Raw genomic sequence first — 56158 nt, forward strand, 5'->3', positions numbered from 1 at the left:
AGGATGGTCTCGGCGATCTCGGTCTGGCACCCCATCGCATCGATGGATACCAGGCAGCCTTTGATGTCGAGCAGCGCCAGCAACTCGGGAATAGCGGTAATTTCATTGGACTTGGCGTCGGTTTTTATCTGTCCGAGCACCAGCTTATTGGCGGCGGCATAGGCACTGACCATGTGAATGGTCGACGTTCGATCCTCACGGTCATAGGAACTGCGCAGGGTTTTGCCATCGATAGCGACCAGGGCGCCATCGGTGTGCTGGTTAATGGCTTGAGTCCACCGCACAAAGGCGGCCTGAAACGGCTCTGGTTTGATGCCGGAGATGATCCTGGCAATGGTGTCATGGACAGGAATGCCGTTTTTAAACAGTCCCTTGGATTGAAACCAGGGAAGATGAACCTCGCCGAAATCCTCAATATCTTCCCAGCCCTCAGCCCCGCCGATCACGGCACAGACGGTGAGAAACAGGACATCGTAGAAGGGATAATAAATCTTGGCATGCTGGCGAGGGTCGTGAATATTGTCGAAGAACTGAGCGAAAACGGCATCAATAGACATGAGAGCACTCCTGAAAAGGAGCATGAGATCACAGCCGGATCACCAGGTCAAATTTCAGGGTGAGGATGTGAGCAAATTGTTAACTATGGAAATCATGGAAATTATCATTTTTTGGATTTCATGCGCATTTTTTGAGCTGAAATGACGTGCAGTGACGATTAAAAAGTGTGAAGGCGATCCTGACTATAAAGTTAACTGCATATCACAGGCCTATAAGTATTTGTTTTGTAGGCAAAAAACTATTTTTAATTTTTAACAAAATGTTCACGATCTCGCCCTGTTTGTATATTGTACTTGATTAGAGGAAAAAAAGCATGTTGGGCAACATTAAGGGGAGATTTGACAATTTGACATGCTTTCCGTAATTTTACTGGAGAATCAAAATGTAAGTAGCCACGACTCCGAAACCATTGATTTTCTGAGTTCATCATATTGAGCCTTAAATTGCAAAACCCGGAAAGGTAAAGGACTGTGGCCATCCGATTCCCAATCCGGGCTTAACAAACGTACTTAAATACGCATTCACAACATCTATATGATGTCGGCCACGAATGTCAGATATGATATATGATACCATCATCGCAGGAGTGTTCGACGTGAGTCTACTAGCCATCTGCGGCCATGCAAGTCGTCTGCTAGCCAGTGTACTGGTGAGCGTTCTACTTGACAGCTTGTGATACACCTTACTTCCTAAATAAGTAAGCGAAGACATAATAAATTATGGTGAGAAAAAACTCAATAATTTCTTGGTTGAGTCTTCGCCTGCTAGGCCTAATGTTTACCATGAAATATTATTTTCCTTCCCCTCATCCCTAGCCCTTCTCCCGCAAGGGGAGAAGGGAGGTTTGGCCCCGTGGTTATAACGTGATTGCTAACACCATATCTCTGATGCTGCTTTATCCCCTCTCCCTCTGGGAGAGGGCTAGGGTGAGGGGCGCAGGTTGGCACAATGCCAATTTTGCCCGCTTCGTGAAATCCGGTAGGGTGCAATGAACGAAGTGAATTGCACCGCTGCTATTTATCTGCCAAAAGGTGTAATGCGCTGCGCTTATTACACCCTACATCCAACCCACACACGACAGGATGTCATTGATTGCGACTTGAATTTAACACTATCGATCTGGATCGAGATTACGAGCTCTGTGTGCAGGCACGCAGGGATGCCTATTTTTGCAGCTTTCATACCCATGATGGCTTTGCCGACTTTATCGACGGCTATAGGGAGCGGATACGCGCAAGGCTGGGGCAAGCGCAATGGCACTACATTCATGTCTGGGCGGGTGAACAACGGGTGGGCCAGCTGGAGTTTCGCAGCTTTTCCGATGAACCCGAGACCGGCTATGTGCAGCTGATTTATCTGTTCCCCGAATATCGCGGCTGCGGGCTGGCCGCGCAGTTGCAGGCCTATATCCGCCAGCAGTTGCTGGGAGCGGGTTGTAAATGGGCGATGCTCTCCGTGAGTCGCACCAATGTGCGGGCCTTGAATCATTACCGGCGCTTTGGCTGGGTATTTCTGCGCCCCAATCCGAAACATCGGGAGACTGATTTTTATCGGCTGACTCTGGCCGAGTGACCTCTGTGGGGGCCTCTGGGTATCCCCTCATTTATTCCCATCACCCAAATGACTGAATCGTGAGTTAAATCCGGTAAATGGGGCGCGCTTGAGCCACACTTATGACCACCCTGATTCAGCCTGCGCCGTGAGTGGCCGATAACCGGGAAAACGGTGGTACGGTGGGGTTCTGGCTGACAGATCTGTTGCAATATGCCAAGGTAGCGCCTCACGACAACAGCGCGATTCCCCGTGGTGGCGCGGGGCGGAAGAACAAGGATAACTGCTATGGTGCAGGACAGTGACACGATCAGGATCTCGGATGTCAGCGAGGCCGTGGTGCATGGCATTCTGGAGGTGACCAGCGATGGCATCTGGGATTGGCATGCCAATACCGGTTTTGTCTATCGCAACCCGGGCTGGTACCGGATGCTGGGTTACGAGCCTCACTCCCTCGGCAATACCGTCTTCACCTGGGAGAACGTGATCCACCCCGACGATCTGGCGGCTGTGATGGCGAAGTTCGATCTCTGCCTGAGCGGCAGCGCCCATGAGTATCGCGCCGAGTACCGTTGCCGCTGCCGGGATGGCAGTTACCTCTGGATTGAGGATTGCGGCCGCATCATTGAGCGCAATCCCGACGGGTCTGTGGCGCGGATGATCGGCGCCCATCGCGATATCCACGCCAGCAAGTTGTTGCTGGAGCAGCTGGAGCGGCGCAATCAGTCGCTGGAGCAGCAGGTCGCCGAGCGTACCGCCGAGCTGGTGCGGCTCAACGAGGCGCTGCAACAGAAAGCCGAGGAGAACCGTCTGCTGGCAGAGACCGATGCCCTGACCGGTGCCGCCAGCCGCTATCGGTTGGAGCGGGCATTGCAGCTGGAGTGCGAGCGGGCGCGACGCTTCCATCAGCCGTTTACGGTGATCGCCATGGATGTGGACAACTTCAAGCAGATCAACGACAGCTATGGCCACAACGCCGGGGATCAGACCCTGATCAACATAGTGGCGCTGGTGCGCCGTCATATCCGCGAGATCGATCTGCTGGCCCGCTGGGGTGGTGACGAGTTTATGGTGTTGTTGCCCAACACCGGCCGCGAGGATGCGCTGGTGGTGGCGAGCAAGTTTCAGGCATTGATGGCGAGCGAGCCCATCTGTCCCCATGCGCCCGCTACCATGAGCTTCGGGCTGGCGGAGTATCAGCAGGATGAGCAGAAAGAGAGCCTGATGGTGCGCGCCGATCGGGCGCTCTATCAGGCCAAGCAGCTGGGTAAAGACCAGATCTGCTAACGCGGGGTACGGAAAAAGAGCAGTAAAAAGGGCCGCAGGTTTGAAACCTGCGGCCCTTTTGCATTGTTACTGACGCGGCGCGACTTAGAAGTGGTAGCGCAGACCCAGCTTGAAGGTATCCAGAGAGTAGTGCTCGTCACCCAGGCTCAGGGCGTCGAACTGGCGCTCGTAACCGATACCGGCAGAGAAGTGGTCGTTGAAGGCGTAGTCCAGACCTACTTCCAGATTGGGGTGTACCTTGCTCTTGGTTGCGCTCTCGTTTACCTGACCGCTGAAGCCGAGGAGGGTGGCGTTGCCGACAACTTCCACTTCGGTGCGGGTGTAGGCGATGCCCGGTTTGGCATAGGCGCTGAAGCCCCAGGCCAGCGGCTGACTCAGCTTGACTGCCAGGCTGATGCTGCGGGTTTCGATGGTGGTGTCGGCAAAGCCGGTTGCAATCGGGGAGGTTACCCAGGTCAGCTGATCCATCTGTTGGGCGTGCAGGCCACCTTCAACGGCCAACCAGGGTTTGAAGCTGTAACCTACGATCAGGCTGCCGCCGTCGAGTTGGTCGTCGATCACTTTGGCGTCATAGGCGTCTTTGGCAGCACCATCGAGATCCATCTTGGAGGTAGTCAGATCCAGACCTGCATACCAGCCTTCGGCATGGGCGCCGCCATTCATGGCCAGAGCAAGCAGGGAGAAAGCGGCAATTTTATTAAACTTGTTCATGGATAAATAACCTTGTGTTGCGTGAACTGCGTGTGATTTATATTGCTCAATCCATGAAGCTTTTTATATTTCCGTCATTGCTCTGCTTTCACAGAGGGGCCGCAGTATAGTCAGCGAATTTCTGAATAACAAGAGAGTGATTTCCCCATTCTTCTAAATATGACTGGCTGCAAGCAGGGGCATTTTGTTTAATAAATGGTGTTATTAGAGTTTTAGCTTTATTGAGGTTTAAATAATTAACTGGTGAGGCAAATGACAGGCTGAGGGTTCGATTTTGATTCTATGTGATTGATTTATATCAGCATTAAATTTTCATTCGAGCGTGACCATGATGAGCTGTCTAAAAATTGGCATCTCAGATGTCACTCACAGGCGCCAGGCTCTTTTCGATGATTTTTTGAACGCCTCACAAGGTGAAACCGTGAGAAAAAAATCTATCTTTTTGCCTGTTTTTTGCTCTTTTTGAGGTTTGGGATTGTTCCCATTGAGGGTTTTGGTGGTCTTTTGAGGCTGTTTTCACGTGGGCCATGTTGCCCATCAGATACGCAGATGGGCTCTTGTGGGTGGTTTTTCATTTCTCTCGGCAGCACTCGTTGGGGTGGGCATGAGGAGAGATAAGCAGATATGGGTCGTGCGGCCTGATTAATTTTGTCTGCTTATATACACAAGCCATTTAAAAGATAGATTTTTGGAGTTTTAAATAACTTTATTATATTCGTTTTTATATTTAACGAAGCTTTCCAATCAAGCCATTTAAATATATTGAATGGCAATGAAACGCTATTGATGATCGTTTAGGATACCTTGCCAGAGGGGGCGTGGTGGCTGGCGCATCAGTGGGCGGCGGGTGGCTGGTGACACTTCCCCTTGCCGGGGCCCTTGACCTGACCTGCGAATTCAGGGAAAAGAAAAGGGCGGTGCTATCAGCGCCGCCCAATGCCAGGAAAGAGAAAAAACCTTACGGTTTAAAAGATAAAAATTTGGAAGCAAACAATCGATTTCTCAACCAGGAAGGGTCTTGAATTCGATACGTTTCGATTATGCGCGATGTTCTATGCAGCACTAGCAAAATGTTTGCGGGTTGAAAGATATGCACTGTCTGGTGTCAGATTTTGCGCCCTCATCGTTCAACTGGTCTGTCCTGATGGGCTTTGTAGGCGATTTTTTCTCTAGGCTGTTTTTTCGGTGTCAATATCTGAGCCTTGAAGGTAAAAACAGGTCAGAAGCTGACTCGGCATAACCATGCAATGAAAGTGCGATAACAAGGAAGAGTGGCATGACCTACAGCCAGACCCTGGCCAACAATATTCTCGACACCCTGAAGAAGACCCTGACCGACAAGGGGATCCGCTATCAGACCCTGGCAGAAGCCATGGGTGTCTCCATCGCGACCGTGAAACGGATGATGAACAAGCCCTCGCTGCCGTTCGATACTCTGCTGGAGATCTGCCATCTGGTGGGGCTCTCGTTCGAGGAGCTGCTGGATCGCACTCAGGACGCCCAGAGTCGCCGCGCCGTCTTTACCCAGGAGCAGGACGAGGCGTTTCACAACGAGCCGGGGCTCTACGCCTTTCTCGCCAATATCTTCTGGCGCGACAAGACGCTGATCGATCTCAAGCGGGAGTACGGCCTGACCGATGCCTCCTGCTACCTCTATCTGCGCAAGCTGGAGAAGCTCGGCATTTTGCAGCTCGGTATCGACAACAGTTACCACTTCCTCATCAGCGAGCGGATCAGCTTCGAGCAGCACAGCCGCTTCGCCCGTCAGCAGGCGCGGCAGGCAATGTCAGTGCTGGGGGAGTATCTGGTGGAGAACATGCACAAGTCGAACAACTATATGGCGCTCTGTCAGCTGCACCTCAACGAGGGGGAGGCGATGGCGCTGATCGACCGGATGAAGGAGTACTGGCATCAGGAGATCAAGCTCAACCGCCCCGCTATCGGTCAGCAGGAGCATGCCAAGACCTACACCATGTCGCTGCAACTGGCAGACTGCGGCTACCAGAGCTTTGACGACATGATCCCCAATATCGACAACTGATCCCGGCGGATCCTGCGGGATCCGTGTCTGCTCGTGAGTCTGAGAGTGGTTACTCTGCCAGTTGCATGGGCTGCGCTTTGGCAATGATGGGTTGCAGCGCCCGGGTATTGAGGCCGATGCGGATCGCCACTGTGCTCGGCAGTGCTCTGGATATTTTCCCTAATCGGCGACCCGTGTTTGTTGCAGCTTGCCTGCGATCGGCTGCAATGCTCGCGTATCCAAACAAATGCGGATCGCATCCGGCCGCCAGTGCTCGATATCGCAATCCACCAGACCGCCTCGCTCGTCGTAGTTGACCCGCACCAGCCGTAGCACGGCGCTCCCCTCCGCCAGATTGAGGGCGCGGGCGATGGCGCCGCGCGCCGCCGAGGGGGTGATCTCGAGACTCGCCCCACCCTGGCCTATGCCATAGCGCTGCTGATAGAGCTCGGTGAGGGAGCTGGCCAGCGGTGCGCTGGCGATATCGGGAAAGCGACTCGCCAGCAGGTGGTGGCTGACATGAAGCACCGGGCGACCGTCGATCAGCCGCTGGCGGCGGATTTCATAAAGTGGGGTGAAGGGTTCCAGCCCCATCCAGCGGCACAGCTCGCTGCTGGCAAGCTCGCTGCCGTGGGCCAGCACCCGGGTTTCGGCGGTGCGCTGCTGTTCGCCGATCCACTGGTGAAAGTGGGTGTGGATGGCGGGATCGTAGGTGAGGCGGGGTGGCGCCACAAACCAGCCGCGCCGCTCGGCACGGTAGATAAGGCCGTCTGCTTCGAGGCTGGAGAGCGCCTCCTTGATGGTGATGCGGGTGGTGGCGAAACGCTCGCTCAGGGCCCGTTCGGCGGGTAGCTGCTGCCCGGCCCCCAATTGGCCGCTGCCGATATAGCGGCGCAGGGTCTGGCAAATCTGTTCGCACTTGGAGAAGGAGCGGCCATCGGCCATGCTCTGTTCGTTCACTCTCTGCTCGCTCAATCTCGGCTCGGTCACACTCTTGTCCCTGTTGCTTATTCAGAAGGCGGGTGGCTGGCCAATCCCTTACTGGAATAGTCCAGCCTCACTCGGGTTCAGAGTTGTAACCGCTGTGGATGACAGCGCCATGACAGGGTGATTGTCATCAAACTGCCATTAAAGCGCCCCGCCACCGTCACAATTCCCCTCTAGCATCCCTCTCGAACCTTAACTGACCTAGTCCAGAGGGATGGGATGATGAAAAGCGTGATCGCAAGTGCACTGGCCATGGTGGCCATCAGCCAACCACTTTTTGCAGCCGAAAATATCGCGGATCTCGAAAAGGCCGCCCGTGGCGAAGGCCAGCTCCACAGCATCGGCATGCCCGACAGCTGGGCCAACTGGAAGGATACCTGGCAGCAGCTCGGCAGCATCTACGGCATCAAGCATCAGGATACCGACATGAGCTCGGCCCAGGAGATCGCCAAGTTCGCCGCCGAGAAGGCCAATGCCACCGCCGACATCGGCGACGTGGGCGGTGCCTTCGGCCCGGTCGCGGTCAAGCAGGGGGTCACCCAGCCCTACAAGCCCTCCACCTGGGCCGACATTCCGAACTGGGCCAAGGATGCGGACGGCCACTGGATGCTGGCCTATACCGGCACCATCGCCTTCCTGATCAACAAGGATCTGGTCAAGGCCGCCCCCACCAGCTGGCAATCCCTGCTGGGTGGCGACTACAAGGTGACCCTGGGTGACGTGGGCGTCGCCTCCCAGGCCAACAACGGCGTGCTGGCGGCGGCCTATGCCACCGGCGGCAGCGAGAAGAATCTGAAACCCGCCCTGGATCTGTTCGGCAAGCTGGCCAAGCAGGGCCGTCTGTCGCTGAACGACCCGACCATCGCCAACATCGAGAAGGGCGAAGTGGAAGTGGGGGTGCTGTGGGACTTCAACGCCCTCAACTACCGCGACCAGATCGACCCCAAGAAGTTTGATGTGGTGATCCCGAGCGACGGCTCCGTCATCGCCGGCTACACCACCATCATCAACAAGTGGGCCAAGAACCCCAACGCCGCCAAGTTGGCGCGGGAATACATCCTCTCCGATGCAGGTCAAATCAACCTGGCCCGTGGCTACGCCCGCCCCATTCGCAGCAACGTGACCCTGCCGGATGACGTCAAGGCCAAGCTGCTGCCGGCCGAGCAGTATGCCAATGCCAAGCCGGTGCAGGATCACGCCGCCTGGGAGCAGAGCTCCAAGGCCCTGCCGCGCCAGTGGCAGGAAACCGTCATGATCAACATGCAGTAAGGAGTGGCCAGTGCAACACAAGGTGATAGTGGTACTTGTGGATGGCCTGGCAGCAGAGGTAGCCCATTGCATGGGCTACCTCTGTGGCATGGTGGAGGCAGAACGCGGCCTGCATACGACCCTGAGTGCCGCCCTGCCCTCCCTCTCCCGCCCTCTCTACGAGTGCATCCTGACCGGCGTGCCGCCGGTGGCAAGCGGGATCACCCACAACGGGGTGACGCGCCTGAGCCAACACGACGCCATCTTCCATCTGGCCCGGGCCGCGGGCAAACGCACCGCAGCGGCGGCCTACCACTGGGTGAGCGAGCTCTACAACCAGAGCCCCTGGCTGGCGGCCCGCGATCGCTTTACTCACGATGAGCAACTGCCCATCCAGCACGGCTGCTTCTACTGGGATGACGCCTACCCCGACAGCCATCTGCTGATGGACGGCGAGTGGCTGCGCAGCCAGTACGACCCCGATTTTCTGCTGATCCACCCCATGGGGGTGGACGATGCGGGCCACCAGTTCGGCCTCGATTCCCGCCAGTACCGCAATCAGGCGCGCCGCATGGACAGCCTGCTGGCCGACCTGCTGCCCCAGTGGCTGGCAGAGGGGTATCAGGTGGTGATCACCTCGGATCACGGCATGAACAACGATCTCAGCCATGGCGGCACCCTGGCCGAGGAGCGCACTGTGCCACTCTGGCTCTTTGGCGACGCCTTCGTCGAGCGCTGGCCGGATGGGGTGGCGATCGCCCAGACCCAGCTCTGCGCCCTGATGGCGGATCTGCTGGGAGTTCCCCACGACAAGCCGGCAGCCCCCCCGCTGCTCAAGGCGGCCTTTATGCGCGAGGTGCACTGATGATGCCTGCCACCACCGAGATCCTCGCGGATCAACAGGTGAAGCCACGCCGGGTGCGCCGCCACTGGCTGCCGGCCCTGGTGCTGCTGCCCTTTGTCCTCTTGATGATCCTGTTCCAGCTCGCCCCCATGGTGTGGGTGCTGGTGGGCAGCGTCCAGACCCCTGATGGCTGGGGTCTCGACCACTACCGGGAGATTTTGAGCTCCCCCTTCTACCTGCAATCCTTCGGCAACTCGTTGCGCATTGCCGGCATCGCCAGCCTGGCGGGGCTCGCCATCGGCACCCTCGGGGCGGCGGCGCTGCGCCACAGCGGCGAGCGGGTCAAGCGGGTGCTGCTGGCCTTTGTCACCATGACCGGCAACTTCAGCGGGGTGCCGCTGGCGTTCGCCTTCATCATCATTCTCGGCATCAATGGCGCGGTGACCCTGCTGCTCAAATCCTGGGGCCTCATCGACGGCTTCAACCTCTACTCTGGCAGCGGCCTTATCCTCATTTACACCTACTTCCAGATCCCGCTCGCGTTGCTGCTGCTCTACCCGGCGTTCGACGCCCTGCAGGAGGAGTGGCCCCAGGCCGCCGCGCTGCTGGGGGCGAGCAAGGGGCAGTATGTGTGGCACGTGGCGCTGCCGGTGCTGACGCCTGCGCTGCTCGGCACCCTGATCATCCTGTTTGCCAACGCGGTGGGGGCCTATGCCTCTGCCTATGCCCTCACTACCGGCAACTTCAATCTGGTGACCATCCGGGTGGCCAGTCTGGTCTCCGGCGACATCTTCCTCGAGCCCAATATGGCGGCGGCGCTGGCGGTGATCCTGATGGTGCTGCTGGGAGTGGTGACGGCCGCCAACCAGTGGCTGCTGAAAAAGAGCTATGTGAACAAGGGGCAATCCCATGCATGATTTGACGCCGCGCTGGCCCAAGTGGGTGTTGGGTGGGCTGATCGCCACCCTGCTGCTGCCGCTGCTGGCCACGTTTCTCTACTCCATCTCCACCCGCTGGGGGGCGACCCTGCTGCCGGATGGCTTCACCCTCGACTGGTATCTCAAACTGTGGGGCGACCCGCGCTTTCTGGCGGCGTTTGGCCGCAGCCTCCTGGTCTGCTTCGCCACCCTGCTGCTGGGCACCCTGGTGTTGATACCCACCGTGCTGGTGGTGGCCTACTACTTCCCCAAGCTGGATCCCTGGATGAACCTGTTGATCTTGCTCCCCTTTGCGGTGCCGCCGGTGGTCTCCTCAGTCGGGCTGCTGCAGATCTACGCTGACGGCGTTCTGCCCATTATCGGCACGCCGTGGATCCTGATCGGCACCTGGTTCACCGTGGTGCTCCCCTTCATGTACCGGGCGCTGGCCAACAGCCTGCAAGGAGTGCCGCTGAAAGATTTGATGGATGCCGCCCACCTGCTGGGGGCAAGCAGTCGGCACGCCTTCCTGCTGGTGGTGATCCCCTGCCTGCGCAAGGGATTGCTGGCGGCGCTGTTTCTCTCGCTCTCCTTCCTGCTCGGCGAGTTCGTGTTCGCCAACATGCTGGTAGGAACCCGTTACGAGACCCTGCAGGTCTACCTCTACAACATGCGCGCCACCTCGGGCCACTTCACCAGTGCGCTGGTGATGAGCTACTTCCTGCTGACCCTGCTGCTCACCTGGGCGGCCAACAGATTTCATCGGTGATCCAAGATGTTTCATTTAGAAGTCAATCAGTTGCACAAATCCTACGGCGATACGCCGGTGTTCGAGGGGATCGAATTCGGCATTCGCAAGGGGGAGCTGGTGACCCTGCTCGGCCCCTCCGGCTGCGGCAAGTCCACCCTGCTGAGGGCGCTGGCCGGGCTCACTCCGGTAGATGGCGGTCAGGTGCGGGTGGCCGGTGAAGAGATCACCTGGCAGGCGCCCCAGAAGCGCGGCATCGGCATGGTGTTCCAGAGCTATGCGCTCTTCCCCAACATGACGGTATGGGACAACGTTGCCTTCGGCCTCAAGATGAAACCCCAGCCGGGACGGGAGCTGGCGGCCAGCGTGCAGGAGGCATTGGCGCTGGTGGAGCTGACCGGCTTCGAGCGCCGCTATCCGGCCGAGCTCTCCGGCGGTCAGCGCCAGCGGGTGGCATTGGCCCGGGCTTTGGTGGTGCAGCCGCGGATCCTGCTGCTGGACGAGCCGCTCTCGGCACTGGATGCCCGTATCCGCCGCAGCCTGCGCCAGCAGATCCGCGAGATCCAGCAGCGCCTTGAGCTCACCACCATCTTCGTGACCCACGATCAGGAGGAGGCGCTCACCATGTCGGATCGGATCTTCCTGATGAACAAGGGATCCATCGTCCAGAGCGGTACACCGGAAGAGATCTATACCCGTCCCGCCAGCGAGTTTGTGGCGGGCTTTATCGGCAACTACAACCTGCTTGGCGCCGAGCAGGGCAAGTCGCTGTTCGGCCCCCGTTTTCAGGGCAAGCTGGCGCTGCGGCCGGAGTCCATCACCCTGCTGCCCGCAGGGGCGACCAGCAGCGAACCCAGCCTGCCCGGCATCGTTCGTCAGCAACAGCTGCTCGGCAACGTGATCCGCTATCAGGTGGAGTGCGAGGCGGGGCTGTTGACGGTGGACTGCCTCAACCGCTCGGCTGGCGATCTGCTGGCCACCGGCAGTGCCGTGACCCTGGCGGTGGCCCGGGATCAACTCTGTGAGGTAGCATGACGCCTCGTTTCATTTTCGTTGTTACCGCAAGGAGCCCTCATGGCACTGGCACTGTTTGATCTGGACGAGACCCTGATTGCCGGGGATTCCGCCAGCCTCTGGCTGGAGTACATGGTGGCCGAGGAGCTGGCCCCCGCCAGCATGATCGCCGAGGAGCAGGCCATGATGTCCCTCTACCATCAGGGCAAGATGGACATGCACCAGTACATGGCCTTCACCCTGCAACCGCTGGCGGGCAAGACGCGCCAGTGGCTCGACTCGCTCTGTGCCCGCTTTGCCGAGCAGGTGCTGCGCGAGCGCCTCTACCCCGAGGGGTTGGCGCGTATCGAATGGCATCGGGAGCGGGGCGACGATCTGGTGCTCATCTCCGCCTCCGGCGAGCATCTGGTGGCGCCCATGGCGAAGATGCTGGGGATGGATCACTGCGTCGCCATTTTGCTCGATGAGGAGGAGGGGATGTTGACCGGCCAGACCTGCGGCACCCTCAGCTTTCGCGAGGGCAAGGTGGCCCGCATCAACCAGCTGTTTGCCGGCAGGGACCACCTCTGGCAGGGGAGCTTTGGTTACAGCGACTCTCACAACGATCTGCCCATGCTGCGGGCGGTGAGCCATCCCCATGCGGTCAATCCGGCCCCCGCCCTACGCCAGCAGGCCGGGGAGCTGGGCTGGCCGGTGTGGGAGTGGCAGCGCTGAGTCGCGCGCCACACAGGCTTAACGTGCGGCAAGAAGCACGGAAAACAAAGAGAGAGGCTGGAGCCTCTCTCTTTGTTTTTGCTGACGGCGTTGTGGTTGATGCTGGCGGCGGTGGCTACCCCTCGTTGGTTTGTTGCCGGGGCTCGCCAAAGGCGGGAATATCCTCCTCGGCACTCTGGTGAGGGGCGTGGCGCAGCGGGAAGCAGATACGGTTTTTCCCCTCCCGCTTGGCCTGATAGACCCCCTTGTCGGCCAGCTCCACCAGCTCTTTGGCCGAGAGCCCGAAGCGGCTGAAAGCCACCCCGCCACTGATGGTGATGGTGAGATCGGGTTCGCGCCACTCCAGCTGCTCCACCCCGAGCCGGAACGCTTCCAGCAGGGAGGGGAGCATCGGCTGCTCTTCGCCGTAACGGAAGATCAGCACCAGCTCCTCGCCGCCATAGCGGCAGAACCAGCCCCACTCGTGGAACAGATTCATGCCCAGCTTGCTCACCCGCTTGAGCACCACATCCCCTGCCTGATGGCCATGGGTATCGTTGACCCGCTTGAAATCATCCAGATCGAACATCACCACCCCGAAGGGAGCGCCACTGTTGAGCTGCTTTTGCAGGCACTCGTCGAAGAAGCGACGATTGTAGAGCCCGGTGAGTTTGTCCTGATGGGCTTGCAGGCGGATCTGGGCAAAGTCCTGGCTGGCGGCATCCATCTCTTCATAGACCTTGGCCAGCTCCAGCATGCGGCGGCCGTTGTAGGCGATACCGCCGGAGCGGCTGGCGCGGATCAGCAGGATGATCTCCCCCAGCATGCGGCGGAAGTAGCGGGTCCAGAGCAGGGCCAGCAGCAGATAGAAAATGCAGGCAACGGCAATCATCAGCAGCACGTTGATGGAGACGTTGTCGATCACCTGATGCATGTTGGCGGTAGGCTCGACACTGAGCAGGAACCAACGTTGCTCGGGGACACGGTAGTAAGAGACCATCAGGCCGCTGGCATTATCGAGGAAAAAGCCCTGCGGCAGTTGCATCCGGGCCAGCCAGTCGGGGTGAGCGAGGGGTTTGAATACCCGTTCGCGATCCGGATGGGCCAGCACCAGCCCGTCATGGTTGAGCAGGAGCTGATAGCCATTGCCCAGATGGTGACTCTGAGCATGCCGACTGTTTAGCCAGCTGGCGAGGGGGGTGAGCTGGGTATCCAGCGAGAGTACGCCAACCCGCTTGCCGTCAGGATCTTCAATTACCCGGGCCAGCGCCATGGTGAGGGTGCCCAGGGTGTAGTCGTAATAAGGATCAGTCCAGACAATCTGTCCGGGATGGCTGGCGGCCAGCAGATACCAGGGGCGGGTTCTGGGATCGAACTTCTCGTCGGCCTGCCAGGATGGGTGGATCAGCATCTTGCGATGCTCGGTGCCCACGTAGACGTAATCGAGCTCCATCACCTTGTGATAGGCCTGCCATTGTTGCAGGTAGCGTTCGCCGTTAAGGATCTCCGGGCCGCTGAAATCCCGATAATTTACCTGCTGATAAATGAGCGTAAACTGGCGTTTGAGGGTCGCCAGATAGGGTTCGATCAGGGTATGGAAATACTGGGTGTTGCGAGCAATCAGATATTGTTGCTGCTCGTGGCGCAGGGTGCGCTCCATATGCAGGTAGTAGATGCTGCCGAGCAGCAACACAGGGATAAAGAGCAAGAGGAGGCCCAGCCGCATGCGGGTGATCAAAGACCAAGTGTTCTTGGGCTTGGCGGGGGACATGAACAGATCCTTTTCGTCTCGGGTGACACCAGCATATATGATGCTGTGCGGCTCGTCTAAAGGCAGAAAATGAGATGTTTCCGATGCTGAACCACACTCTGCTCTCAATGATTCATTATGGCAGCATAGCGGTGCTGATCCTTGCCCTCTGTGTCGAGTATCTGATCTTTCGGCGCGGCCTGAACATGCTGCGAGTGCGCCGCCTGCTGCTGGCCGATGGGGTGGCTGCACTGGCGCTCTTCTCCATCTTTGCCACCGGGTGTCTGCTGGCCCTTGAGCATGCCAGCTCGGTGGCAGAGATCTTTGCCCATCCTGCCCACGGCCTCAAGATGGGGCTGTTTCTGCTGATTGTCGGCTCCCTCGTTTATCCCAGCCGCCTCTTCTATCGCTGGCGTCGTGCCCTGCGTCTGGGCAAGGCGCCGATGATCTCCATCCAGCAGCACTTCCGGGTGGTGTGGATCCTGCGGGGCAATCTGCTACTGATTGCCCTGTTGGCCGTGTTCACCAAGCCCTCGCTGCTGTAACACTCGTTGTGCTCAAAGCAGTGCGATGCAGAGCGTGGAGAGCGAAGACAAAGAGTGGAGACAAGAGGATAGGGAGGCGGGTATCTTGGATCGGATAACCCGTCACGCGCCGATTTAAGGAAGAATCGCCATGCGCTCCAATCTGATGTTGCTGATGGCTGCCACCATCTGGGGTATGGGCTTTGTCGCCCAGCGCCTCGGGATGGATCACATGGGGCCCTATACCTTCAATGGCCTGCGCTTTCTGCTCGGCGCCCTCTCCCTGCTGCCGCTGCTCTGGTGGCTCAAATCCCGACAACCTGTTGCCGTCGCGGGCGACCATCGCCAGCTGCTGATCGGTGGTGTGCTGGCCGGGTTGGTGCTGTTCTGTGCCGCCTCCCTGCAGCAGGTGGGGCTGCTTTATACCACTGCCGCCAAGGCCGGTTTCATCACCGGGCTCTACATCATTCTGGTGCCGGTACTGGGGCTGCTGCTGCGCCACAAGAGCGGGCTCAATACCTGGATCGGCGCCTTCATTGCGCTGGCCGGTCTCTATGTGCTGAGCGTCACCGACGAGTTTACCATCGGCTTTGGCGATCTGTTGCAGGTAGTCGGCGCCCTGTTCTGGGCTGTGCATCTGCTGCTGGTGGATCACTACTCCAACCGGGTTGCCCCCATCAAGCTCGCTGGAGTGCAGTTCGTAGTCTGCGGCCTGCTCAGCCTCGCCACTGCTTTTGTTATCGAAACCCCGACTGTGGCTGGCGCTGTGGCCGGTTGGCAGGCGCTGCTCTACGCCGGGCTGGTATCGGTCGGGGTCGGTTATACCCTGCAGGTGGTGGGGCAGCGGGGCGCTCATCCGGCCCACGCCGCCATCATCCTCAGTCTGGAGACCGTCTTTGCCGCCGTGGGTGGCGTATTGCTGCTGGGTGAGACGCTGGACGAGCGCGCCATTGCCGGTTGTGCCCTGATGCTGGCGGGGATGCTTATCTCTCAAATCCGGCTACGCTGGTGGTGGAAGTCGCGCCGGGACAAGGTGCCCGCGACCAAGTAAACCGCAGCCCGCCGCATAACAAAAACGCCCCGACAGTCGGGGCGTTTTGCATGATGGCGATTCGGATCAGGGGCGCTGATCCAGCTCGCGCTCCAGCTCCATGGCCTTCTGACGGGCCGGATGGGTATTGAGGCGCTGCCAGTAGGCTTGCAGGTGCGGGAAGTGGGCCAGCTGACCACTTTGCGCCAGCAGATCCACCAGGAAGGAGTTCATGATGTCGGCGCCGGAGAGGCGATCCCCCACCAGATAGTGGCGATTCGCCAGTACCTCATTGAGGTAGCCCAGCACCTTGGCACACTCCGCCTTGGCGTAGTCCGGCAGGAAGCGCATCGGGCTGCCATCCTTGCGCACGAACATGTCGAGCAGCAGCGGCAGAATGCCGGAGCTCTCGGCAAAGTGAAGCCACTGCAGGTATTCGGGATAGTCGGGACTATCTGATGCCGGTGCCAGCCGTTCCGGAGCGTGGCGGGCAATCAGGTACTCGGTGATGGCGCCCGATTCCGCCAGCACCCGGCCGTCGAACTCGATGACTGGCGACTTGCCGAGGGGGTGGATGGCCTTGAGCTCGGGCGGCGCCAGAAAGGTGGCGGCATCGCGCTGGTAAGCCTTGATCTCATAGGGCAGGCCCAGCTCTTCGAGCAGCCAGATGATGCGCTGGGAGCGGGATTTGTTCAGGTGGTGCAGGACTATCATAACGACCTCGATTCGGTGGCAGGAAAGTGTGTACGAACGGGCGAGGGGGGCGGTTCACCGGCAGTAAAAAAGAGCGGGCTTGATGCCCGCTCCCTCGTTGACTGACTCAGGCCTCCAGCGCCTGATCCAGATCCGCCAGAATGTCCTCGATCGCCTCGATCCCCACCGACAGCCGGATCATCTCGGGTTTGACGCCAGCCTTGGCCTGCTCCTCCTCGCTCAGCTGGCGATGGGTGGTGGAGGCGGGGTGGCAGGCCAGCGATTTGGCGTCGCCGATATTGACCAGCCGCTTGAAGATCTTCAGCGCATCGTAGAAGCGCACGCCCGCCTCGTAGCCATCCTTCAGACCGAACGAGAGGATGGCCGAGGGGCGACCGGCCATGTACTTCTCCGCCAGCAGATAGTGGGGGTGACCCGGCAGACCGGCATAGCTGACCCAGGCAACCTTGGGGTGATGCTTGAGGTGGTTGGCGACCCGCAGGGCGTTGTCGACGTGGCGCTCCATGCGCAGGCTCAGGGTCTCCAGCCCCTGCAGCAGCAGAAAGGCGTTCATCGGCGCCAGCGCTGCGCCGGTATTGCGCAGGGGCACTGTGCGTACCCGCCCAATAAAGGCGGCCGGGCCAAAGGCCTCGGTATAGACCACCCCGTGGTAGGAGGGTTCGGGTTTGGTCAGTTGCGGGAAGCGCTCGGCGTGATCCGCCCAGGGGAACTTGCCCGAGTCGACGATGACGCCGCCCAGCGAGTTGCCGTGGCCGCCGACATATTTGGTCAGGCTGTGCACCACGATATCGGCGCCATGTTCGATGGGCTTGCAGAGCACCGGGGTGGCGACCGTGTTGTCGACGATAAGCGGCACTCCACGGGCGTGGGCTGCCTTGGCCAGCGCGGCCAGATCGACGATGTTGCCCGCCGGGTTGCCGATGCTCTCGCAGTAGACCGCCTTGGTCTTGTCGTCGATCAGGGCGGCGATGGCCTCGGCGCTGTCATCCTTGGCGAAGCGCACCTCGACCCCGAAGCTTGGCAGCATGTGGGCGAACAAGGTGTAGGTGCCACCATAGAGCTGAGGGGTTGAGACAATGTTGTCACCGGCGGCGGTCAGCGCCTGAATGGCGTAGGTGATGGCGGCGGAACCTGCCGAGACCACCAGTGCGGCGATCCCCCCTTCCAGTGCGGCCATCCGCTGCTCCAGCACATCGTTGGTGGGGTTCATGATGCGGGTGTAGATGTTGCCCGGCACCGCCAGATTGAACAGATCCGCCCCGTGCTGGGCGCTCTCGAATTCGTAGGCCACCGTCTGGTAGATGGGCACGGCGACCGCCTTGGTGGTGGGGTCGCTGGAAAAGCCGTGGTGCAGGGCCAGGGTCGCATCTTTCATCACACACTCCTTGTTGGATGTTGCTTGTCGCAGTTATAGATGGATAGACGTCCAATCTATCAGGCCCGTGGCCGATGTAAACAGCAAGATCCGGCAAAGCAATGTCGCCCGCAGGGGATGCGCGTCCCGAGTGGCTGGCACGGCTCACACTCAGAGGCGACGGCGATACTCCTTGTCGTCGATCTGGTTCATATCCCACTGCATCAGGCGGTTGAGCTGCTGCATGGGATCCTCGATGAGCGGTAAGGGGCGTGGCAGGATCCGCTTGAAGTAACGGCGCAAGGTCTGCTGGATCCGGTTCGGTTTGATGGGGTTGGCGTGGCTCATGATGGTGCTCCTCTGCTGTGGTTCTCACGTTCGCCAGCAGTATTGAGCTAAAATGCGGAAGTAAAAACTGATGACTTATAGCAACAGGATTTCCTCTTTTATGCCGACCGGTCGCCTCTACCAGCAATTTCAACGACTCGCCCAGCTGCTTGGCAGCGACGAGCGGGAGATCAGCCTCGCCGAGGTGGCGGATCTGCTCTGCTGCACCCCGCGCAACGCTCGCTTGCTGCTGCGGCGGATGCAGGATCAGGGCTGGCTCAGCTGGTCGGCGGAAGCGGGGCGGGGGCGGCGCTCCCGGCTCACCCTGCTCGACAGTCAGGAGAGCCTGACCCGGCGCCGCTTGTGGGATCTGCTCAGTCAGGGCCAGCTGGCGCAGGCGGTACGGCTGGCCGAAGATCGCCTCGATCTGCTCACCCCGCTGCTGATCGAACAGCTCGGTCAGGCCACCCGCGAGGGGCGCCAGATCCTGCGGGTGCCCTACTACCGGCCGTTGCCACAGTTGCTGCCCACCGGCCCGATGCGCCGCTCCGAAATCCACCTGAGCCGTCAGATCTTCAACGGCCTCACCCGGCGAAATGAGGAAAATGGGGAAATCGAAGGGGATCTCGCCCACCACTGGGAGTGTCTGGGCCCTTGCCACTGGCGTTTCTACTTGCGCCCGGCGGTGCGCTTTCACCACGGCCGCGAGCTGGTGGTGGAAGATGTGATGGAGAGCCTGTTGGCCCTGCGGGATCGCCCGCTGTTCGCCCATCTGGATCGGCTGGAGAGCCCCTGGCCACGCACCCTGGATCTCTATCTCGACAGTCCGGATCCCTGGCTGCCCCACCTGCTGGCGGAGCCGGTGGCGACCATTTTGCCGCGAGAGCTCAAGGGGGAGGCGGGCTTTGCCCTGCAACCTGTGGGCACCGGCCCTTACCGGGTGGCTGTGAACGATCCCCTGCATCTTTGCCTTGCGGCGTTTGACGACTACTTCGGCCTGCGCGCCCTGCTCGACGAGATCGACATCTGGATGCTGCCGGAGCTGGCGGAGCGGCTGGAGACCCACCTGCAGCTGGGGTGCGACAGCCCTGAGCTCGGTACCATGCGCGGCGAATCGGAGCTGGAGTCGGGCTGCTACTTCCTGCTGCAGGACGATCGTTCCGGATCCTTGCAGGATCCCTCCCTGCGCCAGTGGCTCGGCCAGCTGCTAAATCCGGTAGCTCTGATGGGGCGGGTCGCCCCCGAGTTGCAACGGGGCTGGACCAGCGCCCTCGGCCTGTTGCCCCACTGGCGCGAAGCGCTGCCCGCGCCCTTGCCCACACCGGCGCAGTTGCCGGGAAGACTGGTGCTTGCCTGCTTCAACCAGCATCTGGAGTTCAACGAGTGCGCCAACGCCATGAGCAGCCTGCTGGCCGAACAGGGGATCAGGCTGGAGGTGCGCACCCTCGATTACGGTCGCTGGGTGAGTGGCGAGGATGAGGATGTGGATCTCTGGCTCGGCACCCTCAACCTCGAACATGCCGGCCCCTTTGCCCCCTACGCCTGGTTGCAGGGCACCCCGTTGCTGCGCAAGGTGTGGAGCAGTCAGCATGAGTTGTGGCAAGGGTTGATGCAGTGGCGCGCCAGCGGTGAGGAGCCCGGCCCCCGCGCCCTGCTGGCAACTGTGCAGCAGCAGAGCTGGTTTGTGCCGTTGTTTCACCACTGGCTGGAGCTGGAGAGCCGGGTCGGCGTGCACGGGGTGCGGATGACGGCGCTCGGCTGGTTCGATTTTCGCAGCGCCTGGTTGCGGCCGGAACCGCCCCATCAGCCCGCAGAGGCGCCATAGTTCGTCCAATTTCTGTCGCGGCCGACGAGTGCTCCGTGGCCGCTTGCGTGAAAGATCCGTAAATCGGCCGCTGCTGCACAGTTTGTGTCACGCCTCTGTGCCATGCTGTTTCAGGTTATGGACAGCAGAGCAAATGAGGAAAACGATGAGCAATAATTCAGACAGTTCCGCAGGAAAATGCCCGGTCATGCACGGGGGAACCACCTCCGTCGAGACGTCCAGAATGGAGTGGTGGCCGAAGAGCCTCAACCTCGACATTCTTCACCAACACGATACCAAGACCAATCCGCTGGGGGCCGGTTTCAACTATCGGGAAGCCTTGAAGGGGCTCGATATGGCGGCCCTCAAGCAGGATGTGACCGCACTGATGACCGACAGTCAGGAGTGGTGGCCCGCCGACTGGGGCCACTACGGCGGCCTGATGATCCGCATGGCCTGGCACTCGGCCGGTACTTACCGCATCGCCGATGGCCGCGGCGGCGGTGGCAGCGGCAACCAGCGCTTTGCCCCCCTCAACTCCTGGCCGGATAACGCTAACCTCGACAAGGCCCGTCGCCTGCTGTGGCCCATCAAGAAGAAGTACGGCAACAAGATCAGCTGGGCCGATTTGATTATTCTGGCGGGCACCGTGGCCTATGAGTCCATGGGGCTCAAGACCTTCGGCTTCGCCTTTGGCCGCGAGGATATCTGGCACCCGGAGAAGGATATCTACTGGGGATCGGAGAAAGAGTGGCTGGCGCCCAGCGGCAAGCCGGGCGGTCGTTACTCCGGCGAGCGGGATCTGGAAAACCCGCTGGCGGCGGTGATGATGGGGCTTATCTACGTCAACCCGGAAGGGGTGGATGGCCAGCCCGATCCCCTGAAAACCGCGCAGGATATGCGAGTCACCTTCGCCCGCATGGCGATGGATGATGAAGAGACGGTGGCGCTGACCGCCGGTGGCCACACCGTCGGCAAGGCTCACGGCAACGGCGATGCCAAACAGCTTGGCCCCGAGCCGGAAGGGGCCAGCCTCGAGGAGCAGGGGCTCGGCTGGATCAATCACCACAGCCGCGGCATCGGCCGCAACACTGTGACCAGCGGCATCGAAGGGGCCTGGACCACCCACCCGACTAGGTGGGACAACGGCTACTTCGAGCTGCTGTTCAAGTACGACTGGTGGTTGCAAAAATCACCGGCGGGGGCCCATCAGTGGGAACCGATCAATATTGCCGAAGAGGATATGCCGGTGGATGTGGAGGACCCGTCGATCCGCTGCAAACCCATGATGACGGATGCCGACATGGCGCTCAAATTCGATCCCGAGTATCGCAAGATTGCCGAGCGCTTCCGCGATGATCCGGCGGCCTTCTCCGACGCCTTCGCCCGCGCCTGGTTCAAGCTGACCCATAGGGATATGGGGCCGAAGAGCCGCTATGTCGGCCCCTATGTGCCGACAGAAGATCTGATCTGGCAGGATCCGGTGCCAGCCGGACGTGCCGATTATGACGTGGCGGCGGTGAAGGCCAGGATTGCCGCCAGCGGCCTCTCCATCAGCGAGCGGGTGAGTACCGCCTGGGATAGTGCCCGTACCTTCCGAGGCTCCGACAAGCGGGGCGGTGCCAACGGCGCCCGCATCCGGCTGGCTCCCCAGAAGGATTGGCCGGGCAACGAACCGGCGAAGTTGGCGAAGGTGCTGGCGGTCTATGACAAGCTGGCGGCCGAGTGTGGCGTCAGCGTCGCGGATCTCATCGTGCTGGGGGGCAACCTCGCCATCGAGCAGGCAGCCCAGGCCGCCGGGGTGACGGTGAGCGTGCCGTTTGCGCCGGGCCGGGGGGACGCCACTCAGGCTCAGACCGATGTGGCCTCGTTCGAGGTGCTGGAGCCGCTGGCCGACGGCTTCCGCAACTGGCTGAAGCAGGACTATGTGGTAACGGCGGAGGAGCTGCTGCTGGATCGCGCCCAGCTGATGGGGCTCACCGCCTGCGAGATGACAGCGCTGGTCGGCGGGATGCGGGTGCTCGGCACCAACCACGGCGGTACCGGGCACGGGGTCTTTACCGATCGGGTCGGGGTACTCAGCAACGACTTCTTCGTCAACCTGACCGACATGGACTACCAATGGCTGCCGAAAGCGAGCAATCTCTACGAGATCCGCGATCGCCGCAGCGGCGCCCTGAAATGGACGGCCACCCGGGTGGATCTGGTGTTCGGCTCCAACTCGGTGTTGCGCGCCTATGCCGAGGTCTATGCCCAGGATGACAACAAGGAGAAGTTTGTCTGTGACTTCATCACCGCCTGGAACAAGGTGATGAATGCGGATCGCTTCGATCTGCTCGGCTAGTCCCCGAGCCGTTTGGTTATCTGCACCAGCCCCGCACACCCAAGGTGTGCGGGGCTTTTTACTGCCTGCTTTTTTTGCAGAGCACCAAAACCCGCCGCACTGCGACACCTGCTGGCCGTTCGTGCAGGGTCGTGGGCATCCCTGTCCTTGGCCCAGCAGTATCATGTAACATGCTGATCCGCTGGTGATGCCCTGTGGCCACCCATTGGCCACTGATGTCCCATGAACGGACAAGGACAGAAAGAAAGAGACAAGGAGTCAACCCATGCTGGAAATGCAGATCCAACCCCGCTTTCAGGAGACGGATGCCCTCGGCCATATCAACAATACGGTGCCGGCGGTCTGGTTCGAATCGGCGCGGGATCCCCTGTTCCGGATCTTCTCCCCCGATCTGGATGTGCATAACTGGCATCTGATCATCGCGGGCTATACGGTGCAGTTCAAACGGGAGCTGTTCTACGGCCAGCCGGTCACCATCAAGACCGGCGTGCGCCGCATTGGCACCAGTTCATTTACGGTCTGGCAGGAGGCCTGGCAGGGCGGCGAACTGGCCGTCACCGCCGAAACGACCCTGATCCATTTTGACTACCGGGCCCGCCAATCCCTGCCCCTGAGCGATGCTCACCGGGAAGGGCTGCGGGCCTGGCTGACAGAGAGTTAACCACGGGCCGGATGGCCCATCACAGGAGTGTTATGTACAACTCAATGCGCAACACAGCGATCGCGCTGACCCTGGGATTCTGCTCCCTCCCTTCTCTGGCCGCTTCTCTCGCCGAGCAGTTTACCCTGATGGAGAAGGGGGCCGAGAGCGCCCTCGATACCCGTCAATTCAGCCATGACGGCGTCGATATCAAGGCCTGGATCGATGGCGCCCCCGTCATCATCGCTGTGCCCATCATGAACGAACTGGGCAAGCTGGAAGGGGAGAGCCGCTACTACTTCAAGGGCGGCAAGCTGTTCGGGGTCAAAGAGCCCGCCGCCCAGTTCGCCTTTGACGACAGCGGCAAGCTGACCCAGTGGCTGGACGAGAAGGGTCAGCCCGCCGAGTTCGTCAGCAAGATGAGCATGCAGCAGCGTCAGGAGTGGCTCACCAAGCGGGCTGCCGAGCTGAGCAAGCTGTTTGTGGTGAGCGCGGCCGAACAGAAGGCGGCCAAGGGGGGCGTCAAGCTGAAGGGGGCGGATCTCGCTCACTGGCTCTGCAACGGCAAACTGATGGATCTTGCCCACGGCGACAAGGTGATCTTCGAGCAGGATAAGCTGAAGATTGGCGAGCAGGGGATCGAGGGGGAGGTCTCCCTGCGTCAGGATAAGGGGTGGCAGGAGCTGAGCCTCAAGTGCGAGGTGCAGGGCACCCAAGTGACCCGCCTCACCTGGCAGCCGCTGCCGGGTGCCAACAAGCCGCAATAAGCGCAATAGCAAGGGGGCCCATCTCGGGCCCCCTTCTCATTCGGTGTGTGGCTCCCCCAGCTTGAGCCGGGTGAGTGCCTCGACCCGGCGCCACTGTCCGGGCTCGAACCAGCGTGCCAGCAGCTCCTGCTGCTGTTCGGCCCGGGTCTCGTTCGGCAGTTGTCTGAGCTCGGCCAGAAAGCCGCTGAGCTGCTCCTCGAACCCTTGCCGGTTCTGCTCCAGCTGGCGCATCCGATCCACCGCTTCCGGCCCCCCCGTCTCCAGCAGCAGAGCCTCCCGTTTGGATGGCTCCATCTGAGCTAGCTCTTGCAACTCCTCAAGCAGGCGGCTGTTGGCCTCCGCCTCGCGAAACCAGCCCGGTTGCTCCGCCAGCCAAAGATCCAGCTCGCTGGCCAGCTGCGACTTGTCGCTGTCTCTCGCCTCCGCCAGCGCCCTGCGGCGCAGGGTCAGCTGCTCCATCAGCCGATCCTCGGTAAACAGCTGGGCCTGCTCGGCCGGGGTAAAGCTCTGCTGGCGCAGCTGCTCCCGCTCGTCAAACAGGATCTGCAGGCTGGCGAGGGAGATCTCGGTGGGCACCGTCAGGCTGCTCTGGGCGGAGACAAAGGTGCGATAGCGCGCCTGCAGGGCATCGGCGGCCTCCTGCTCGGGATCGTGCGGGTGGCTCTGTGCATGCTGGCTGGCTTGAGCGGAGGATGAGTCTGCCGTCGGTGCCGTGGGCCAGAGCAACACCCCGCCAAGCAGCAGGGTGATGGCGCAGGGCACGACGAGCAGGGTGGCTATCTTCATAGTCCCAGCTCCTTGAGACGGTTGGCATGCTGGCGATAGAGGGTGACCGGATCGGTCTCGAACAGGTGGTGTATGCCGAAGGACTGGTTCACTTCGTCCAGATGGTTCATCCGGTAGCCGGTGCCGATCACCTTGCCGAGGTGGCTGCTGCAGACCCCGACCAGCCCGTCATTGGGCTCCTTGAAGAAGGCGCCGGTCAGCGCCAGCGCCGGATCCACCGGATCCAGCAGATTGGTCAGGTTGCCGCGTCCGCTCCAGGAGAAGTAGTAGACGCCGTTGGTCGCCTGCATCGGCCCCTCGCCGCAATAGCGGCTGGGCAGCCCCTCCGGGTAGCGCTGGTTGAACTGGCTGGCCCCCTTGCTGGTGAGGGCATCGAGGGCGGCGACCGGATCTTGCGGCAGCTGGCTCCCGCCCGAGAGCAGTGAAATCATGCCGGAGAGGGCGTGGGCCGCGGCGGCCGCCAGCTTCTCGGCGGCGCTGCCGGGGGCGGCATTGGCCCGCACCAGATCGGCAATCTCTGAGCCGTAGTTGACCCCGCCGACGCTGGTGGCGGAGGCGACCAGCTCGGGGGCGACCGAGGCGACATAGCGGATGGTGGGGCCGCCGTGGGAGTGGCCGATCAGGTTGACCTTCTCGGCGCCGGTGGCCGCCAGCAGCAGCTCAACCTGGGCGAGCAGTTGCTCCCCCCGTTGCTCCGAACTGGCGGTGGCCGATACCTGAGCCACGTAGACTTTGGCACCATCCCGGCTCAGGGCCTGGGGAATGCCGTAGAAGTAATCGACCCCGAGCAGCTTGTCGAAACCGAACAGGCCGTGCACCAGCACTATGGGGTAGCGGGTCTGGGTGTATCCGCTGGCGTGTGCCAGCATGGGCAGGGTGCAGAGCAGCACCAGAAGCCATCTCTTCATCATCAGCATCCTTGTTGATTCGTGAGGAACAGATTGTGTGGCGTACTCCATGTTCGCCGGTGCCAGTATGGTGGCTGCTGACGGGAGAGGCTGTGAGGGGGATCGCAACTCGGGATTCAAAAGGGGTTCAGGGTGCGGGCGGGGAAGCTGAGCTCCCCGCCCTGCGGCTTATTGCCACTCCACCAGGTGATACTGCTTCTTGCCCCGGCGCAGCAGCAGGTAGCGGCCAAACAGCCGATCATCGGCACTCAGCTGTTCATCCTGCTTGATCACACCATTGAGGCTGATGGCCCCCGCCGCCAGCAGCTCGCGGGCGATGCGTTTGGAGTTCGCCAGACCGCAGCTGACAAGCAGGCTGACCAGATCCGTCTCGCCGCTGACGGTGCTGCTCGGCATGCCATCCTGCGCCAGCTGGGCCAGATCGCTCTCGCCGAGGCGGGCCACGTCGCCGCTAAACAGCAGCTCGCTGATACGCTGCACCGCCGCCAGCGCCGCCTTGCCGTGCACCAGCTCGGTCAGCTCGTTCGCCAACACCTGCTGTGCCTGCTTGCGGCCCTGCCGCTGGGCATCTTCCGCCTCCAGCTCGGCAATCTCGGTCAGCGACATAAAGCTGTAGTAGCGCAGGAAGCGGTAGACATCCTCATCCGCGGTGCCGAGCCAGAACTGATAGAAGGCATAAGGGGAGGTGAGCGCCGGATCGAGCCAGACCGCGCCACCCTCGGTCTTGCCGAACTTGGTGCCGTCCGCCTTGGTGATAAGGGGCAGGGTCATGCCGTGTACCTGCGCCTGATGGAGGCGGCGGGTGAGATCCATGCCGCTGGTGATATTGCCCCACTGGTCGTTGCCGCCAATCTGCAGGGTGCAACCGAGCCGCTGGTGCAGCACCGCAAAGTCGTAGGATTGCAGCAGAGCGTAGGAGAACTCGGTGAACGAGATGCCCTGATCCGGGCGAGCCAGCCGCTGGCGGACCGATTCCCGCGCCAGCATGGCATTGACCGAGAAGTGCTTGCCGATATCCCGCAGAAAGTCGAGGGCGGACATCTGCCCCATCCAGTCGCCATTGTTGACCAGTTGCGGGGCCGACAGGCCCTCATCGGCGGGCAGCAGTGCCCTGATTTGGGCCGACAGGCTGGCGACCCAACCCTGTACGGTATTGGCACTGTTGAGGCTGCGCTCGGTCGCCTTGAAGCTGGGATCGCCGATAAGACCGGTCGCCCCGCCCACCAGTGCCACCGGGGTGTGGCCCGCCAGCTGGAAGCGGCGCAGCATCAAGAGCGGCACCAGATGACCGATATGCAGGCTGCCGGCGGTGGGATCGAACCCGCAATAGACGGTGCGCGGGGTGGCAAGATGATCGGCCAGGGCCGCCGGGTCGGAATTCTGGGCCACAAGGCCGCGCTCGGTCAGCTCATCGAGCAGGTGGGGGTTGATCATGGGTGCTCCAACAACAGGGGAAAAGCCGTCATCCTCGCCGTTCTGGCCGGTGGCGGATATGTCCCCTGAGGGACAGTTTTGCCACTCTCGTGCTAGCATTCAGCCATAGCGGGAATCGCTCCCCGTCACCGGAAACGTGCCACCATGACCCAGCCATTCCCCACAGATGCCTTGACCCGCAGTATGACCGAGGTGGTCGATGCCCTGCACAGCAGCGCCTTTCCGGCGGCGCTGGTGCGGCTGATCCAGCAGCAGGTGGCGTTTGATTGTGCTCTGCTGCTCGGGGTGGGGCAGCGGCCCGTCTACCTCTACGACAACCTCAACCATCAGCGGGCCCTGCTGTTTGATCGCTACCTCACCAGCCACTTCAGTCAGGATCCCTTTATGCAGGCGCTGGAACAGGGCTTGCCTGCCGGCGTCTGGACCCTGGCGCAGGTCTCCCAAGGGCGGCTCGATCCCGAATATCGCCACCACTTCTATCAGGCCACCGGCTGGCAGGAGGAGGTGGGGCTGATCCTGCCGGTGCGGGACGGGCTGACGCTGATGCTGTTTATGGGGCGACTCGACAAGCGCAGTACCCTCAGCCGTGACGAGCTGGCGAGGCTGGAGCAGCTGTTCCCGCTGGTGCATTCGCTCTGTCGTCAGCAGTGGCGGCAGAGCCAGCCACTTCTGGCCCAGAGCACTGCGCTGCCAGACAGCGCCAGCCTCAAGAGCGCGGTGGAGCAGGCGATGGCGAGTGTCGGGGGCGATAGGCTTACCCGGCGCGAGCGGCAGGTGGCGGAGTTGCTGCTGCAGGGGCTGGATACCGAGGCGATTGCCGCGGAGCTCGGGATTGGCAGTGGCACGGTGAAGAATCACCGCAAGCATCTCTATGGCAAACTGCGGCTCGGCTCGCGGGCCGAGCTGTTCAATCTCTTTCTGAACCACCTCATTACGGCGCCGGTGGAGGCATCCCCCGTTTCATCGATGGGGGATACAACGAGCCCGCCATAGGGCGGGCCGGGGTTACTCGAGGCGCGGGATGGTGGGAGTGGTTTCGGGCAGGATACTGAGCAACTGGTAGCGCTTCATCAACTGCTTGTATTCATCCCCCTGTTTGACCTTGTCCAGCGCCTGTTGCAGGCGGGCAACCTGTTGCTTGTCTGCCCTCAGGTTGAAGGCGAAGCAGTTATCCTGCTCTTCAATGATCGCGACGGTGACAAAATCCTCGCTGGGGAAACCCAACTCCTTGGCCTGATGGCGCAGCATCACCTCGTTGCCCGCCACCAGATCGGTGCGTGCCATGATGAGCTGGCGCACCACCTGATCCATGCGCTCCACCGCCATCATATTGCCCGGGCTGATCCCGCGGTTGAGCAGCAACTGCTCCCCGACATCCGCCTGCATCACGCCGATCTGCAGCTTGGCGAGATCCGCTTTGCTGGCCACTTTGGGGGCATCCTGCTTGCGGCCGACCAGCGCGACCCTGGAGTGGCTGATGGGGCAGACCCAGAGGAAGTGGGGCTCCCGCTCCTTGGTGTGCGCTGTGGTAAAGAGCACGGCCTCTTGCTGCTGGGTCAGCAGATACCAGCCGCGGGCCCAGGGCAGAAAGTGGATGGGTTGCTCCGGCTCCCCCATTTCGCGCCACATCAGGCGCAGCAACTCGACCGCTAACCCCACAGGCTGACCATTTTTATCCTGGCCATTGAGTGGCATGTTCTGCTCCGAATAGTAGATAAGTGCCGGAGCAGGGAGCGCGATAAACAGGGCGAGAGAAGCGAGAGCTGGGAGCAGACGACGCATGATGCACTCCTTGTACGGGTAGTTACCTAACAGTCTATGTGGCCTTTTCCATAACGTCATGATCCGGTAGCGGGATAAAAAACAGGCCACCTTGCGGTGGCCTGTCGGTTTATTTGAGCAGGGCTTCCATCTCCGCCTCTGCCTTGGCGCGAGCCTTGGCTTCCGCCGCTCTGGCGGCATCGGCGACGCTCTCTCCGGCCGTATTGGATGCGGCACTGACGGCCTGCCGGGCGGGTTCGGCAACGGCCTTGGTTGCCTCTTGCGTCACGGTCGCGGCGGCACTGCTGACGGCCTGTTTGGCCGGAGCGGCAACAGCCTTGGTTGCCTCTTGCGTCACGGTCGCCGCGGCACTGCTGACGGTCTGTTTGGCCGGAGCGGCAACAACCTTGGTTGCCTCTTGCGTCACGATCGCAGTGGCGCTGCTGACTGCTTGCTTGGCAGGAATGGCAACGGCTTTGGCCGCTTCTTGCGTCGCGGTTGCAGCGGCGCTGCTGACGGCTTGCTTGGCAGGAGTGGCAACGGCCTTGGTGGCTTCTTGGGTCGCGGTCGCAGCGGCGCTGCTGGCGGCTTGCTTGGCTGGAGCGGCTACGGCCTTGGTCGCTTCTTGCGTCACGGTGACGGCAGTGCTGCTGACGGCCTGTTTGGCAGGTGCGACAATGGCCTTGGTGGCTTCTTGCGTCACGGTGGCAGCAGTGCTGCTCACCGCTTGCTTGGCTGGCGCAGTGACAGCGGTGGTTGCAGTGCGGGTAAGAGCGGTCGTGCTTTGGCTCACCGCTTGGGTGGCCTGCCCTGTGGCATTGGCGGCTGCGCCGCTGATGGCTTGGCTAGCGCTGTTGGTCAGCGAACCGGTGACGCCGCGAGTCACTGTGCCCAGCGCGCTGCCAAGGGAGAAGGGGGAGGCGCCACTCTGACTGGTTGCCGTACCGGTCAGGGCATTGGCCGCCGGGGTGAGCTGGTTGGTGGGGGTCTGCCAGCCCTGCATGGCGGTTGGCCAGGTCGGTGCCGTGCCCGCCAGATTTTCGCCGAAGGTCAGGGTGGTACCATCCCCTTTTTGCAGCAATACCGACATCTGGTTGGTTTGCGAGTTCCACACCATCCCCGCCTGCTTGGCGATATCCGGCACGGGCGCATACTCGGAGACCACATAGAAAAGCGGCCCCTCCTGCTGTAACTTGTCGGCCGTCTTGAGCAACTGCATGGTGCTGTCGTAGTTGGGGCCAAGGATGGCGGTCATCCGATCCTTGATCAGGGGTTGTTCGAACAGATTGACCTCGTTCGGGTCAAAGCCGACCAGCGGCTTGAGCAGGGCCCACATCAGCTGGCTGGTGGGGCTCATCATCAGCAATGGGGCAACGCAGGCGGACAACATCAGGCTCAGGCAGGCCGCCTGAAGCAACGGCATGATACGCATTGGGATAATATCCAAATAACGATTTGATAAATAAGGTTATATTTTGTCAGGATGTGACAAATTCACCGGAAGTTTGCGCGTGGCAGCGAGAGACTGCCCGCAGGCGCTGGCAGGCTACCATATTGGTTCCACAATGCCAGCAGGCAGTATGATTGTCAGTCAAGTAAACCCCGGGGCTGGTCGACTCTTCGAGAGAGCCTCCCATCGAAACAGGATCCCTCTCATGAAAAATGTACTGCTTTGCCTGCTGGCCTCCCTCTGGCTTATCCCCGCTCTGGCCGCGTCCAAAACCACTGTGGTGGGCGAGTCTGCCAGCCCCGAGCTGGTGCTACCGTTGGGCTCATTGCCCGAGCGGGTCTGCTGGTTTGCGGATCAGAAATATTCCGAAGGGGCCCGCATTCTGCAAGGAGATATCTGGCTGGAGTGCGGCCCGCAGAACGACCTCGAGAGCAATGGCGCGCTGTCCTGGCGCTCTCCTGCGGTGGTGTTGCCTGCCACCCGTGGTGCGAAAGCTCAGAAGACGATTTCCGTGGGTCAGTGAGGCTTTTCTTGATCCAGCTAAAGACATGGACGTGATCCCTGTCGCATAATGCAGCTCCTTTCTTCTCTTGGCTGGAACCTAAGAAATGGCTCGTCGCTCTTCTAATGCACAACGTCGTCGCAGTAGCTGGTGGTACAAACGCTTGTTGGCAAGGGAGCGGGAAGAGCGCGAAGCGCGTTCCGTCCGGGATTGATACAGCAGTGAAAACAGAGCCTTGGGCTCTGTTTTTTATTTATCAAATACCGTCATGACGAGAACGGGGGCCATCAGGCCCCCGTTTTGTTTTTGCAGATGTTGCCTGCTTGTGGCTTAGCGCTGCAAGGCGGCCAGTGCCAGTTCGACCCGTTTGGCATACTCGGGGTCGGCCTGCTCGAAGTGTTTGAGCTGGGCCGCGACGATGGCGTCATCCTCCACATTGATAAGGGAGCGGGCCAGGTTGGCGGCGAGCCGCGAACGCTGTCCCTCGTCCATGATGCGGAACAGATTGCCCGGCTGGCTGTAGTAGTCGCTGTCGTAGTCACGGAAGTCGTAGTGCAGGGCGGCCCCTTCCAGACTCAGCGCCGGTTCGTGCTGCTCGCTCGGCTGCTGGGTACCGAAACGGTTCGGCTGGTAGTTGGGGCTGGCGCCGCCATTGCTGTCTGCCCGCATGGCACCGTCACGATGGGCACCGTGATGGAACGGACAGCGCGGGGCGTTGACCGGCAGCAGACCGTGGTTGACGCCAAGGCGATAGCGCTGGGTGTCGCCGTAGGAGAAGAGTCGCCCTTGCAACATGCGATCCGGCGAGAAGCCGATACCGGGCACCACGTTGGCCGGGGTAAAGGCGGCCTGCTCCACATGGGCGAAGTAGTTGTCCGGGTTCTGGTTGAGCTCCAGCACGCCCACCGGGATCAGCGGGTAGTCGCTGTGCGGCCACACCTTGGTCAGGTCGAACGGGTGGATGTTGTAAGTCTGGGCTTCGGCCTCCGGCATCACCTGCACATAGACCTTCCAGCGCGGGAAGTCGCCCCGCTCGATGGCATTGAACAGATCCGCCTGACTGGTCTCCCGATCCTGCCCGACGGCGGTGGCGGCCTCTTCATCGGTGTAGAAGCTGTGGCCCTGCTCGGTCTTGAAGTGGAACTTGACCCAGAAGCGCTCGTTGGCATCGTTGATAAAGCTGAAGGTGTGGCTGCCGTAGCCGTTCATCTCCCGCAGGCTCTTGGGGATGCCGCGATCGCTGAACAGTATGGTGACCTGATGCAGGGATTCCGGATGGCGTGACCAGAAGTCCCAGGCGGCGGTGGCGCTGCGCAGGTTGGTGCGCGGATCCCGCTTCTGGGTGTGGATGAAGTCAGGGAATTTCAGCGGATCACGGATGAAAAAGACCGGGGTGTTGTTGCCCACCAGATCCCAGTTGCCCTGCTCGGTATAGAACTTGAGGGCGAAGCCGCGCACATCGCGTTCGGCATCGGCGGCGCCCTTCTCACCGGCCACGGTGGAGAAGCGCAGGAATACAGGCGTCTGCTTGCCGATGGCGCTGAACAGATCGGCCTTGCTGAACTGGCTGATGTCGTGGGTCACGGTAAAGGTGCCGTAGGCGCCCGAGCCCTTAGCGTGAACCACCCGCTCGGGAATGCGCTCGCGGTCGAAGTGGGCGAGTTTCTCCATCAACCAGATATCTTGCATCAGGATGGGGCCGCGCGGACCGGCGGTGAGGCTGTTGTTGTTGTCGACGACGGGGGCGCCGTTGGCGCTGTGCAGGGTCTTGTCAGTCATGGCTTCTCTCCTTGTTGATATGGGGTCAGCCTACGGATCTGCGTTGTGCTCGGCCAATGGGCCTTGCCTCGCTCTTTGATAGGCAAGACAAATCGGTGTTGCTGGGGGATGTGTAACCGCGCCGGATATTGCATGATGGAGGCTTCGAAAAGGAGCCTCATATGCAGATTACTATCCGTCATGCCGAACCCGCCGATGCCCCCGCCTTGCGGGATCTTTACGCCATGCCCAATGCCCAGGCGGGCACTTTGCACCTGCCTATGCCACCCCTTAGCCAGTGGCAAAAACGGTTGGAGAACGGTGATGTGGTCGCATTGGTGGCGGAGGCCGATGGGAGGCTGGTGGGTCAGATCTCATTGCATGTGGAGCCCAATCCCAGACGCAAGCATGTGGCCGGGATTGGCATGGGAGTGCGGGATGACTGGGCTGGCAAGGGGGTTGGCTCTGCCCTGATGGCCGCGGCGCTGGATCTGGCCGATAACTGGCTCAACTTGCACCGGATTGAACTGACGGTTTTTGTCGATAACGAAGCGGCGCTTGCGCTCTATCGCAAGTTCGGCTTTGTGGAGGAGGGGCGGGCCCGCGATTATGCCTTCCGCCAGGGGCGCTATGTGGATGTGTTCTATATGGCCAGAGTCGCGGGGGGCGCCAGTCGCTAACGGCATGGTCGATTATCAGGCCAGATTGCGCCCGGTGATCCGGGCGCTGGAGCAGAACCCCGATCTCTCCATCGAAACGCTGGCAAGCAGTGCCTGCTTGTCTTTCTACCATTTTCACCGGGTGTTTACGGCTGTGGCGGGGGAGACGCCCGGGGAGATGTGTCGTCGTCTGCGCATCCAGCGGGCTGCTTGGCAGCTCTGCTATACCGATGCCAGTGTCACGGCCATTGCGTTGGGGGCGGGGCTCGCCAGCTCTCAGGCGTTTGCCAAGGTATTTCGCCGTTACTATGGTTGCACGCCGGGAGAGTTTCGCCGCGACAAGAGCAAGAATGGACACTTGATGAGCAAGGATGGACACGCACTTGTGCAGCCTAATCCTTATGCTGAGGGTCACTCATCAGCAAGGAGTAATACCATGAAAACCACCGAGATGGACGCCCGCACTCTGGCCTATATACGTGTCACCGGCCCCTATGGCGAGGGGTATGACCCCGTCTGCAGCCAGCTGCATCAGTGGGCCAGCGCCCGCGGTCTGGAAGGTGGGGAGTGGATCTTCATCTATCACGATAACCCCGAGGTGACTCCGCCAGCCCAGTGTCGCACTGACATCGGGGTGACGGTGCCTGCGGGGACAGTGGGGATGGGAGCGGTCGAGATCCAGCTTATTCCCGCCGGTCGTTACGCCCAGTCCCGTTATCTTATTACCGACCGCAGCCAGTATGGCCCGCGTTGGCAGGAACATATCGGCGACATCGTTGCTGCCGGGCTGGAGTTTGGCAATGGTCCCTGCTTCGAGCTCTATCACAGCATGAGCGATGATCCGGTGCAGGACGATGTCAGCTTTTGCTCCAGCCTCAAGGGGTAGGGCGCAGAAGGGAAAGCTGAGTGGGATAGAATGTTGTGCAGAAACGAGAGAGCCGGACAGTGTCCGGCTCTTTTGCATCTGGCGGCTGGGCGGCGGTTAGCGCTGGAACCCCTTCTGGGCGAACTTGGGTCTGGCATTCATGATCTGCTCCACCTGCTCTTCGCTCATCTTGCCGCGCGACAGTCCCAGCACCTTGTAGGTGAGCAGTGGTCGGGCGGGCAGGGCGATCATCAGGGCGCGGATCTGGTTCTCGTCATCCTTCTCCCGGGTCGGCTTGCCGTAGGCGTAGGTGAGGACGCCGGCATCCATCAGGTTTTTGACGGCGGGCTCGGTGATCGGCAAGTTTATGACGCTTTTACGCTGCAGCACGAACTCACGCAGCACCGCTTTCTCGTTGAAGTCGAGGAAGCCGATCATCTGGGCCAGCTGGTCTTGCTGACGGCGCGCCTGCCACTCTTCGCACGCCCACTCCCAGGCGATCAGGAAGCCCTGACTGCAGAAGTAGGAGATGGCGATCAGCATGCCGACCCCCAGCCAGGCCGCATGATCCGCAGCCCACTGGCTGACGGCCCCTTTCATCAGCCCGGCCGGAAACAGCAGAATGATGCTGCAGCAGAGCAACAACCAGACCATCAGCCAATTGAGGCGGTTCAGTTGATAGAAATGTTGGATCCACCGTTTCATTGTTCATCCTTCCCAAACTGTTGTGGATAGTGAACTACCTACAGCAATCGGTGTGCCAACAGCGCAATAGCGGTGGGGAGGAGGGACTGGCGAGGTTACATTCCCTTACAACTTATTGAATGAGTTGTCATTAATTTGCCTTGTGAGGCGGTGGTCGAGTTGCTAAAACGTCTCCTCAGTCATTGGGGAGTAGCAACCCGCCCGCATTCCGGGCCGGGCCCATGTCAACACTCTTGGATCCTCGCATCCATGGCATGGGCGGCGATAGGCACTATCGCTCTGCAAGACCTTTGGCCTCGATATGCACGCCAGCCGGGCGAGCCATGTCGGGTCCATCGGCTATTCTGCTCGCCTGGCGGTATCTATTATGTTGATTACCCTGCTGTTATTTCTCGTCTCTGCGGTCACCATCTACCTTGCCTGCGAATACTTCGTCAACGGCATCGAGTGGACCGGCCACCACTTCAAACTCTCCCAAAGCGCCACCGGTTCGCTGCTGGCGGCACTGGGTACGGCGCTACCCGAGTGTATCGTGACCCTGACCGCTCTGCTGATGGGCAACACAACCGCCCAGCAGGAGATCGGCATTGGCGCCGCCCTTGGCGGGCCGTTGGTGTTGGCGACCATCGGCTATGCGGCAGTCGGCCTCACCCTGCTGCTTTGCATGGGGCGTACCGAACGGGCCATCGATGGCGAGGTGCAGCGCGAGATTGGCCGGGATCAGCGCTGGTTTATCGGCATCTTTCTGGTGGCGACCGCGCTGGGGCTGGTCGCCTTCACCGGCAAGAGCTGGCTGGCCCCGCTCTTCCTGCTGGTCTACCTCGTCTATGTAAGGCGCGAGCTGAAACAGAGTGACAGCCACGAAGTCGAATTGCCGGAGCCCCTCAAGCTGGCCCCAGATGCCGGGATCCCGCCCCTTGGCAAGGTGCTGCTGCAGACACTGGCTGCACTGGTGGTGGTGGCGCTGGCGGCCCAGCTGTTTGTCCATCAGCTGGAGAGCGTGGGCGAGCTGTTTGGCCTCTCGCCGGTGCTGGCAGCCCTGTTGCTGAGCCCGGTGGCGACCGAGATGCCGGAGCTGATGAACGTGCTGATCTGGGTGCGGCAGGGCAAGAACCGGCTGGCGCTGGCCAATATCTCCGGGGCCATGATGATCCAGGGCACTATCCCCAAGGCGTTCTGTCTGCTCTTTACCCCCTGGCTGCTGGATGGCGCAATGATGGCCTCCTCGCTGGTGACGCTGCTGGCGGTGGGGTTGCTCTGGTGGGGGTTCAGAAAGGGGGTGATGACCGCCGGGCGGTTGGCGCTGGTCGGTCTGCTCTATCTCGGTTTTTACAGCTGGTTGCTGGTGAGCTGAAGCAGGAAGCGCGGATATGAAAAAGCCCCCTTGGCAGGGGGCTTTGTTGTATCGGTTGAGGCGGTGCTTACAGCGCGGCGATTTCGGCCTGCTGGGCTTCCAGCTTGGTCAGCTGAAGACGGTAATCTTCCAGCTTCTCGCGCTCTTTGGCGATGACCGCTTCCGGCGCCTTGGCGACGAAGGCTTCGTTGCCAAGCTTGCCTTCGATGCGGCCGCACTCGCCCACCAGACGGGCAACCTCTTTGGCCAGACGGGCCAGTTCGGCATCCTTGTCGATGAGACCGGCCATCGGGATCATCAGCTCGGTAGCGCCGATCAGCTTCTTCACTGACAGGGGAGCCACTTCACCTTCGCTAAGTACGCGGATAGACTCCAGACGGGCCAGCGACTTGAGGAAGGCCTCGTTGTCGGCGGCGCGCTGGGCATCCTTGGCATCGCACTGGAGCAGCACGTTCAGGGGCACGCTCGGGGCCACGTTCATCTCGGCACGGATGTTGCGGATGCTGACGATGAACTCCTTCACCCACTCCTGATCCGCCATCGCGGCTTCGTCCACCTTGGCGGCGTCGAACTCCGGGAAAGCCTGAATCATGATGGTGTCGGCGTGTACGCCAGCCAGCGGGGCGACCGATTTCCAGATGGTCTCGGTGATGAACGGGATGATCGGGTGTGCCAGACGCAGCAGGGTTTCCAGCACGGTCACCAGGGTATGGCGGGCAGCGCGCTGCTCGGCCTCGGAACCCTTGGTCAGCACCGGCTTGGTCAGCTCCAGATACCAGTCACAGAACTGGTTCCAGATAAATTCGTACAGCACGCCAGCCGCGATGTCGAAGCGGTAGGTATCGAGGGCGGTACGGAAGTCACGGATGGCCACTTGCAGCTGAGACTGGATCCAGCGATCCGCCAGACTGAACTGCATCTCGCCGCCGTTGAAGCCGCAATCCTGATCTTCGGTGTTCATCAGCACATAGCGGGAGGCGTTCCACAGCTTGTTGCAGAAGTTGTTGTAGCCATCCAGGCGCTTCATGTCCCAGTTGATGTCACGACCGGTAGAGGCCAGCGCAGCCAGAGTGAAGCGCAGGGCGTCGGTGCCGTGGGCATCGATCCCTTCCGGGAACTGCTTGGCAGTACGCTTGGCGATCTTCTCGGCCATCTGCGGCTGCATCATGTTGCCGGTGCGCTTCTCCAGCAGATCTTCCAGCGAGATGCCGTCGATCATGTCGAGGGGGTCCAGCACGTTGCCCTTGGACTTGGACATCTTCTGGCCCTCTTCGTCACGGATCAGGCCTGTGATGTAGACGGTCTTGAACGGGACTTGCGGCTGGCCGTTTTCGTCCTTGATGAAGTGCATGGTCATCATGATCATCCGGGCAATCCAGAAGAAGATGATGTCGAAGCCGCTCATCAGCACGTCGGTCGGGTGGAAGGTCTTGAGTGCCTCGGTGTTGTTCGGCCAGCCCAGGGTGGAGAAGGTCCACAGGGCGGAGCTGAACCAGGTGTCGAGCACGTCTTCGTCCTGACGCAGTACGGTTACGGCCGGGATGCTGTGCTTGGCGCGCACTTCGTCTTCGCTGCGGCCAACGTAGACGTTGCCGGCGTCGTCATACCATGCCGGGATACGGTGACCCCACCACAGTTGACGGGAAACGCACCAGTCCTGAATGTCGCGCATCCAGGAGAAGTACATGTTTTCGTACTGCTTCGGCACGAACTGGATGCGGCGATCTTCCACCGCCTCGATGGCGGTCTTGGCCATCGGAGCCACGCGCACGTACCACTGGTCGGTCAGCATCGGCTCGATGGGCACGCCACCGCGATCGCCGTACGGCTGTTGCAGCACGTGATCCTTGATCTCGTCCAGCAGACCCAGCTCTTCGAGCTTGGCCAGAATCGCCTTGCGGGCGGCGAAGCGCTCCAGACCGGCGAATTCGCTCGGCAGGGCTGCATCGTAGGCGGTGCTCGGGTTGCCGTTGGTGTCGACAACTTCGGCCTCGGCACGCACGTGGGCGTCCAGCGTGAAGATGTTGATCATCGGCAAGCTGTGGCGCTTGCCCACTTCGTTATCGTTGAAGTCGTGGGCAGGGGTGATCTTCACGCAACCTGTGCCCTTCTCCATGTCGGCGTGTTCGTCGGCGACGATGGGGATCAGACGGTTCACCAGCGGCAGCAGGATGTGCTGGCCGATCAGCGCCTTGTAACGCGGGTCTTCCGGGTTCACGGCCACGGCGGTATCGCCCAGCATGGTCTCCGGACGGGTGGTGGCGACGATCAGGTAATCCTTGCCTTCGGCGGTCTTGGCGCCGTTGGCCAGCGGATAGCGCAGGTGCCACATGTGGCCCTTGATCTCGCGGTTTTCCACTTCCAGATCGGAGATGGCGGTGTTGAGTTTCGGATCCCAGTTAACCAGACGCTTGCCGCGGTACATCAGGCCATCTTCGTAAAGACGAACAAACACTTCCTGCACGGCGGCGGAGAGACCCTCATCCATGGTGAAGCGCTCGCGCTCCCAATCCACGGAGTCGCCCAGACGGCGCATCTGGCGGGTGATGGTGCCACCGGACTCTTCCTTCCACTGCCAAATCTTGTCGATGAAGGCATCACGGCCGTAATCGTGGCGAGTCTTGCCCTCTTCTGCGGCGATCTTGCGCTCGACTACCATCTGGGTGGCGATACCGGCGTGGTCGGTACCTGCCTGCCACAGGGTGTTCTTGCCCTGCATGCGGTTGTAGCGGATCAGGGTATCCATCAGGGTTTGCTGGAAGGCGTGACCCATGTGCAGGCTGCCGGTGACGTTCGGCGGCGGGATCATGATGCAGAAGGAGTCTTTGCTGGTGTCGCCGTGGGGCTTGAAGTAACCCTGGGCTTCCCAGTGCTGATAGAGCGCCTGTTCGATGGCGTTGTGATTAAAAGTCTTTTCCATGGTCTCGCCGTAATCTGGATGGATGGAGTCTGGTGTTGATTCTTTATGGATCAATTGGTTGCAGTCAGGGCTGCGCCGGATCCGGTGCGGCAAGGACGGGCTGGTCCCTCATTTCGAGGGTATGGCCTGCCTGGCGATAGTGCTTGTAGCGCTCGCGGGCTTGCTGCTTTTGTGTTTCGTCAGTGGGGACAAAATCTACCACTTGAGCGAAGTGTCCTGCAAACAAAGGTGTCGCAGTGGCCAGATTGATGAGGCGGGCGTAGCGCCGTTTCGGTGGCTGATAGCCGATCTCCACCGGGGCCATGCCGCTTTCGCCTTGCAGCTGGTGCGGCACGAAGCGCTCCGGCGGCAGCTGCCACAACAGCTCGTCGAGGCGCAGGGCCTGCGCTTCATCGTCGCAGAACAGGTAGATATGGCCCGCGCCCCACGACTCGGCCGCAAGAGTGCAGGCCAGTCGCTCGACCGCAGCGGCCTGCGCGTCATCCTGTTCACTCATCAGGTAAAAGGTCACTTGGCTCATCAGGTTGATCCCGTTTTGCGGTGACGGACTGTTGACCGCCTCATGAGGCTGACGGGGCGTTTCCCGTCCGCAGCTCACTGATTCAAGAATGAAACAAGGAAGAGGCGGGCCTCTTCCTTGTGGTTCAGGGTAACGCCAACCCTTCCGATGCAGCCATCGGCAGGGGCCAGAGAGTTACTCTTTCTCTTCGATATCCACGCCAGCCCGGTTCAGCAGGAACTGGGTCAGCAGGGGCACCGGACGACCGGTGGAGCCTTTGTCCTTGCCACTCTTCCAGGCAGTCCCGGCGATATCCAGGTGGGCCCAGTTGTACTTCTTGGTGAAGCGTGACAGGAAGGCGGCTGCGGTGATGGTGCCGGCCGGACGACCACCGATGTTGGCCATGTCGGCGAACGGGCTGTCGATCTGCTCCTGATACTCGTCGAACAACGGCAGACGCCAGGCGCGATCACCCGCCTGCTCGGAGGCGTTGAGCAGCTCGTGGGCCAGCGGGTTGTGGTTGGCCAGCAGACCCGAGGTGTGATGGCCCAGCGCGATGACGCAGGCACCGGTCAGGGTCGCCACGTCGATGACGGTCTCCGGATCGAAGCGGTCCACATAGGTCAGCGCATCACACAGCACCAGACGACCTTCCGCATCGGTGTTGAGCACTTCGATGGTCTGGCCTGACATGGAGGTGAGGATGTCACCCGGACGATAGGCGTTGCCACCCGGCATATTCTCGCAACCTGCCAGCACGCCGATGACGTTGATCGGCAGTTGCAGCTGGGCCAGCGCATGCATGGTACCGAGCACGGAGGCGGCGCCACCCATGTCGTACTTCATCTCGTCCATGCCGTCGGCCGGCTTGATGGAGATGCCGCCGGAGTCGAAGGTCAGTCCCTTGCCGACCAGCACGATGGGCTTGGCATCCGGATGACCCTTGTATTCGATGATGGCCATCATGGCTTCGTTGTCGGAGCCGCGCGCCACCGCCAGATAGGAGTTCATGCCGAGCTCGGCCATCTCCTGTTCGCCCACCACCTTGGTGGTGATGTTGTCGTAGGCATCGGCCAGACGACGGGCCTGAGATGCGAGATAGGCCGGATTGCAGACGTTGGGCGGCATGTTCGCCACGTCGCGGCAGACCCGCACACCCTTGGCCACGGCCAGACCGTGAGCGATGGCTTTTTCACCAATGGTCAGTTCCCGACGCGTCGGCACGTTGAATACCAGCTTGCGCAGCGGGCGACGTGGCTCGGCCTTGTTGGTCTTGAACTGATCGAAGCTGTAGAGGCCCGCCTTGGTGGTTTCTACCGCCTGGCGTACCTTCCAATAGGTATCCCGACCCTTGACGTGCAGCTCGGTGAGGAAGCAGACCGCTTCCATGGAGCCGGTTTCGTTCAGGGTGGTGATGGTCTTGTTGATGATCTGCTTGTACTGGCGTTCGTCGAGTTCCCGCTCCTTGCCGCATCCGACCAGCAGTACGCGCTCGCTGAGCACGCCCGGTACTTGATGCAGCAGCAGCATCTGGCCTGGTTTCCCTTCCAGGTCGCCACGGCGCAGCAGCGAACTGATATAGCCATCGCTGATCTTGTCCAGTTGTTCGGCAACCGGAGAGAGGCGACGAGGCTCAAATACGCCGACTACGACGCAGGCGCTCCGTTGCTTCTCTGGACTGCCACTCTTTACACTGAACTCCATGGAATCTCCTACATCCTAAAGACAAAAGGCACCTTTTATTGAATAATGCGGTGCTTGTTGGGGTATCAGAGGCGGAGCGAACAGCCACAGGCTCCGCAGTTCAAACTGGTAAAAATCCAATATACGGCCCTATTTTTCAGGCATTCGACTAAAAACACAAGTTTACTTGGGAATGACTGTGATCGTTTTCCGATATTTGTTCAGGGAAACCCTGAAAACCCAGCTGGCAGTGTTATTCGTATTGCTGCTTATCTTTGTCAGCCAACAATTTATCAAGATCATCGGCGATGCCGCCGATGGCGAGGTGCCGACACGTCTGGTCTCCACCCTGCTGCTGCTCAACTTGCCCAATATGGCGCTGTTGATGCTGCCTATCAGTCTCTTTTTAGCCATTTTGTTTGCCCATGGTCGCCTCTACGCCGAAAGCGAGATGACGGTGATGCATGCGGTCGGCTTCAGCCACCGTTTTGTGATGCGCAGCGCCATGTTGCTGGCCTTGCTGACGGCGGTGGTTGCGGCGTTCAACACTGGCTGGATCGCCCCGCAGGCCAAGGAGCGCGAGTATCAGGTGATCGACGAGTTCAAGGCGGATCCGGGTATCTCCTTCCTGCAGGCGGGCCGCTTTATGGAGCTCGACAAGGGGCGTCTGGTTGCCTATATCCAGGATTTGAACGACAACGGCTCAAAACTGCAAAAGATCTTCGTGCTGCAGCGGGCGGAGGGGAACAATCCTCCCTCGGTGGTGGTGGCGACCGAAGGGGTGGTGACGGTCGATGAGAACGGCCTGCAGTGGCTGACCCTGATGGATGGCTCCCGCTACGAGGGGAACTTCTCAGGCAAGCAGTTCCAGATCTCCGATTTTCGCGAGTATGGTCTGGTGATCCGCCAGCAGGAGATGGAGCGTTCCAACCGCAAGGCAGCGGCCAAGCCGACCATGGAACTGTTCGGTACCCAGGACAACGCCATGATGGCGGAATTGCAGTGGCGTATCTCGCTGCCCCTCTCCATTCCGGTGCTGACCCTGCTGGTGGTACCGCTGGCGCGGGTCAATCCCCGTCAGGGGCGCTACGCCAAGCTGCTGCCGGCCATCATGCTCTATCTCTCCTACTTCCTGCTGCTCAGCGCCGCCCGTTCGGCCATTGACAGCGGTCGGCTGCCCTACTGGCCGGGGATGTTCCTGGTGCCGCTCGGTTACCTGCTGTTTATCGGCCTGCCCCTCAATCTGCAGGGCACCAGCTGGTGGAACGGGGTGAAAGGGCGCTATTTCAACAGAAAATCAGCATGATGCTGCAACATAGGAACTTCTGCTGATGTTTGGCATTCTCGATAGGTATATCGGTAGGGTCATTTTCATGTCGATCCTGCTGTGTGAAATCACGCTGGTTGGCCTGGCGGGGCTCATCAAGTATGTGGAGCAGCTCAAGTCGGTCGGTGATGGCAACTACGACATGATCAACGCCCTCTACTATGTGCTGCTCTCCATGCCCAAGGAGGCGGTGCTTTTCTTCCCGCTGGCCGCGCTGCTGGGTGGCCTGATTGGTCTGGGTCAGCTGGCGACCAGCTCCGAGCTGGTGGTGATGCAGGCGGCGGGTCGCTCCAAGATCAGTATTGTAATGGCGGCGCTCAAGACGGCGATCCCGCTGATGATCATGGTGGGGTTGATGGGGGAGTATGTGGCCCCCATCGCCAAGCGGATGGCAGATGACATCAAAGCGGGCGCGCTGTCCGAAGGTCGTCTGACGGTTTCCGCCTACGGGGTGTGGGCTCGCGATGGTAACAACTTCGTCAATATTAACGGGGTGCGTAATGATGGCGCCCTCACCGGCATCACCCTCTATCGCTTCACCCCCGAGCGCAAGCTGATCGACGTGGTGCAGGCGCAGGAGGGGGTGTTCGAGCGTCACCACTGGCTACTCAAGCAGACCCAGGTTACCCGCTTCGACGACCCGGCGCAGATCCGCAGCGAACAGCATGACAAGATGGAGTGGAGCTCGGAGCTGACGCCCAAGCAGCTGGGGGTGGTGAGTATCGACCCCGAGAACCTCTCGGTCTCCGGTCTGCTCGACTACATCGGCTATCTCGATGCCAACAAGCAGGATGCCGGTCGCTACAAGCTGGAGATGTGGCGCAAACTGCTGTCACCACTCTCGGTGGTGGCGATGATCCTGCTGGCCTCCTCCTTCATCTTCGGGCCGCTACGCTCGGTGAGCATGGGGGCTCGGATGCTGATGGGGATCATGACCGGCTTTGCCGTCTATGTGAGTGATCGGGTGTTTGGCCCCATCAGTCTGGTCTATGCGGTACCGCCCATTCTGGCGGCTATCGCGCCCAGCCTACTGTTTGGCGGCATCTCCTTCTACATCCTCAGCCGCAAGCAGTAATCCGCACGAGGTTATGAGGAAATGCAAAGAGGGCACCTGTTGGTGCCCTCTTTCGTTGCTGCATTGCTCCGGTATTACTTGTTAAGCAATTCCAGATTTTCCTGCTTGCTCAGCACGATCACTTCGCACTCAGCCCAGATATCCTGAAACGCCCGTGGGCGCTGGCGGTTGAACAGGCACATCAGGTTGCCCAGACCAAAGGCGGCGGTGGCGAGACGGATCAGCGCCTGGGTAACGCGGATGTGGCTGCCATCTTCGTTCTGAATGCGCAGCCGCCAGGCGCGCATGCCGACGGTCTGGCCAGCACGGGTCCAGAACCAGGTGTAGAAACCGCAGATGACGAAGGCGAGCCACAGGGTGTAGATCAGGCTCAGGTGGTGGCGGGTCAGCAACCAGACGGTATCTTCACCCGCCGGTACGCTGGCCATGCCGGTAACCAGCAGCAGCTTGGCGACACCCATGCCGATAAAGCCGGCGATGATCAGCAGCGAAGTCACCACCAGCGCATCATAGATGAGGGCGCCGAGGCGACGCAGCAGACCCGCTGACGGGTATGGCTGAGTGGCGGTAGAAGTGGATTTTTGTTGGACTTTTTTAGGCTTGGCCATCGTTTTTATTCCATTAAGATGATGGCGGCATTCTATGTAACTGGCCCCGCATCGGCAAGGCGTTGAATAAATGAACAAACGGGAGTGTTCAATCGAAAAACACCTTGCATGGCATCGCGCCATTCGTATAATCCCTCGCAGTTGCCCGGGTGGCGAAATCGGTAGACGCAGCGGATTCAAAATCCGCCGGTGAATAACCGTGTCGGTTCGAGTCCGACCCCGGGCACCATATTACAGTTTCATGCCGTATCACGGCAGACCTGAAACCCGCATAGCTTAAGGCTCTGCGGGTTTTTTGTTATTTCCTGTCGTATCATATAGCCTCATGACATACCCCCATTGCCGGGGGTACATCTGGGGGTATCAGTCCAGATGGGGGTAAAAAGTACCCCCTCAGGCCACCAGCCCGCGCCGTTACAGGCCCGCCGAGTGTCCACTTTTTGTCCCCAGCATGCGATAAGTACCCCCAAGCAGAGACGGGAGATACCCCCATGCCGTTATCCGATACCGCAGCCAGGCAAGCCAAGTTCAGCGGCAAGCCTCAGAAGCTTTCCGATGAGAAGGGGCTGTTCCTGCTGGTCAATCAGTCTGGTAAGTACTGGCGGCTCAAGTATCGCCATGGTGGCAAAGAGAAGGCGCTTGCCCTGGGTGTCTATCCCGAGGTGTCACTGAAAGAGGCGAGAGCTAAGCGGGATGATGCCCGCCGCCTGATCGCCGATGGCGTTGATCCCGGCTTGGTGCGCAAGCAAAGCAAGGTTGCTAGTCGGCTGGCCAGCGAAAGCAGTTTCGAAGCATTGGCGCGGGAGTGGCATCAAAGCCAGCTTGCCCGTTGGAGCCAAGGCCACGCCACTCGGGTAATCGAATCCTTGGAGGTTGATGCCTTCCCCGATCTGGGGCTTGTTCCTGTTGCTGAACTGACCGCCCCCATGATGCTGGAGGCTCTGCGGAAAGTTGAGAAGCGCGGGGCAACCGAAACAGCTGGGCGAGTGCTGCAGCGGATCAGTGCCATTATGCGTTACGCCATCCAGACAGGCCGAGCCAGCTACAACCCAGCCCAAGACCTGAAAGGGGCACTCAAAGCCGCCAAGAAAGAACACCGGCCAGCATTACCCCGGACGGAACTGCCAGAGTTCTACCGCCGCCTTGCGGTTGAGCCTCTTAACCCTGCAACTCGCCTTGCCTTCCATCTGCTGATGCTGACCATGACCCGCCCGGGCGAGGTGCGCTTTGCTCGCTGGGATGAGTTCGACCTGGAGCGGGCCGAGTGGCGGATCCCCGCGGAGCGGATGAAGATGCGATCAGAGCATATTGTCCCACTATCCCGGCAGGCGCTGGCCGTACTTGATGAGCTCCACCAAGTCACCGGTCATTGTGAGCTGTTGTTCCCGAGCGAGCGCAACCTGATCAACCCTATGAGTGAGAACACCCTGAGCTATGCCATGGGGCGGATGGGCTATAAAGGGATTGCCTGCCCGCATGGATTCAGGGCGCTGGCCTCTACCACCTTGAATGAGGAAGGCTTTGATCCGGACGTTATCGAGCGCCAGCTGGCCCACGCTGAACGCAATAAGGTGCGGGCTGCCTATCACCGGGCCGAGTACCTGGACGACCGCCGCAAACTACTGCAGTGGCTTGCTGATTTCTATGAATCTCAACAGGGTGGTACCGTACATCTAGTGAATCGTTAGAGAGGCGGTAGCATGACATTTGATTTATCAAGGGCTCCTGACAGTTTTCGTGAAATTGCCGATGTTATCGGCACCGAAAAAACTTTTCAGCTAATCGGGCAGCTACCAAGGTGTAAAACAAAAAAGCAAACCCACGTAATTCTGTACGTGCCAAAAAAAATCAAATCCGATCATGCTCTAGCCAAGATTATTGGTGTTGAACTAGCCACTAAGCTAGTTGAGGCTTTTGGGGGTGAAATTCTCTACCCGCCGCTCTGCCATGATCACTATTTGACGTTCAGGAATAAGGCAGTCATAGACATGGTTAAGAGGGGGTCATCACAAAAGGTCGTGGCCTGGATGTTTGACATGTCAGATCGGCAGGTGCGCAACATCCTCAAAAAAGCCACCAGTGAACGAGATCCGGAAATCCCCCAAGAGGAACTATAACGCCTCTACATGTGACCTTACGAATCAAGCCGAATCACGGCTATTCAATGAGGCTCACAATATGAAATCCACGCAACACCAAATCCCAGCTATCCCTTCAACAGGATTTGTCCGCTCTGCGGCCATGCTTCCTCATCTGGGTTTTTCATCTGCCACGCTTTGGCGAAAGGTAAAAGATGGATCATTCCCTCAACCAGTAAAATTGTCAGAACGGATCACCGCTTGGCGCGCTGAAGAAGTACACGCCTGGATTGGCGCACAAGGCAAAGTTGCGTAGGGGGCGGAGATGAGCAAAAAAGAAAAGGCCGCACCGCAGAACGGCACGACCCCTAGTAAGCAAAGGGATCATAACATCAAGCCAGCCAAAGGCGCTACCAAGCTCGAGCTGGTGGCCCTTCACTTGGTAGAGAATGGTCCCCAAGGTATCAGTTCACTATCAGCTCTTGCTCGTTTGCATGACCTCAACGCTCGCAACTCAATCAGCGATCTGCGTCGCGATCACGGGATCGCCATTAGTGATGAGCTTTTTAGTCATCATCACAGTGGTGATGGAGTAACTCATCTAAAACGGTATTGGGTTGCAGACCGCGACCAAGCTCGGAAGCTGGTGGAACTGATCAACCTGAAACGTAAGCAGCGCGGCGCCGTGTCTATATCACAAGGCCAGGTTGCCAGCTACTTAGCTCGCTTCCCCATTCATTCCCCTGGCATGTCCACCAGCCAGCCAAACGAGGGGTAAGCCATGAACATGAGAACCAATGGGCGCAACGCCCAGGGCGAGGTCTTGCCCAAATTCAACCTGATGGGGTTGCTTGATACAGTGCGACACGGTACGATCTTCCCTGTCGTCACCTTAGACAAGTGGCGGCGTGGCTGGCGGATTAGACACCCGCAAGCTGTGACTAAACCAAGGACAATTAGCACCTCTTCCCCCATTTCCGGCCCCATGCCGGGGATCTATCCAGTTTTGGGGGCATGGGTCGGGAGCCAAAGAAAACGCCCCCACTGTGCCTTCCTTGGTTTGGCACTGTCTTGCGGCTACCCGATCCGCCTTGGTCTATCAAAACCAAGGATTCATCACATGATCTTCACCTTCCTGATCGCCTCGAGCGCCTGCCGACTGGCAGACCTGCGCCGTATCCGCACCATTACCGCCGTTGCTGACACCGAAGCCCAAGCCCGTATCGCTCTGGCTGGCCTGCCTCTGGTATTCATGTCCCGCACTCCGTCTGGGAGGGCCAAGGCATGAGAACGACCAAGCAGAAGAGCCCCGAGTTTTTGGCCGAGCTGGCAGACCTCTCCATGCGCCGTGTGCGCCGCATAGTGGATGGCAAGCCGGTTATGGTGACACTGATCAACCTGCCTGATGAGTACCCCCACAAGCCAACCAATAAGGGGGGCAAGGCATGATCTACTTCGCATGGGCAAACGGTAGTGAACAGCCCACCTTCACCGGCCCTATCAACCCACGCACTGGCAAACGCTCACAAGTTGGTAGCCTGAGCGCATTCAACTGGCGAACAGATAGAGATCGGTTTATTGCCCAGACCAACGGCGCCGCGATAGCTGTGACAGCCAAGCAAGCCCGGGAACTGAAAGCCGGATTGGATGACCGGGCTTTCAAGGAGCTGGTGGTCGTGCTGACAGGGGGTGAACGATGACCTCAACAATCAGGGGGGTCACAGGGCCTCGTTTTGTCTCTGATGTGGTCGCCGCGGCCTGTGGCCACTGGCCCGATCTGCTGGCTGCTGTAGGTATCAACATCCCGCGCCGTGGCAAGCATGGCCCCTGTCCTGTCTGTGGTGGAAAAGACCGCTTTAGGCTGGATGATCAGGCCGGGCGCGGCACCTGGATTTGTAACCAGTGCGGAAGTGGGGACGGGCTGGATCTGGTGTGTCGGGTGACCAGCAAACCACCAAAAGAGGCTGCCGAGTTGATCGCGCCTCTGGTGGGTCTATCAGCAAGCGGGCTTGACCATGCAGAAAGGGATCGCATCAACCAGCGACAGCAAGTAAAGGCCGAGCAGGATCGCAAGGAGAAAGAGCAACAGCGCCAGAAGGCCGCCCGCCGCGCCGCTGCCATCATCCGCGACTGTGAGCAGGGTAACCCCCCTTATCTTGAGCGCAAGGCCCTTGGCTCGCATCTGGGCACAGTGAATCGAACCCTCATCCGCGAGGGGGGCGAGAACTACCCAGCCGGTAGCCTGGTGATCCCGCTGACCAATGAGGTGGGTGAACTGGTGAACGTGCAGATAATCGGCCATGACGGAGGCAAGCGTTATCTTGCTGGTGGCCAGAAGGCTGAGGCATTTCACCGCATCGATGGTGGGGCGCTGGTGGCCGTGGCGGAAGGCTACGCCACAGGGTTATCCGTTCACCTGGCTATCGGGTCAACCGTCTATTGCGCGATGGATGCGGGCAACATGCTGGCCGTGGCCCAGATTGCACGCCGCCAGCACCCAGAAGCCCGGATCCTGCTCTGTGGTGACAATGACGCAGACAAAAAGGGCAACCCCGGCAAGACCAAGGCCGCTCAAGCTGCCGCAGCCATAGGCGGGCTGGTGGCATCCCCTGAGATTTCAGGAGATTGGAACGACTACCACCAAGCCAACGGGCTGACCAAGACACGAGAGGCCATCATGAGCGCCAGCACAGCTCCAACAGTAAACCAAGACGCCAGCCAGAAGGAGCAAGGGGCCGATGTGGTCGCGCTTCACCCAACAGCATCCGCCCCAGACGCAAGAACACCTGAGGTCATGATCGACAAAATGAGCGCCAGCCAACGGGCGGCTCTGCTGGTGGAGCGTTTGGGGGAGGTTGCGATAAATATCGAGGCTGAGCGTGTGTATCGTTATGACGGCAGTTTGTGGGGGCCGTTGTCAGATACCGAACTGCGCCGGGAGATGGCCGCTATTTTCACTGAGCATGGAGCTCCGTTCAGTGACAAGGGGATTGGGGCTGCAGTATCGACCATGAAGTTGATGATCCCGGTAATGGGGCAACCAAGCCAAGATCTGATCGGATTTGCCAATGGGGTCTATGACATGGAGGCTCGGGGGTTCCGTCCTCACTCTCCAGCTGATGGCCTGTTGAACCACAATGGTATTGAGTACGCAGCTCCGCTACCTGGTGAATGTATCGAGCACCACGCGCCCAGCTTCACCAAGTGGTTGAGACACGCGGCAGAGGATGATGCTGCCAAAATGGATCGCATCAAGGCCGCTCTGTTTATGGTGCTGGCCAACCGCTATGACTGGCAGCTATTCCTTGAGGTGACCGGGGAGGGTGGCAGCGGTAAGAGCATCTTTGCACGGATTGCGACCCTGCTTGCTGGTGGCCCGCGCAATACTGGGTCCGGCAATATGGCCTCCCTGGATACTGCCAGAGGGCGAGCCCAGTTCGTAGACAAGCGGCTGATCGCCTTACCGGACCAATCCAAATACATTGGCGATGGCAGCGGCATCAAGGCCATCACTGGCGGGGATATGGTTGAGATCGACGGCAAGTATGAGAAGCAGTACGGCGCGGTCATTAAGGCGGTGGTACTGGTGACCAACAACGAGCCGATGATCATTACCGAGCGCAATGGGGGAGTATCCCGCCGAAGGGTGATTTTTACCTTTAACCGGGTCGTGGGAGAGACCGACAAAGACCCGCTATTGGGAGAGAAGATAGCGGCAGAGCTGCCGGTGGTGATCCGCCACCTACTTACCATATTCACAGATCCGGAACGCGCGCGCCTGCTATTGCTGGAGCAACGCAATTCAGGAGACGCTCTTACCATCAAGCGGGCCACGGATCCTGTGATCGATCTTTGCGGGCTGGTGGCTTTTCTCGATGAGCCCAAGGGCCTGATGATGGGAGGTAATCCGGAGATCAAGCGGGAGCCAAGGCGCTATCTCTATCACCTCTACCTTGCATTCATGGATTATCACGGACTGGGCCGTCCGCTATCCGTTCAGGGATTTACCCGGGCGGTCAAAGCGGCGGCCAAGGAGTACGGCACCCAGTACAGCAGCAGGACGATCAAGGGCAAGGCCCAAACGAACGTTACACCGACCGAGGCGGCAGAACAGTTCATGCCCCAGGCTGCCCATGTTGGGAATGAATGACGCCATCCATAAGTAAATGAGGGCTGCCGAGTGTGGCCCTTATGCTTATCGTCGCCATATACGTAGGACTTTTGCAAATGAACCCTACAAACCCTCCCCGAATCACTGAAAGCCATGCTGTATAAGGGATTTAAAGAGGTAGGGATATTATTTTTTAACCCTACCCAAACCCTACCCTTTTAGCCTTAACCCTACCATTCCCCGAAACAGGGAAACATTCCCCAAAATAGGGAAGGATGGCTTTTTTGGATCAGAGATCGTCACACTGGAAAGTAGTTGGTTCAGTGTTATTGGTAGGGTCTGAAAGTAGGGATTGGGTAGGGTGTAAATTTTAAACCCTCCCTGAGCAAAGCCAGTCGTATCAAGGCTTTCAGCTTGGGTAGGGTTTGTAGGGTATATTTCGGCATAAAAGTTTCCCACACGCTATTCGCTCAAAATGACCGACAAATGATCGCGGGCAAAATACCGCGCAAAACTCGTCAGTCACCCATCCGAACCGGTGTCCGCCAAGGGCTGAAACTCCGCGCTTAATCTGGCCGAAGCGGATACCTTCCTTGGTTGGCTGATTTCTTAGCCGATACCCCACTGCTTGGCGCCTAATTTTGCCTTGGGTCCTTCCCCAATTTTTTACCCTGCAGGGGCATGGACGCCGCGGCATTTGATATCTGCGTGTGCTTTCAAATCGATCACTACGACTATGTTTCCCGAAGATTCGGGCGATTGATGGCTGTGTTGCTGGGGGCGTGCGCTGATTGCCAGTAGGGCGCCGCGAATGGGGTAACTCAGCCAATGGCTGGGTTAATAAGCAGCAGCCAAAGGCCGACCTGCAGAGCGCTTCTGATTACTTCGTACCAGGGGCGGAAATCCCCCAAGAGGAAGCAATCATGCTGCGTGGGGCAAGCTGTTATCCAGTCAGAGCGATTAGGGTGAACAGAGCCATGAACCAACTGCAAACATTACTCAACGATGCCAAAAGCCAACTTGGTGCCAACGTCATTTACAACAAGGATGATTCAGTTCGTCACATAATTCCGAAGGCGCCGGCATCCGTATCTACTTTGCTACTTCGCGATCTTACCTTACCGCCATTCCTGGCCGCGGATGCTGACAACAGTATCTATACCCCGTTGGGTACAGAAGCTGGGAAAAAAACCAAGCTCTCTACCGCAATCATGAAGGCAAGCCGTGTAGCCAAAGCTGGCGCCAAGATCATTGTTGTTGAGCAGTCAGGGGAAGCGATTCCGATAGGTAACGGCGAAGTGGTGATGACTCGCCGTACCAATGGTTTCACTTTGGTTGAACCTGCGAAATTTTCTCAAGTGGATGACGATAAAGAGCTGATCAAATCCCCTCTGCCGGTGTTTCGTTCAGAGGTTGATATGGACACCATGCCGGGATTTGGCTTTCGCGTAGAGCTGAGCCGTGCCGAGCAAAAATCATATGAAGACGGGAAATTGGCTGATATCACCCTTGCCGCTATTGCAATGGGGGTGGCCAGAGTTGCCGATATGGTGCTGCTGAAAGCGATTGAGGCTAAGAATCCCTCGCCGTTTTCTCTGGGTGGGGTTGCCGCTCTTGGTTATGAATTCGGGGAGCTCCGAGCTCTCGTTGGGACTTCCGCTCCCGGTGCCGTTGTTGGCCATGATGGTGTGTTGCGGGCTGCTGGTGTGCTGGCTGAGCTGACGCCTGATATATCGACCACACTGGTCGGCTCCTGGTCTCGTTCCGCTGTGGCTGTTCATGAAGAGATCACTCTGGTAGTTGAGCGCCTTGATGTATCGGGAAAGATGGCCATCACCTGTTGGTGTCATGCCCAAGCGATGCTGCCGAACCCTGCGGCTTTCTGGACCGTTGGGGGAGTATAGAGATGAACAACCGGAAGGGAGGGAGTGTTGACGAGGCTACAGCCCTACCTAGTGAGGTTGTGGCAGCAATCGAGGGCGCAACCTTTCATCAGCGCCCAGATGGCGATGATGGAGCACCTCGTACCGTGGTTCAGCTATGCCACCTCCGAGGGTGGATACACGGTGCTGATGATGCCAAATACTTGGCAAATGCATTCCCGGAGCTGACAGATGCCCAAATTGCCAGAGCCTGCCGCTATTTGGCAACAGTGGTAAGGCGACACATAAATCTGATGCAGACAGGTGGTAATTCACCTCGGAAAAACTGGGTTCATGAATGGTGAGGGTTCGCGATGAGTAATAAGAGTGAGCACAAGCATAACGAGTGGCGCCGTCTCACCGTTTTGCTGACAAATGATCAATTTAAAAAGCTGGAGGAGGCCAGAGCCATCTTTCAGCAAACAACCGGCTTTGAAATAGGCATGAGCCCATTCGCTGCCAAAGCCATGGAAAAAGGCCTGCAGACCTAATGATGTTCTGGGCGCCTCTAGTTGGGGCGCGGTCGTGCGCTGGTGGCCCCAGCCAGTTCAGTAAAAGTGGGGCACTTACTTTAAGGAGAACGAGTTATGTCAGAAGAATTATCAGAGACTCAAGAGCCGCAACCAGAGACAAAACCCCGCAGAAAGCACAAGGCCAATGGGGCGCATTCTGCTAAGCGTTCGGCTTTGCGCAAGCTGGCAAAGCGGGGCGCAATCGTCGGTAGCTGGGATGCCAAGTGGTTTGGTTTGTGAGCTCGCCCCAGTGTTTTTGTGGTGGGTCCTTCCTCCGGGGGGCTCCCCTGCGGGGGCATGAATCCCGCGGCATTTGATATCTGCGTGGCGGCCGGAAGTGGAATTTATGTTTATATCTGGCGGCAAATCCTGCTGCCTGAGTCGTCTTGATGCCACTCGCGCTTAGCCTGTCGATGTATCATGCCATATCATGACAATGCATTTAGTTTGGGGGTATTTTTGGGGGTATAAAAGAAAAGCGCCATGTAATTACCACTTATAAAACAATGTATTACTGGTCAAATTCGATAGAGACCCCGGCACCATCAAATTCATGACAAAAGGCCATCAGCAATGATGGCCTTTTGTTTTTTGGCGTTCCTGCGTGTTGGAGCGTTGCTGTTGAGCTGGCAGTACTTCCCGTTACCTCTTGATATCCCTTCTCTTTTCCCGCTCTCCGTTATTTCCTTTTCTTGATGTGGCCGCCGGCATCACCGCCAGCGGCCTGTTTCTATTGCGGTTTTCTTTCCAAACCTTGCTGCATCAGATCATGGTTGCTGCGTTACCCCAGCAGGGCAAACAGCAGGGTGCCGAGGCTGCCAGCGAGTGTCAGCGCGATGATGGCTCTGGGTGTGCCGTGCAGCTTGGTCCACATAAACAGGCTGGTGAGGGCCAGCAGCAGCAGAGCCAGGGCGGCGATATCGCCAAACAGCTGCCAGCCGAGGCCGGTACCCATGCCGCGGTGCAGCCGGTTTAGGCTGGCGGCAAAGTTGGCTTGCTGCAGGTCGGTATGTACCAGCAGGGTACCCTCAACATAGCTGGCGGCCACGCTCTGACTGAGGGTGACGCCGCGCATCTCCCACTTGGCGGGCAGGGTGAGCGGGCCGTTCGGGGTGGGCAGGGTCTGGGCCGGGGTGATCATGGTTCGTCCGTCGGCAAAGGTATCGGGATAGCGCTGTTGCAGCAGGCTTTTCAGCTGCTCCGGGCTGGCGAACGGCGCCTCCAGCACTATCTTTTCACTCGATTTGTCGGTGTGGGGGCCGGGGATGGGCAACACGGCACGGTGTTGCAGCCAGAGGCCGGTGATGCCGTACATCAGCATCAGGGCGAGGGTAAAAAAACCGGCCCAGGCATGGAGGCGGCGTACCCATTTGTTGTTGTGAAGGGGAACTCTTCTGCGTTTCATCTTGGTTGCTTCATAAAAAAACTGGCCAGCAAGGGCTGGCCAGTCGGGGTGGTTGTCACTGGATCAAAAACGGTAGGACGTAGTCAAATTAACCTGCCGTGGGGAGCCGGGCATGATCTGAGAGGCGCCGGTAGCACTTACGTAGTAGTGAGTGTCAAACAGGTTCTCCATACCGAACTGCGCTTCCCAATGTTGCCAGCGATAACCTGCTCTGGCATCAACGCGAGCATAGCCGGGGAGCACCGTGGTATTGGCATTGTCAGCAAAGCGATCACCCACAGCGGTAACACCGCTCTCGCCGAACCAGCCGAGCTTTCCTTGCTGATAACCGGCAAACAGTTCGCCATTTAGGCGTGATACGCTGCTTGGGCGATTACCCTTATTGATGGAGTCTTCCACCATTTCTGCATCTTGCAGAGCTATGCCGCCGCGGAGATAAACCTCGTCGTTCAGCTGAGCTCGTGTACTGAGTTCGATACCGTCGGTACGTTGCAGGCCAGTCAGGAGAACTGTTTTGTTGTCGTTGGGGTCTGTACGACGCTTGTTGTACATCTCGAGGCGGTAGAACGACAGAGTAGTGGCCAGATGACCATCCAGCCAGTCGCTCTTAACGCCAGTTTCATATTGACGAGTGAACTCGGGATCGAGGTTGTTGTTTTTGTTTCCAACATCATTTAGACCGATCAGGGCGCCGCCGTTAGGCATAAAACTCTTGCTGTAGGAGGCATAGAGGGCGTGCTCCTCTACTGGGCTCCATACCAAGCCGGCACGTGGGCTCAATGCACTGTTGGTAATGGTCTCTTCAGAACTCTTGATGTTATCACGGCTATTGACCTCGAAGTGGTCATAACGCAGACCCAGTAATAGTTGCCAGTCGCCTAGAGTCAGCTGGTCCTGCACATAGGTGCCAGTGCTACGCACTTTACTGCGCTTGTCCGAGGAGGGGGACATCTTGCCGTCATAGGTCGGTAGGGCCTCAGGGTTGTAAAGGTTGAAAGATTTAAGTTCAGGGCTTCTCCATAGTTTGGGATAACGCTCCTGCCACCCCTGATCGGTGCCGACCAATAGGGTGTGGGCAATGGGGCCACTCTGCAGGTGTCCTTCGACCTCAAGACTGGAGGCGAGATTGCGGGTTTGTAAATCTTGCTGCCAGCGAGTTCGAGTTATTTGCTCACCTTCCATTTTGGTTATGTAGGTATTGTCGAACTGGCTCGAGAGATCGATCAGGCTCAGTTGCTGGCGCACCTGCCAGTCGTCGTTTACATCCCAAGTGAAGCGAGAGCGTGCCGACTGTGCCAGATCATTGATGTAGTCACGCCGTAAATCGCTATAGACGGCGTCACGTGGCACATCTGCTGGACGACCGTTAAGGCCGGGGATACCGCGGTCCGGCGTGCTGTGCGATTCATTGCGTTCGTATTGCAGCAGCCAGCTCAATCGATCAGTGATATCCCAGTTCATGGCTGGTGCCACCATAGTACGTCTGCCGTGCACGCCATTACGGAAGCTGTCGTTGTCTTCCTGAGCGACGTTGAGTCGTAGTTGCACCGCCTCGCTCGGCTCGGCGCTCAGGTCTGCGGCCATGCGTTGGTAATCGTAACTGCCCACGCGTACTGTGACGCTGGACTCCTGCCCTTTCTGCGGTTTTTTGCTGATGCGGTTGATGATGCCGCCGCTGCTACCACGTCCGTAGAGTACTGCTGCCGGGCCCTTTAGCACTTCTACCCGTTCGATATTGCCGAGATCCCGGGTGTACTGCATGTCGTCGCGGAATCCGTCGAGATAGAAATCCGTGCCTGCGCTAAAGCCGCGGATTGTGACGCCGTCGAAGCGGGTATCACCGCTTGCATCAACACCTGGAATGCCGACCAGAGCTTCGCTCAATGTGGGTTGGCCAAAGGCGGTCAGCTCGCTGACCTTGACGCTGTCGATGGTCTGGGGAACCAGCTTGGCTGGCGTATTGGTACGGGTTGCGGTGGCAACTTCCTGATGCTGGGATCGTTT

At 59.6% G+C, this 56158-nt stretch carries 52 protein-coding genes, 1 tRNA gene, 1 pseudogene and 1 riboswitch (1 of these 55 cut by a window edge); of the genes and pseudogenes, 34 read left to right on the forward strand and 20 right to left on the reverse strand.

The window, feature by feature from the left end; all coding sequences use genetic code 11:
• Positions 1–557 (reverse strand): annotated as a pseudogene (locus AB5Y97_RS01875) (ISAs1-like element ISAs12 family transposase); the annotation flags it as partial.
• A gap of 1093 nt (positions 558–1650) precedes the next feature.
• Here AB5Y97_RS01875 and AB5Y97_RS01880 point away from each other — a divergent pair.
• Complete coding sequence (locus AB5Y97_RS01880; RefSeq protein WP_144716060.1) at positions 1651–2130, forward strand: N-acetyltransferase; 480 nt, start codon at positions 1651–1653, stop codon at positions 2128–2130.
• A 267-nt stretch (positions 2131–2397) separates the two neighbouring features.
• On the forward strand, positions 2398–3396 hold the full coding sequence (locus AB5Y97_RS01885; protein ID WP_058057085.1) for a sensor domain-containing diguanylate cyclase: 999 nt from the start codon (positions 2398–2400) through the stop codon (positions 3394–3396).
• A gap of 84 nt (positions 3397–3480) precedes the next feature.
• On the opposite strand, the gene AB5Y97_RS01890 is transcribed toward AB5Y97_RS01885, so the two are convergent.
• Complete coding sequence (locus AB5Y97_RS01890; RefSeq protein WP_144716061.1) at positions 3481–4107, reverse strand: porin family protein; 627 nt, start codon at positions 4105–4107, stop codon at positions 3481–3483.
• A gap of 1276 nt (positions 4108–5383) precedes the next feature.
• On the opposite strand from AB5Y97_RS01890, the gene AB5Y97_RS01895 reads away from it, so the two are divergent.
• Positions 5384–6148 carry a helix-turn-helix transcriptional regulator gene (locus AB5Y97_RS01895; RefSeq protein WP_005336490.1) on the forward strand — a complete coding sequence of 255 codons (765 nt, stop codon included), beginning with the start codon at positions 5384–5386 and terminating at the stop codon, positions 6146–6148.
• A gap of 159 nt (positions 6149–6307) precedes the next feature.
• Here AB5Y97_RS01895 and AB5Y97_RS01900 read toward each other — a convergent pair whose 3' ends face one another.
• A complete protein-coding gene (locus tag AB5Y97_RS01900) occupies positions 6308–7138 on the reverse strand; it encodes a UTRA domain-containing protein (RefSeq protein WP_368157214.1) in 831 nt (276 codons plus the stop codon).
• Positions 7139–7336: 198 nt separating this feature from the next.
• On the opposite strand from AB5Y97_RS01900, the gene AB5Y97_RS01905 reads away from it, so the two are divergent.
• Genes AB5Y97_RS01905 through AB5Y97_RS01930 form a run of 6 tightly spaced genes read left to right on the forward strand, consistent with a single transcriptional unit; the run spans position 7337 to position 12599 of the window.
• Entirely contained in the window at positions 7337–8383 is a 1047-nt protein-coding gene (locus AB5Y97_RS01905; protein WP_201947261.1) for an ABC transporter substrate-binding protein, read from the forward strand.
• 10 nt (positions 8384–8393) lie between these two features.
• The gene (locus AB5Y97_RS01910; protein WP_201947132.1) at positions 8394–9227 is read left to right on the forward strand and encodes an alkaline phosphatase family protein; all 834 of its coding nucleotides are present in this window, start codon (positions 8394–8396) and stop codon (positions 9225–9227) included.
• Complete coding sequence (locus AB5Y97_RS01915; RefSeq protein ID WP_201947134.1) at positions 9227–10123, forward strand: ABC transporter permease subunit; 897 nt, start codon at positions 9227–9229, stop codon at positions 10121–10123. The genes AB5Y97_RS01910 and AB5Y97_RS01915 overlap by 1 nt, the downstream gene beginning before the upstream one ends.
• Entirely contained in the window at positions 10116–10892 is a 777-nt protein-coding gene (locus tag AB5Y97_RS01920; RefSeq protein WP_368157196.1) for an ABC transporter permease, read from the forward strand. The genes AB5Y97_RS01915 and AB5Y97_RS01920 overlap by 8 nt, the downstream gene beginning before the upstream one ends.
• A gap of 6 nt (positions 10893–10898) precedes the next feature.
• Positions 10899–11906: an ABC transporter ATP-binding protein gene (locus AB5Y97_RS01925; RefSeq protein ID WP_139463669.1), complete on the forward strand. Its 1008-nt coding sequence runs from the start codon at positions 10899–10901 to the stop codon at positions 11904–11906.
• A gap of 39 nt (positions 11907–11945) precedes the next feature.
• Positions 11946–12599: an HAD family hydrolase gene (locus tag AB5Y97_RS01930; protein ID WP_368157197.1), complete on the forward strand. Its 654-nt coding sequence runs from the start codon at positions 11946–11948 to the stop codon at positions 12597–12599.
• A gap of 115 nt (positions 12600–12714) precedes the next feature.
• On the opposite strand, the gene AB5Y97_RS01935 is transcribed toward AB5Y97_RS01930, so the two are convergent.
• Entirely contained in the window at positions 12715–14349 is a 1635-nt protein-coding gene (locus AB5Y97_RS01935; RefSeq protein ID WP_368157198.1) for a diguanylate cyclase, read from the reverse strand.
• Between the two features lie 83 nt (positions 14350–14432).
• Between AB5Y97_RS01935 and AB5Y97_RS01940 the strand changes: the two genes are divergently transcribed.
• Together AB5Y97_RS01940 and AB5Y97_RS01945 are read left to right on the forward strand one after the other, a co-directional pair.
• On the forward strand, positions 14433–14873 hold the full coding sequence (locus AB5Y97_RS01940) for a DUF2214 family protein (protein WP_005355246.1): 441 nt from the start codon (positions 14433–14435) through the stop codon (positions 14871–14873).
• A 130-nt stretch (positions 14874–15003) separates the two neighbouring features.
• The gene (locus AB5Y97_RS01945) at positions 15004–15903 is read left to right on the forward strand and encodes a DMT family transporter (protein ID WP_368157199.1); all 900 of its coding nucleotides are present in this window, start codon (positions 15004–15006) and stop codon (positions 15901–15903) included.
• 66 nt (positions 15904–15969) lie between these two features.
• On the opposite strand, the gene AB5Y97_RS01950 is transcribed toward AB5Y97_RS01945, so the two are convergent.
• From AB5Y97_RS01950 to AB5Y97_RS01960, 3 genes are all read right to left on the reverse strand, one after another.
• Complete coding sequence (locus tag AB5Y97_RS01950) at positions 15970–16596, reverse strand: glutathione S-transferase family protein (RefSeq protein ID WP_042081220.1); 627 nt, start codon at positions 16594–16596, stop codon at positions 15970–15972.
• Between the two features lie 106 nt (positions 16597–16702).
• Positions 16703–17971, reverse strand: coding sequence for an O-acetylhomoserine aminocarboxypropyltransferase/cysteine synthase family protein (locus AB5Y97_RS01955; protein WP_005336464.1), 1269 nt, complete (start codon positions 17969–17971; stop codon positions 16703–16705).
• Positions 17972–18121: 150 nt separating this feature from the next.
• Positions 18122–18298, reverse strand: a complete 177-nt coding sequence (locus AB5Y97_RS01960; RefSeq protein ID WP_005355239.1) for a hypothetical protein — start codon at positions 18296–18298, stop codon at positions 18122–18124.
• A 100-nt stretch (positions 18299–18398) separates the two neighbouring features.
• On the opposite strand from AB5Y97_RS01960, the gene sgrR reads away from it, so the two are divergent.
• The 4 genes from sgrR to AB5Y97_RS01980 all read left to right on the forward strand — a co-directional run bounded on the left by sgrR (position 18399) and on the right by AB5Y97_RS01980 (position 23832).
• Positions 18399–20102 (forward strand): HTH-type transcriptional regulator SgrR, encoded by a 1704-nt coding sequence (sgrR, locus tag AB5Y97_RS01965; protein WP_368157200.1) that lies wholly within the window; start codon positions 18399–18401, stop codon positions 20100–20102.
• A 145-nt stretch (positions 20103–20247) separates the two neighbouring features.
• The gene (katG, locus tag AB5Y97_RS01970; protein WP_144716071.1) at positions 20248–22425 is read left to right on the forward strand and encodes a catalase/peroxidase HPI; all 2178 of its coding nucleotides are present in this window, start codon (positions 20248–20250) and stop codon (positions 22423–22425) included.
• Between the two features lie 265 nt (positions 22426–22690).
• Entirely contained in the window at positions 22691–23086 is a 396-nt protein-coding gene (locus AB5Y97_RS01975; RefSeq protein ID WP_005336457.1) for a thioesterase family protein, read from the forward strand.
• A 44-nt stretch (positions 23087–23130) separates the two neighbouring features.
• Complete coding sequence (locus tag AB5Y97_RS01980; RefSeq protein WP_042655738.1) at positions 23131–23832, forward strand: hypothetical protein; 702 nt, start codon at positions 23131–23133, stop codon at positions 23830–23832.
• Positions 23833–23868: 36 nt separating this feature from the next.
• On the opposite strand, the gene AB5Y97_RS01985 is transcribed toward AB5Y97_RS01980, so the two are convergent.
• From AB5Y97_RS01985 to tyrS, 3 genes are all read right to left on the reverse strand, one after another.
• Positions 23869–24618: a lipase secretion chaperone gene (locus AB5Y97_RS01985; RefSeq protein WP_144716072.1), complete on the reverse strand. Its 750-nt coding sequence runs from the start codon at positions 24616–24618 to the stop codon at positions 23869–23871.
• Positions 24615–25526 (reverse strand): triacylglycerol lipase, encoded by a 912-nt coding sequence (locus AB5Y97_RS01990; RefSeq protein WP_100644867.1) that lies wholly within the window; start codon positions 25524–25526, stop codon positions 24615–24617. The genes AB5Y97_RS01985 and AB5Y97_RS01990 overlap by 4 nt, the downstream gene beginning before the upstream one ends.
• Positions 25527–25694: 168 nt before the next feature.
• Complete coding sequence (tyrS, locus tag AB5Y97_RS01995) at positions 25695–26960, reverse strand: tyrosine--tRNA ligase (protein WP_368157201.1); 1266 nt, start codon at positions 26958–26960, stop codon at positions 25695–25697.
• A 144-nt stretch (positions 26961–27104) separates the two neighbouring features.
• On the opposite strand from tyrS, the gene AB5Y97_RS02000 reads away from it, so the two are divergent.
• Entirely contained in the window at positions 27105–27953 is an 849-nt protein-coding gene (locus AB5Y97_RS02000) for a helix-turn-helix transcriptional regulator (protein ID WP_144716075.1), read from the forward strand.
• Positions 27954–27965: 12 nt separating this feature from the next.
• Here the strand turns inward: AB5Y97_RS02000 and AB5Y97_RS02005 are convergent, their stop codons facing one another.
• Both AB5Y97_RS02005 and AB5Y97_RS02010 read right to left on the reverse strand, forming a co-directional pair.
• The gene (locus AB5Y97_RS02005; protein WP_144716076.1) at positions 27966–28742 is read right to left on the reverse strand and encodes an ABC transporter substrate-binding protein; all 777 of its coding nucleotides are present in this window, start codon (positions 28740–28742) and stop codon (positions 27966–27968) included.
• 109 nt (positions 28743–28851) lie between these two features.
• Entirely contained in the window at positions 28852–30153 is a 1302-nt protein-coding gene (locus AB5Y97_RS02010; protein ID WP_368157202.1) for a hypothetical protein, read from the reverse strand.
• Between the two features lie 223 nt (positions 30154–30376).
• On the opposite strand from AB5Y97_RS02010, the gene AB5Y97_RS02015 reads away from it, so the two are divergent.
• On the forward strand, positions 30377–30694 hold the full coding sequence (locus AB5Y97_RS02015; RefSeq protein ID WP_064339202.1) for a DUF1496 domain-containing protein: 318 nt from the start codon (positions 30377–30379) through the stop codon (positions 30692–30694).
• Positions 30695–31003: 309 nt separating this feature from the next.
• On the opposite strand, the gene AB5Y97_RS02020 is transcribed toward AB5Y97_RS02015, so the two are convergent.
• On the reverse strand, positions 31004–32452 hold the full coding sequence (locus AB5Y97_RS02020) for a catalase (RefSeq protein WP_005355226.1): 1449 nt from the start codon (positions 32450–32452) through the stop codon (positions 31004–31006).
• A gap of 161 nt (positions 32453–32613) precedes the next feature.
• Between AB5Y97_RS02020 and AB5Y97_RS02025 the strand changes: the two genes are divergently transcribed.
• Together AB5Y97_RS02025 and AB5Y97_RS02030 are read left to right on the forward strand one after the other, a co-directional pair.
• The gene (locus tag AB5Y97_RS02025) at positions 32614–33111 is read left to right on the forward strand and encodes a GNAT family N-acetyltransferase (protein WP_201947155.1); all 498 of its coding nucleotides are present in this window, start codon (positions 32614–32616) and stop codon (positions 33109–33111) included.
• A gap of 4 nt (positions 33112–33115) precedes the next feature.
• Positions 33116–33976 (forward strand): GyrI-like domain-containing protein, encoded by an 861-nt coding sequence (locus AB5Y97_RS02030; protein WP_201947264.1) that lies wholly within the window; start codon positions 33116–33118, stop codon positions 33974–33976.
• A 96-nt stretch (positions 33977–34072) separates the two neighbouring features.
• Here the strand turns inward: AB5Y97_RS02030 and AB5Y97_RS02035 are convergent, their stop codons facing one another.
• Entirely contained in the window at positions 34073–34660 is a 588-nt protein-coding gene (locus tag AB5Y97_RS02035; protein WP_201947156.1) for a superinfection exclusion B family protein, read from the reverse strand.
• Positions 34661–34832: 172 nt separating this feature from the next.
• A riboswitch (yybP-ykoY riboswitch) is annotated at positions 34833–34939 on the forward strand.
• Between the two features lie 88 nt (positions 34940–35027).
• Between AB5Y97_RS02035 and AB5Y97_RS02040 the strand changes: the two genes are divergently transcribed.
• On the forward strand, positions 35028–36014 hold the full coding sequence (locus tag AB5Y97_RS02040; RefSeq protein WP_201947158.1) for a sodium:calcium antiporter: 987 nt from the start codon (positions 35028–35030) through the stop codon (positions 36012–36014).
• A gap of 67 nt (positions 36015–36081) precedes the next feature.
• Here the strand turns inward: AB5Y97_RS02040 and AB5Y97_RS02045 are convergent, their stop codons facing one another.
• From AB5Y97_RS02045 to pepA, 3 genes are all read right to left on the reverse strand, one after another.
• A complete protein-coding gene (locus AB5Y97_RS02045) occupies positions 36082–38934 on the reverse strand; it encodes a valine--tRNA ligase (RefSeq protein ID WP_368157203.1) in 2853 nt (950 codons plus the stop codon).
• Between the two features lie 64 nt (positions 38935–38998).
• A complete protein-coding gene (locus AB5Y97_RS02050; protein ID WP_199428331.1) occupies positions 38999–39454 on the reverse strand; it encodes a DNA polymerase III subunit chi in 456 nt (151 codons plus the stop codon).
• A 174-nt stretch (positions 39455–39628) separates the two neighbouring features.
• On the reverse strand, positions 39629–41137 hold the full coding sequence (pepA, locus tag AB5Y97_RS02055) for a leucyl aminopeptidase (protein WP_005336423.1): 1509 nt from the start codon (positions 41135–41137) through the stop codon (positions 39629–39631).
• A gap of 172 nt (positions 41138–41309) precedes the next feature.
• On the opposite strand from pepA, the gene lptF reads away from it, so the two are divergent.
• Together lptF and lptG are read left to right on the forward strand one after the other, a co-directional pair.
• Positions 41310–42422, forward strand: a complete 1113-nt coding sequence (gene lptF / locus AB5Y97_RS02060) for an LPS export ABC transporter permease LptF (RefSeq protein ID WP_043821844.1) — start codon at positions 41310–41312, stop codon at positions 42420–42422.
• 25 nt (positions 42423–42447) lie between these two features.
• Positions 42448–43518, forward strand: a complete 1071-nt coding sequence (gene lptG / locus AB5Y97_RS02065; RefSeq protein WP_005355217.1) for an LPS export ABC transporter permease LptG — start codon at positions 42448–42450, stop codon at positions 43516–43518.
• A 74-nt stretch (positions 43519–43592) separates the two neighbouring features.
• Here the strand turns inward: lptG and AB5Y97_RS02070 are convergent, their stop codons facing one another.
• Complete coding sequence (locus AB5Y97_RS02070; protein ID WP_021231809.1) at positions 43593–44126, reverse strand: RDD family protein; 534 nt, start codon at positions 44124–44126, stop codon at positions 43593–43595.
• 143 nt (positions 44127–44269) lie between these two features.
• Here AB5Y97_RS02070 and AB5Y97_RS02075 point away from each other — a divergent pair.
• From AB5Y97_RS02075 to AB5Y97_RS02130, 12 genes are all read left to right on the forward strand, one after another.
• Positions 44270–44355, forward strand: a tRNA-Leu gene (locus AB5Y97_RS02075).
• A gap of 262 nt (positions 44356–44617) precedes the next feature.
• Positions 44618–45814: a tyrosine-type recombinase/integrase gene (locus AB5Y97_RS02080; protein WP_368157204.1), complete on the forward strand. Its 1197-nt coding sequence runs from the start codon at positions 44618–44620 to the stop codon at positions 45812–45814.
• A 12-nt stretch (positions 45815–45826) separates the two neighbouring features.
• Positions 45827–46243, forward strand: a complete 417-nt coding sequence (locus tag AB5Y97_RS02085; RefSeq protein WP_368157205.1) for a Mor transcription activator family protein — start codon at positions 45827–45829, stop codon at positions 46241–46243.
• A 61-nt stretch (positions 46244–46304) separates the two neighbouring features.
• Positions 46305–46520, forward strand: a complete 216-nt coding sequence (locus tag AB5Y97_RS02090; protein WP_081844017.1) for an AlpA family transcriptional regulator — start codon at positions 46305–46307, stop codon at positions 46518–46520.
• Between the two features lie 9 nt (positions 46521–46529).
• Positions 46530–46982 (forward strand): hypothetical protein, encoded by a 453-nt coding sequence (locus AB5Y97_RS02095; protein ID WP_043154149.1) that lies wholly within the window; start codon positions 46530–46532, stop codon positions 46980–46982.
• A gap of 342 nt (positions 46983–47324) precedes the next feature.
• Positions 47325–47492 carry a hypothetical protein gene (locus tag AB5Y97_RS02100; protein ID WP_160171048.1) on the forward strand — a complete coding sequence of 56 codons (168 nt, stop codon included), beginning with the start codon at positions 47325–47327 and terminating at the stop codon, positions 47490–47492.
• Positions 47489–47653 carry a hypothetical protein gene (locus tag AB5Y97_RS02105; protein ID WP_201955369.1) on the forward strand — a complete coding sequence of 55 codons (165 nt, stop codon included), beginning with the start codon at positions 47489–47491 and terminating at the stop codon, positions 47651–47653. Before AB5Y97_RS02100 ends, AB5Y97_RS02105 begins: the two co-directional genes overlap by 4 nt.
• Positions 47650–47904, forward strand: coding sequence for a hypothetical protein (locus AB5Y97_RS02110; RefSeq protein WP_043154151.1), 255 nt, complete (start codon positions 47650–47652; stop codon positions 47902–47904). The genes AB5Y97_RS02105 and AB5Y97_RS02110 overlap by 4 nt, the downstream gene beginning before the upstream one ends.
• A complete protein-coding gene (locus AB5Y97_RS02115) occupies positions 47901–50354 on the forward strand; it encodes a primase-helicase zinc-binding domain-containing protein (protein WP_201955374.1) in 2454 nt (817 codons plus the stop codon). Before AB5Y97_RS02110 ends, AB5Y97_RS02115 begins: the two co-directional genes overlap by 4 nt.
• A 938-nt stretch (positions 50355–51292) precedes the next feature.
• The gene (locus AB5Y97_RS02120; protein ID WP_152551734.1) at positions 51293–52219 is read left to right on the forward strand and encodes a hypothetical protein; all 927 of its coding nucleotides are present in this window, start codon (positions 51293–51295) and stop codon (positions 52217–52219) included.
• A gap of 332 nt (positions 52220–52551) precedes the next feature.
• Entirely contained in the window at positions 52552–52728 is a 177-nt protein-coding gene (locus tag AB5Y97_RS02125) for a hypothetical protein (protein ID WP_160171050.1), read from the forward strand.
• Positions 52729–52824: 96 nt separating this feature from the next.
• Positions 52825–52989: a hypothetical protein gene (locus AB5Y97_RS02130; protein WP_368157206.1), complete on the forward strand. Its 165-nt coding sequence runs from the start codon at positions 52825–52827 to the stop codon at positions 52987–52989.
• A 541-nt stretch (positions 52990–53530) separates the two neighbouring features.
• Here the strand turns inward: AB5Y97_RS02130 and AB5Y97_RS02135 are convergent.
• Entirely contained in the window at positions 53531–54154 is a 624-nt protein-coding gene (locus tag AB5Y97_RS02135; protein WP_201947160.1) for a PepSY-associated TM helix domain-containing protein, read from the reverse strand.
• Positions 54155–54217: 63 nt separating this feature from the next.
• A protein-coding gene (locus tag AB5Y97_RS02140; RefSeq protein WP_201947266.1) for a TonB-dependent siderophore receptor crosses the window boundary here: on the reverse strand, positions 54218–56158 show its 3' portion. 99 nt of this gene lie beyond the right edge of the window; the window shows 1941 of its 2040 coding nt (coding positions 100–2040); its start codon lies beyond the right edge, outside the window — the gene reads right to left on this strand; its stop codon occupies positions 54218–54220.

It is taken from the genome of Aeromonas sp. R10-2 (genome assembly GCF_040908445.1).
GTDB lineage: Bacteria > Pseudomonadota > Gammaproteobacteria > Enterobacterales > Aeromonadaceae > Aeromonas > Aeromonas veronii.

Excerpts from the sequence above, each read along its gene's own strand:
- AB5Y97_RS01890 (WP_144716061.1), bottom strand. The coding sequence starts at position 4,107 with ATGAACAAGTTTAATAAAATTGCCGCTTTCTCCCTGCTTGCTCTGGCC.
- AB5Y97_RS01940 (WP_005355246.1), top strand. The coding sequence starts at position 14,433 with ATGCTGAACCACACTCTGCTCTCAATGATTCATTATGGCAGCATAGCG.
- AB5Y97_RS01975 (WP_005336457.1), top strand. The coding sequence starts at position 22,691 with ATGCTGGAAATGCAGATCCAACCCCGCTTTCAGGAGACGGATGCCCTC.
- AB5Y97_RS01925 (WP_139463669.1), top strand. The coding sequence starts at position 10,899 with ATGTTTCATTTAGAAGTCAATCAGTTGCACAAATCCTACGGCGATACG.
- AB5Y97_RS01950 (WP_042081220.1), bottom strand. The coding sequence starts at position 16,596 with ATGATAGTCCTGCACCACCTGAACAAATCCCGCTCCCAGCGCATCATC.
- lptF (WP_043821844.1), top strand. The coding sequence starts at position 41,310 with ATGACTGTGATCGTTTTCCGATATTTGTTCAGGGAAACCCTGAAAACC.
- AB5Y97_RS01895 (WP_005336490.1), top strand. The coding sequence starts at position 5,384 with ATGACCTACAGCCAGACCCTGGCCAACAATATTCTCGACACCCTGAAG.
- AB5Y97_RS02020 (WP_005355226.1), bottom strand. The coding sequence starts at position 32,452 with ATGACTGACAAGACCCTGCACAGCGCCAACGGCGCCCCCGTCGTCGAC.
- AB5Y97_RS02040 (WP_201947158.1), top strand. The coding sequence starts at position 35,028 with ATGTTGATTACCCTGCTGTTATTTCTCGTCTCTGCGGTCACCATCTAC.
- AB5Y97_RS02010 (WP_368157202.1), bottom strand. The coding sequence starts at position 30,153 with ATGCGTATCATGCCGTTGCTTCAGGCGGCCTGCCTGAGCCTGATGTTG.
- AB5Y97_RS02005 (WP_144716076.1), bottom strand. The coding sequence starts at position 28,742 with ATGCGTCGTCTGCTCCCAGCTCTCGCTTCTCTCGCCCTGTTTATCGCG.
- sgrR (WP_368157200.1), top strand. The coding sequence starts at position 18,399 with ATGCCGACCGGTCGCCTCTACCAGCAATTTCAACGACTCGCCCAGCTG.
- AB5Y97_RS02130 (WP_368157206.1), top strand. The coding sequence starts at position 52,825 with ATGTCAGAAGAATTATCAGAGACTCAAGAGCCGCAACCAGAGACAAAA.
- AB5Y97_RS02050 (WP_199428331.1), bottom strand. The coding sequence starts at position 39,454 with ATGAGCCAAGTGACCTTTTACCTGATGAGTGAACAGGATGACGCGCAG.
- AB5Y97_RS01905 (WP_201947261.1), top strand. The coding sequence starts at position 7,337 with ATGAAAAGCGTGATCGCAAGTGCACTGGCCATGGTGGCCATCAGCCAA.
- AB5Y97_RS01945 (WP_368157199.1), top strand. The coding sequence starts at position 15,004 with ATGCGCTCCAATCTGATGTTGCTGATGGCTGCCACCATCTGGGGTATG.
- AB5Y97_RS02120 (WP_152551734.1), top strand. The coding sequence starts at position 51,293 with ATGAACCAACTGCAAACATTACTCAACGATGCCAAAAGCCAACTTGGT.
- AB5Y97_RS02115 (WP_201955374.1), top strand. The coding sequence starts at position 47,901 with ATGACCTCAACAATCAGGGGGGTCACAGGGCCTCGTTTTGTCTCTGAT.
- AB5Y97_RS01955 (WP_005336464.1), bottom strand. The coding sequence starts at position 17,971 with ATGAAAGATGCGACCCTGGCCCTGCACCACGGCTTTTCCAGCGACCCC.
- AB5Y97_RS01920 (WP_368157196.1), top strand. The coding sequence starts at position 10,116 with ATGCATGATTTGACGCCGCGCTGGCCCAAGTGGGTGTTGGGTGGGCTG.
- AB5Y97_RS01915 (WP_201947134.1), top strand. The coding sequence starts at position 9,227 with ATGATGCCTGCCACCACCGAGATCCTCGCGGATCAACAGGTGAAGCCA.
- AB5Y97_RS02000 (WP_144716075.1), top strand. The coding sequence starts at position 27,105 with ATGACCCAGCCATTCCCCACAGATGCCTTGACCCGCAGTATGACCGAG.
- AB5Y97_RS02135 (WP_201947160.1), bottom strand. The coding sequence starts at position 54,154 with ATGAAACGCAGAAGAGTTCCCCTTCACAACAACAAATGGGTACGCCGC.
- AB5Y97_RS02100 (WP_160171048.1), top strand. The coding sequence starts at position 47,325 with ATGATCTTCACCTTCCTGATCGCCTCGAGCGCCTGCCGACTGGCAGAC.
- AB5Y97_RS02105 (WP_201955369.1), top strand. The coding sequence starts at position 47,489 with ATGAGAACGACCAAGCAGAAGAGCCCCGAGTTTTTGGCCGAGCTGGCA.
- AB5Y97_RS02025 (WP_201947155.1), top strand. The coding sequence starts at position 32,614 with ATGCAGATTACTATCCGTCATGCCGAACCCGCCGATGCCCCCGCCTTG.
- AB5Y97_RS02125 (WP_160171050.1), top strand. The coding sequence starts at position 52,552 with ATGAGTAATAAGAGTGAGCACAAGCATAACGAGTGGCGCCGTCTCACC.
- AB5Y97_RS02085 (WP_368157205.1), top strand. The coding sequence starts at position 45,827 with ATGACATTTGATTTATCAAGGGCTCCTGACAGTTTTCGTGAAATTGCC.
- AB5Y97_RS01980 (WP_042655738.1), top strand. The coding sequence starts at position 23,131 with ATGCGCAACACAGCGATCGCGCTGACCCTGGGATTCTGCTCCCTCCCT.
- AB5Y97_RS01935 (WP_368157198.1), bottom strand. The coding sequence starts at position 14,349 with ATGTCCCCCGCCAAGCCCAAGAACACTTGGTCTTTGATCACCCGCATG.
- AB5Y97_RS02045 (WP_368157203.1), bottom strand. The coding sequence starts at position 38,934 with ATGGAAAAGACTTTTAATCACAACGCCATCGAACAGGCGCTCTATCAG.
- AB5Y97_RS02070 (WP_021231809.1), bottom strand. The coding sequence starts at position 44,126 with ATGGCCAAGCCTAAAAAAGTCCAACAAAAATCCACTTCTACCGCCACT.
- tyrS (WP_368157201.1), bottom strand. The coding sequence starts at position 26,960 with ATGATCAACCCCCACCTGCTCGATGAGCTGACCGAGCGCGGCCTTGTG.
- AB5Y97_RS02080 (WP_368157204.1), top strand. The coding sequence starts at position 44,618 with ATGCCGTTATCCGATACCGCAGCCAGGCAAGCCAAGTTCAGCGGCAAG.
- AB5Y97_RS02030 (WP_201947264.1), top strand. The coding sequence starts at position 33,116 with ATGGTCGATTATCAGGCCAGATTGCGCCCGGTGATCCGGGCGCTGGAG.
- AB5Y97_RS01960 (WP_005355239.1), bottom strand. The coding sequence starts at position 18,298 with ATGAGCCACGCCAACCCCATCAAACCGAACCGGATCCAGCAGACCTTG.
- AB5Y97_RS02035 (WP_201947156.1), bottom strand. The coding sequence starts at position 34,660 with ATGAAACGGTGGATCCAACATTTCTATCAACTGAACCGCCTCAATTGG.
- AB5Y97_RS02090 (WP_081844017.1), top strand. The coding sequence starts at position 46,305 with ATGAAATCCACGCAACACCAAATCCCAGCTATCCCTTCAACAGGATTT.
- AB5Y97_RS02095 (WP_043154149.1), top strand. The coding sequence starts at position 46,530 with ATGAGCAAAAAAGAAAAGGCCGCACCGCAGAACGGCACGACCCCTAGT.
- pepA (WP_005336423.1), bottom strand. The coding sequence starts at position 41,137 with ATGGAGTTCAGTGTAAAGAGTGGCAGTCCAGAGAAGCAACGGAGCGCC.
- AB5Y97_RS01885 (WP_058057085.1), top strand. The coding sequence starts at position 2,398 with ATGGTGCAGGACAGTGACACGATCAGGATCTCGGATGTCAGCGAGGCC.
- AB5Y97_RS01990 (WP_100644867.1), bottom strand. The coding sequence starts at position 25,526 with ATGAAGAGATGGCTTCTGGTGCTGCTCTGCACCCTGCCCATGCTGGCA.
- AB5Y97_RS02110 (WP_043154151.1), top strand. The coding sequence starts at position 47,650 with ATGATCTACTTCGCATGGGCAAACGGTAGTGAACAGCCCACCTTCACC.
- katG (WP_144716071.1), top strand. The coding sequence starts at position 20,248 with ATGAGCAATAATTCAGACAGTTCCGCAGGAAAATGCCCGGTCATGCAC.
- AB5Y97_RS01930 (WP_368157197.1), top strand. The coding sequence starts at position 11,946 with ATGGCACTGGCACTGTTTGATCTGGACGAGACCCTGATTGCCGGGGAT.
- lptG (WP_005355217.1), top strand. The coding sequence starts at position 42,448 with ATGTTTGGCATTCTCGATAGGTATATCGGTAGGGTCATTTTCATGTCG.
- AB5Y97_RS01985 (WP_144716072.1), bottom strand. The coding sequence starts at position 24,618 with ATGAAGATAGCCACCCTGCTCGTCGTGCCCTGCGCCATCACCCTGCTG.
- AB5Y97_RS02015 (WP_064339202.1), top strand. The coding sequence starts at position 30,377 with ATGAAAAATGTACTGCTTTGCCTGCTGGCCTCCCTCTGGCTTATCCCC.